The following is a 57012-nucleotide window of genomic DNA, read 5'->3' on the forward strand; positions in this document are numbered from 1 at the left end:
GGACTGGCTGCATCACTACAATCACCACCGACCACACACCGGCCTCGGCGGCCAAACCCCATCAGATCGCGTTCATAACCTCACGGGGAACTACATCTAGGGACGCTGCCCGACGGGTCTGCGGTACCAGGCGGTCGCGTTCGGGTTGTCGTTGAAGGGGTCGACGCGGGCGTAGCCGCGGCTGCGGTACATCGCGCCGGCCGCCACGAGGGAGTCGTTCGTATCGAGCACGATCGCCGTCGCCCCGAGTGCGGCACCCGCGCGTTCGAGTTCGTCCATGACCACCGTCGCGACCCCGCGGCCGCGGCCCGCCGGCGAGACGAACACGTGCTTGACCTCGAACCGGACGTCGTCGCCGTCGTCCGTGATGCGCCGGAGTCCGCCGCAGCCGATCGGGACGCCGTCCGGGTCGTACGCCACGACGAACACACCCCGCGGCGGCGTGAACTCCACCGCCGGCGTGCGCTTCCGGGAGTACGTCCCCTGCGCGCTCGGGAACGTCGCCTCGCGCTCGTCGAGGTAGGCGTCGAGGAGCGCATCGACCTCGGGCAGGTCCGCCGGGACGGTGCGCACGGTGACCGGGGTGCGATCGATGGTCATGCGTCGATCCTAGGATGGAGCGCATGGTCACTCCCGTCGCCGTCGTCGGCGCCACCGGTCGACTCGGGGGCCTCGTCGCCGCCGTGGTCGAGGAACTGCCGGGCTTCGAGCTCGTCGCGAGCCTGTCGTCGAAAGACGGCGCGCACGAAGCCGGTCCGTCGGTGTTCAACGGTGCCGCGGTCGTCGTCGACGTGACGGTCCCGGCGCTCAGCCCGGCGATCGTCTCGAACGCGCTGGAGAGCGGCGCGAACGTGCTGGTCGGCACCTCCGGCTGGTCGGCGAGTCGGTTGGCATCGCTCAGGACCGCGCTCGCGGAACGGCCGGAGCAGGGGGCCTTCGTCGTCCCGAACTTCTCGATCGGATCCGTCCTCGGCACGCACCTGGCCACGATCGCCGCACCGTGGTTCCCCGCGATCGAGATCATCGAGACGCACCACGCCGGCAAGATCGACTCCCCGTCCGGCACCGCGGTGCGCACTGCGGAGCTCATCTCCGAGGCGCGCCGGGACGTCGGCCCCGTCGACGCCCCGCACGTCGACCAGCGCGCCCGCGGGCAGCAGGTCGCGAGCGTGCCGATCCACTCGCTGCGACTGCCCGGCGTGAAGGCCGTGCAGGACGTGGTGCTGAGCGGCCCGGGGGAGACCCTGACGATCCGGCACGACACCAACGACGACATCGCCTACGCGCCGGGCATCCGCGCCGCAGTGTCCGCGGTCGTCGACCTCCGCGGCCTCACCGTCGGGCTCGGCTCCGTGCTCGGCATCGGCTGACCGTGGGGATCCGCTCGCCGTTCTGGGGCGCAGCCCTGATGACGGTGCTGCTCGCGCTGTACATCGTGCTCGTCGGCCAGCGCGCCGTCGCCTTCATCGCCACGGGTCTGGCGATCGGCATCGCCATCGGTGTCGCGCTGTTCGTGATCGCGGTCATCGGGGCACTGCTGCTCGTGCTCGAGCTCCGGTTCGGGTTGCGGATCACGCGTCTCGGTGCCCGGCTCGAGCGCGAAGGCGGCACACCCGGTGACGTCGTCCCCGTCCGTCCGTCGGGGCGGCCGGACCGGGCCGCCGCGGACGAGCTGTTCCCGCAGTACAAGGCCGCGGTCGAGGCGGCGCCGGACGACTGGCGCGCGTGGTTCCGGCTCGGGGTCGTCTACGACGCCGCGGGGGACCGGAAGCGGGCCCGGGCGGCGATGCGGACCGCGCTGACGCACGCGCGCTGACACACGCGCACAGGCCCCACGCGCACGGGCGCTGACGCACGCGCGCTAGAAGACCGCGTCGACCGCGTCCTCGGCGCGTGTGTACCGGAACGTGTACCCGGACTCCAGGAGCTTCGTCGGCACCATCTGCTGACTCGACAGGAGCATCTCGTCAGCGGCCTCCCGCAGCAGGGCCTTCAGCGCGAACTCCGGGATCCGGAACACGTACGGCCGGTGCAGGTCCTCGGCGACGCGCTTCGTGATGCGGTCGGCGACGGCGGGCTCCGGTCCGGCGAGGTTCACCGGTCCGGTGACCTCCGCGGCGCCCGGTGCGGTCGCGAGGTGCACGATCGCCCCGACCTCGTCCTCGAGCGCGATCCACGGCCAGTGCTGTCCGCCGGTGCCGAGCCGACCGCCGAGGCCGAACTTCGTGAGCGGGATGAGCGGAGCCAGCGCGCCGCCGCCCTGCCCGATGACGATCCCGGTGCGCAGCGTCACGACTCGCACCCCGTCCGGCGCCTGGTTCGCCGCGGCTTCCCACGCGGTGCAGACCTCGGCGAGGAACCCGGACCCCGCTGCGGCGTCGTCCTGCAACACGTCCGACGGACGGTCGCCGTAGACGCCGGACGCGGAGCCGGAGAGGAACAGTCGCGGCGGGGTGCTCGCGTGCCGCATGGCCTCGACCAGGGTGTCGGTCGCGTCGATGCGGGAGCGCTCGATCTCCAGCTTGTAAGAGTCGGTCCACGGCAGCTTGCCGATGTTCGCACCGGCGAGGTTGATCACGACGTCCGCGCCGTCGAGCACGGCCGGGTCGAGCGGGCGGCTGCCCGGCGCCCAGCGGAACTCGGTGGGGGAGTGCGGTTCGCGCCGCACCAGGGTCGAGACGTGGTGCCCGGCGTCGCGCAGCGCGCGCACCAGGGGGGTCCCGATGAAGCCGGACGCGCCGGCCACCAGGATCGAGAGCGGCTGTTCCGCCATGTGGGCCTCCTTGGCAGCAACGGTACGCATCCGCCACTGGAGGCCCGGGGTACGCCGCGCAGGTCGGCTCGCCAGTGTGGGTGGTCCCGTTTAGGCTTCTGCCGTGACCGACACTGCGACCGTCCAGCCCGACGCCACCGTTGCCACCCCGTACGAAGACCTGCTCCGCCGCGTCCTCACCGAGGGTGCTCCGAAGGGCGACCGCACCGGGACCGGCACCCGCAGTGTCTTCGGCGCGCAGCTCCGCTACGACCTGTCCGAGGGCTTCCCGCTCATCACCACGAAGCGCGTGCACTTCAAGTCGATCGCGTACGAACTCCTCTGGTTCCTCCGCGGCGACGGCAACGCCACCTGGCTGCAGGAGCACGGCGTCCGGATCTGGAACGAGTGGGCTGACGAGTCCGGCGACCTCGGTCCGGTGTACGGCGTGCAGTGGCGCTCATGGCCGACGCCCTCGGGGGAGCACATCGACCAGATCGCCCAGGTCATCGAGCAGATCAAGGTGAACCCGGACTCCCGCCGGCTGATCGTCTCGGCATGGAACGTCGCGGACATCCCGGACATGGCGCTCGCCCCGTGTCACGCGTTCTTCCAGTTCTTCGTCAACGACGGCAAGCTCTCGTGCCAGCTCTACCAGCGGAGCGCGGACATGTTCCTCGGCGTCCCGTTCAACATCGCCTCGTACGCGCTCCTGACGCACATGATCGCGGCGCAGACCGGGCTCGAGGTCGGCGACTTCGTCTGGACCGGCGGAGACTGCCACATCTACGACAACCACGTCGCGCAGGTCGAGGAGCAGCTCTCCCGCACGCCGTACGCGCCGCCGACGCTGGAGATCGCGCCGCGCGACTCCATCGACGACTACGTGTACGAGGACTTCGAGGTCGTTGGGTACCACCACCACCCGGCGATCAAGGGCGCGGTCGCCGTCTGATGCCGACCGAACCCTGGTCGGAACCCATCCGCGGAGTCGGGATGGTCTGGGCGCGGTCGACCGGCGGGGTCATCGGCGCCGACGGCGGGATGCCGTGGCACGTCCCGGAAGACCTGGCGCACTTCCGGCAGGTCACCGGCTCCGGCACCGTCGTGATGGGTCGGCGCACCTGGGACTCGCTCCCGCCGCGCTTCCGACCCCTGCCCGGCCGCCGCAACGTCGTGCTGACCCGCGACGAGTCGTGGACGGCCGAGGGGGCCGAGGTCGTGCACGACCTGGCGACCGCGCTCGACACCGACGAACCCGTGTGGATCATCGGCGGTGGCCAGGTCTACGCGGCCGCACTGCCGTTCGCGGACCGGGTGTCCGAGACCGTGATCGACACGGACGTCCCCGGCGACACGACCGCGCCGTCCCTGGGCGACCAGACCGACACCTGGCAGGTCGTCGACGACGGCGCCTGGCAGGAGTCCCGCAACGGCGGCGTCCGCTACCGCTTCGTCGAGTGGCGACGCCGCGCCTGAGACGCGCCCGCACGCCGGTCGCCACCGGCGTGACGGGGCCGCACCGGGCCTCCCGTCCGACCACCGTCCATCCGGACGGCCGAACCGGTCCGCATCCCCGGTACGCTGGTGCCCGTGTCCCCGCGTGAGAATCCCTTCGGTCAGGTCCTCGTCGCCCTCGTGACCCCGTTCACCGCTGACGGCGAAGTGGACTGGCCCGGCGTCGAGCAGCACATCGACGACTGCATCACCGCCGGCGCCGACGGCATCGTCGTCACCGGCACCACGGGTGAGACCTCGACGCTCACCGACCCGGAGAAGCTCCGCCTGGTCGAGGTCGGCAAGTCCGTCGCCGGCGGCCGCGCGAAGATCATCACGGGCGGTGGCTCGAACGAGACCGCGCACGCGATCCACCTCTACAAGCAGAGCGAGAAGGCCGGCGCCGACGGTGTGATGATCGTCACGCCGTACTACAACAAGCCGACCCAGTCGGGCGTGCTGACGCACTTCCGGATGATCGCGGATGCCACCGACCTGCCGGTGATCCTCTACGACATCCCCGGTCGCACCGGCATCCCGATCACGTACGAGACCATCGTGCGGGCCTCGCACCACCCGAACATCCTCGCCGTGAAGGACGCCAAGGGCGACTTCGCCGAGGTGTCCCGCGTGCTGAACAACACCGACCTGATGTACTTCTCCGGCGACGACACGAACGTGCTCCCGCACCTGTCGATCGGCGCCACCGGACTCATCGGCGTGACGGCGAACATCACCAGCACGCCGTACCGCACGATCATCGACGCCGTGAACGCCGGGGACCTCGCCACGGCCACCCGCGAGCACCAGCGCATCGAGCCGCTCGTGCGCGCGGTGATGACCCACGTGCCCGGCACCGTCGCGGCGAAGTACATCCTGCACGGGCTCGGCCGCATCGGCAGCCCGCGCGTCCGTCTGCCGCTCGTCGGCCCGGAGGACTCCGAGGCGTACGCCATCGAGACCTCCCTCGAAGCGGTGCACGGGATCCCCGGCGCCGACTTCTCCAACTTCCGCCCGGACCGCAACGCGGCCGCCGGCGGTGCGCTTCCGAAGGTGCCAGGCACCACCCGTTGATCGACCGCGGCGCGCGGGATCGCGCGCCGCCGAAGCAGTCAGGACCGAATGCCCACGCAAGTCTCCGAACCCCAGCCCCTCGAGCCGGGCACCCTCCGCGTCATCCCGATCGGTGGCCTCGGCGAGATCGGTCGCAACATGACCGTCTACGAGTACGAGGGCAAGCTCCTCATCGTCGACGCCGGCGTCCTCTTCCCGGAAGAGCACCAGCCGGGCGTCGACCTGATCCTGCCGGACTTCGCGCCGATCCGGGACCGCCTCGACGACGTCCTCGGCGTCGTGCTCACGCACGGCCACGAGGACCACATCGGCGCCGTCCCGTACCTGCTGAAGCTCCGCGACGACATCCCGCTGATCGGCTCCACGCTGACCCTGGCCCTCGTCGAGGCGAAGCTCAAGGAACACCGGATCAAGCCGTACACGCTGGTCGTCGCCGAGGACCAGACCGAGCAGCTGGGCCCGTTCCACCTCGAGTTCGTCGCGGTGAACCACTCCATCCCGGACGCCCTCGCCGTCGCAATCACGACCCCCGCCGGTCGTGTGCTGCACACGGGCGACTTCAAGATGGACCAGCTCCCGCTCGACGACCGCATCACCGACCTCCGCGCCTTCGCGCGCCTCGGTGAAGCTGGCGTCGACCTGTTCCTGCCGGACTCCACGAACGCCGACGTGCCGGGCTTCACCGCCCCCGAGCGCGACATCGGACCCGTGCTCGAGAACATCATCATGCGCGCCCGCAAGAAGGTCGTCGTCGCGAGCTTCTCCTCGCACGTGCACCGCGTGCAGCAGGTCCTCGACGCCGCGGCCGCCGCGAACCGCAAGGTCGCGTTCATGGGCCGCTCGATGATCCGCAACATGACGATCGCCGCCGACCTCGGGTACCTCCGCGTGCCGGAGAACGTGCTCATCGACACGAAGAAGGCCAAGAACGTCCCGGACGACCAGATCGTCTACATGTCGACCGGGTCCCAGGGCGAGCCGATGGCCGTCCTGGCGCGCATGGCGAACCTCGAGCACCAGATCGAGATCGGCGAGGGCGACACGGTCATCCTGGCGTCGAGCCTCATCCCGGGCAACGAGAACGCCGTGTACCGCGTGATCGACGGGCTCACCAAGCTCGGCGCGAAGGTCGTGCACAAGGGCAACGCGAAGGTGCACGTCTCCGGACACGCCTCCGCCGGCGAGCTCCTCTACTGCTACAACATCCTGCGGCCGCGGAACGTCCTGCCCGTGCACGGCGAGCACCGCCACCTGTACGCCAACGCGGACCTCGCGATCCAGACCGGGGTGCCGCCGCGCAACGTCATCCTCGGGCAGGACGGCATCGTCGTCGACCTGAAGGACGGCGTCGTGAACGTCGCCGGGCAGCTCGACATCGGGTACGTCTACGTCGACGGGTCGACCGTCGGCGAGATCACCGACGCCGACCTCAAGGACCGCCGCGTCCTCGCCGAAGAGGGCTTCATCTCCGTCTTCTGCGCCGTGGACTTCGCCACCGGCCAGTGCGTCATCGGCCCGGAGATCCAGTCGCGCGGCTTCGCCGAGGACGACTCCGTCTTCGACGACGTCCGCCCGCAGATCGCGCGTGCGCTGGCCGACGCGGCCGGCAACGGCACGCGGGACCAGCACGCGTTCAGCCAGGTGGTCCGTCGGACCGTCGGCCGGTGGGTCAACACGAAGCACCGTCGTCGCCCGATGATCGTCCCGGTGATCATCGAGGCGTAGCGCTCGGCTGCTGCTGTCGGCTGCGCCTGTCGCCTGTCGCCTGTCGCCTGTCGCCTGTCGGCCTGGAGGCCCGTCGCACGTCCGTCTCGGAAGTGCGGCGGGCCTCCTGCCGTTGTCCACAGCCGTGCGCGCCTCCCCGGGAACGTCCCCAGGTGGCGTTAGGGTTCTGCCCATGGCCGGAGGCACCAAGTCGACCACGCGCTCGCGCGCGTCCTCGTCGTCCCGCGGAAGCGGGTCGCGTCCTTCGTCGCGCACCCAGGCCACCACGAAGAAGCTCCCGCAGGCAGCCCCCGCGGTGGAGTTCAGCGGGCAGAACCCGCTGGTCACCGCCTGGCTCGCGATGGCGCACGGCGTCGGCGCGATGTTCCGGCTCCTCGGCAAGGAGTCCCTCGAGAAGGACCAGCGCCGCGACGGCTTCCCGTTCTTCCTGTTCGTGCTGGCGATCGCCGGCGCCGTCGTGGAGTGGCTGAACCCGACGAACGCCGTCTCGATCGCGCTCGACGCGTACACGTTCGGCGGGCTGTTCGGCCGGTTGGCGTTCGCGCTCCCGGTGATCATGGTCGTGTTCGCCGGCTGGCTGTTCCGGCACCCGGCGTCCGTGCACGACAACACCCGGATCGGGATCGGGCTGGGACTCCTCCTCGTCTCGATCTCCTCGCTTTGCCACGTCTTCGGCGGGCAGCCGAGCGCCTCGGACGGCATGCCGGCCCTCGCCGCTGCCGGCGGCGTGATCGGCTGGGTCGTCATCGGCTGGCTGGTGGCCGTCGCGACCGCGTGGATCGCCGTCCCGGTCGCGATCGTGCTCCTGGTGCTCTCGCTCTTCATCATCACGAAGACCCCGCCGAACAAGGTCGGTCGTCGGCTGCACGAGCTGTACGCGTACCTGTTCGGTGCCCCGGCACCCGCGGCCGAGCCGGAGCCCGACACGGCAGCACCCGCCGCCACGAAGCCGTCGCGGAAGCGCGCCAACAAGACCGACTCGCAGGGCCTGCAGCTGTTCGAGGACCTCGGCTTCGGCGAGGACGGGGACGAACCGGCGGAAGGTGCTGCGGAAGGCAACATCCCCTGGTGGCGCCGGAACAAGTCCGGGCGCGAAGAAGACCCCGCGTACGACAGCCCCGTCATCCCGGCGGCGAACGTCGGTGCTCCGTCCGCGGCACCGTCCCCGAACGCCGGAGCTGCGGCCGGGCTGATCGACCACACGCCGGCCGAACCGGCATCGGTGAACCTCAACGACTCCACGGGCCTCGATGGCTCTGCACGCTTCGACGACGCTGCGGGCCTCGGCGGCTCCGCTGAGACCGAGGTCGCGGCCGACCTCGAGCGTGCCGAGCAGGCCCTCCGCGACTTCGGCGCGCCGGTGCCGGACGACGCGACCGCGGTGATCCGTCCGAGTGGTGGCGTCCCTGCGGTCGTCTCCCCGAGCCTCCCGGCCGACCCCGTGGACGACGTGACGGGCGCCGCGGACGAACCCGACGACCTCCCCGCGGCAGGCGCTGCGGACGACCCCTCCCGCCCGTACCGCCTCCCCGCGGCCACCACGCTGAGCTCGGGGACCCCATCCGTCGCGCGCAGCCAGGCGAACGACGACATCGTCGCGGCGATCACCGGCGTGCTCACCGAGTTCAAGGTCGACGCAAAGGTCACCGGCTTCTCGCGTGGCCCGACAGTGACGCGCTACGAGATCGAACTCGGCCCGGGTGTCAAGGTCGAGCGCGTCACGGCACTGTCGAAGAACCTGTCGTACGCGGTCGCCTCGAACGAGGTCCGGATCCTCTCCCCGATCCCGGGCAAGAGCGCCATCGGCGTCGAGATCCCGAACACGGACCGTGAGATCGTCTCCCTCGGCGACGTCCTCCGCTCGAACGCGGCGCGGAAGTCCAAGCACCCGATGACCATCGGCGTCGGCAAGGACGTCGAGGGCGGCTTCGTCGTCGCGAACCTCGCGAAGATGCCGCACCTGCTCGTCGCCGGCTCCACCGGTTCCGGCAAGTCGGTGTTCATCAACTCGATGATCACGTCGCTGCTGATGCGTGCGAAGCCGTCCGAGGTCCGCATGGTCCTCGTGGACCCGAAGCGCGTCGAGCTCTCGATCTACGCCGGTGTCCCGCACCTGATCACCCCCATCATCACGAACCCGAAGAAGGCGGCGGAAGCGCTGCAGTGGGTCGTGAAGGAGATGGACATGCGGTACGACGACCTCGCGTCGTTCGGGTTCCGGCACGTCGACGACTTCAACAAGGCGATCGAGAACAACGAGATCGTGCTGCCGGCGGGCAGTGAACGGAAGCTCAAGCCGTACCCGTACCTGCTGGTCGTGGTGGACGAGCTCGCCGACCTCATGCTCGTCGCCCCGCGCGACGTCGAGGAGTCGATCGTCCGCATCACCCAGCTCGCCCGCGCCGCCGGCATCCACCTGGTCCTCGCGACGCAGCGCCCGTCGGTCGACGTCATCACGGGTCTGATCAAGGCCAACGTCCCGTCGCGGATCGCGTTCGCCGTCACGAGCGTCACCGACTCGCGGGTCATCCTCGACCAGCCGGGCGCCGACAAGCTGATCGGGCAGGGCGACGGGCTCTTCCTGCCGATGGGTTCCTCGAAGGCCGTGCGCGTCCAGGGTGCCTGGGTGCAGGAGAGCGAGGTCGCCGAGGTCGTCCAGCACGTCACCCGGCAGGCCCAGCCCGAGTACCGGCAGGACGTCGCCGCGGTGGTCGAGCGCAAGGAGATCGACGCGGACATCGGCGACGACCTCGAGTTGCTGCTCGCCGCCGTCGAGCAGGTCGTGTCGACCCAGTTCGGCTCGACGTCGATGCTGCAGCGGAAGCTCCGCGTCGGGTTCGCGAAGGCCGGACGCCTGATGGACCTGATGGAGTCCCGCGACATCGTCGGTCCGTCCGAGGGATCCAAGGCCCGCGACGTGCTCGTCACGACCGATCAGCTGCCGTCGGTGCTCGCGAAGCTCCGCGGCGAAGAGCCCCCGGCACCCGCCGCTCCGGCAGCCCCGGCCGCCGGCCCGGCCACAGCGGGCCCGTCGGACGGCGGGGACCGCTACGGTTCCGACCCGGTGGGGGAGATGACCCGCGGGTACGATGAAGTCGAGGACGAACCGGACGAGGACGCCTGGGGCCTCACCGGCAGGGAGTGAACACGATGACCGCCTCGGAAGGCACCAACACGAAGCGGTTCCCGTGGCGCGGACGGCTGATCCGCAAGGGTCCGGGTCCCGCGTCGACGGCGAACGTCGCGAACATCATCACCGTCATCCGCATCCTGATGGCGCCGCTGTTCTTCGTGCTGCTCCTGTCGGACGCCGGCCACGACGGCCCCGTCCGGATCTGGGCGGCGGTGATCTTCGTCGTGGCGATCGTCACCGACAGCGCGGACGGCATCATCGCGCGTCGGCAGGACCTCGTCACGGACTTCGGCAAGCTCGTCGACCCGATCGCCGACAAGGTGCTCATCGGCGGTGCCCTGGTGGCGCTCTCGATCCTCGGCGAACTGCCCTGGTACGTGACCGTCCTGATCATGGTGCGGGAGATCGGCATCACGGTGTTCCGGTTCGCGGTGCTGTCCGACCGCGTCATCCCGGCCAGTCGCGGCGGCAAGATCAAGACCGTGCTGCAGGCCGTCGCGATCACGCTCGCGCTCTTCCCGTGGTGGAACTTCGCCGGCGACTTCGCGCACTGGACCAACGGCATCCTGATGACCGCGGCGTTCATCGCCACCGTCCTGAGCGGCCTGGACTACCTCTGGCAGGCGTGGAAGCACAACCGGACCGCCGCGTGAGCGGAGCCTCCGACGTGTCGCACGCCGAGCCTCCTGTCCGGATCGCGCCGAGACTGATCGCGGAACTGACCGCCCGCGGGGAGACCGTTGCGGTCGCCGAGTCGCTCACCGGCGGCCTCGTCGTCTCCGAACTCGTCGAGGTGCCGGGCGCGAGCGCTGTGGTGCGCGGTGCGGTGGTGGCGTACGCGACGTCGATCAAGGCGTCCGTCCTCGGGGTCTCCTCGTCCCTGCTCGCGGAACGCGGGGCCGTCGACCCGGACGTCGCCACGCAGATGGCGGAAGGGGTGCGTACCGCCCTGGCGGTGGACGGCGTGCCCGCCACGTGGGGGATCTCGACGACCGGGGTGGCCGGACCCGACCCGCAGGACGGCAAGCCCGTCGGGACCGTGTTCGTCGGGATCGCGTCCGCGTCGGGATCACGGGCGGTCGAACTGCACCTCGAGGGCGACCGCGAGGCAATCCGTCGGGCCTCCGTCTCCGAACTCCTGGTACGGCTGCTCGACGAGCTGGCGACCGGGGAATAGCCCGCGTTACCGCTGGGTTACATCTCACGCAATCTCCAGCAGGACGGCAGCCCAGGTGGCTAGCATGCTGCAACCGGCAACGCTACTGTTGCTGAACCCGTGACGGTCATCCCGACCCATCGGGCTTTGGAGACGACAGAGAGGAGGAGTTCTCATGGTTCTCGTTCGTCAGGAAATCGGCGACGTTCTGCGGGACTTCCGCTTGCAGAAGGGCCGGACCCTCCGTCAGGTCGCGTCCAAGGCCAGTGTTGCTCTCGGGTACCTCAGTGAAGTCGAGCGTGGGCAGAAAGAAGCCAGCTCGGAGATCCTCGCTTCCGTTGCGGATGCGCTGGACACCCCCATCTCCACGATCATGCGCGAAGTGGGCGACCGCCTCGCCGTCGTGGAAGGACTCACCCCGGTCCCGGACACGCTCCCGGACGAACTCGTCGCCGAGTTCGACAACGACCTCGCGGTGCGCTGACCCGCACTGCACCACGAACGCCCTCGCCGGTTCGCCGGCGGGGGCGTTCGCTCGTTGCGGGCCGTGCTCGTTCGCCGGGCTCCGCGTTTAGGCTGGTGGGATGCGCGTGAGTGAGTTCTGGCGAGCCGTCGACCAGGTCTTCGGTGAGGCCTACGGTGCGGTCGTCGCCCGTGACGTCGTGCTCGAGGAGCTCGGGGGCCGTTCCGCCGCCGATGCGATCGCCGCCGGGATCGACACCCGCAAGGTCTGGGACGCGCTCTGCGACTCCCAGGACGTGCCGCAGGATCGTCGCCACGGCAAGGGGCTGCTGGAGCCCCGGGACTGACCGGATTCTCCGAACACCTGTTCGGCGTGTCGCTCGAACACGTGTTCGACGGGTGGTAGCTTCCTCCACAGCGGCGCAGAACGACGAGTTCGTCCACAGGCAGCGCGGTGACCGGCAGTGATGTCGGTGGCCCGCCCTAGGTTCGAGTCATCGGGAACGCCCGAAGCCTTGTCCGAGAACCAGGGGCCTTGCACCATCGGCCCCCGGGGATCAGACAGCCTACAGGCGGCAGACATCGAGCACGAAGGAAGCACACCATGCCATCACCAGCAGACCGCGAGAAGTCCCTCGAGACCGCACTCGCGCAGATCGACCGGCAGTTCGGCAAGGGTGCTGTCATGCGCCTCGGCTCCGACGAGCGCGCCCCGGTCGCCACGATCCCGACCGGTTCCGTCGCCCTCGACGTCGCGCTCGGGATCGGTGGACTCCCGCGCGGCCGCATCATCGAGATCTACGGCCCGGAGTCCTCGGGCAAGACCACGCTGACGATCCACGCCATCGCCAACGCCCAGCGCAACGGTGGCATCGCGGCCTTCATCGACGCGGAGCACGCGCTCGACCCGGAGTACGCGAAGAAGCTCGGTGTCGACATCGACGCCCTCCTCGTGTCCCAGCCCGACACCGCCGAGCAGGCACTGGAGATCGCGGACATGCTCGTCCGCTCCGGCTCCATCGACCTCATCGTCATCGACTCGGTCGCGGCGCTCGTGCCCCGCGCCGAGATCGAAGGCGAGATGGGTGACTCCCACGTCGGTCTGCAGGCACGCCTCATGTCGCAGGCGCTCCGCAAGCTGGCCGGTGGGCTGAACCAGACCCAGACCACGATGATCTTCATCAACCAGCTGCGCGAGAAGATCGGCGTGTTCTTCGGCTCCCCGGAGACCACCTCCGGCGGTAAGGCGCTCAAGTTCTACGCCTCGGTCCGTCTCGACATCCGTCGCATCGAGACCCTCAAGAGCGGCACCGACGCGGTGGGCAACCGCACCCGCGTCAAGGTCGTCAAGAACAAGATGGCGCCGCCGTTCAAGCAGGCCGAGTTCGACATCCTGTACGGCACGGGCATCTCGCGGGAAGGCTCGCTGCTCGACTTCGGTGTCGACCACGGCATCGTCAAGAAGTCGGGCGCCTGGTACACCTACGACGGCGACCAGCTCGGGCAGGGCAAGGAGAACTCGCGTTCCTTCCTGATCCAGAACCCGGAGATCGCCGCCGAGATCGAAGGCAAGATCCTCGCCAAGCTCGGCATCGGTGGGGCCAAGGCCGATGCGGACGCCGCTCCGGTCGAGTCCATCGAGCCCAAGCTCGCTGCACGCAAGGGCGCGTGACCACCCGCGACGACGAAGCGGACCTCGCACCGGTCACCGACCTGTTCGGTGCGAGGACCCGCCGTCGTGCAACTCCGGAGCCCGAACCCACCGCCGGTGACGACGGCGGCGACAGCGACTTGCGCGTGCCCCCGTCGTCGATGCTCGACGAGGGCGCGGACGCGGACACCCCGGTGCCACTGCCGCTGCGTGGCCCCCGCGCTCAGGCCGACTGGGTGTCGCCCGTCGTCGGCGACGGTTCCGGGCGGAGTGCCCGGGCCGAGATGGCCGGGTACGACGCGGAGGACTCTGGTGCCGATGCCAGCACCGCGTCGGTGTTCTCGATCGTCGGCGGGGACGAGATCGACCCCGCCGACGCCCCCCGTCCCCTCGACGAACAGCGCGCTGATGCCGAACGCCTCAGCATGCGGGCGCTCGGACGCAAGGGCGTCAGTACATCCGAGCTCCGCACGACCCTGACGAAGAACGACCTCGACCCGGACGTCGTCGAGCACGAGATCGACCGCCTGACCCGCGTGGGGTTGCTCGACGACGTCGCCCTCGCGACCGATCTCGTGGACCGGCTGCACGACCGCAAGGGCCTCGGCAAGCAGGGGGTCGTCGCGGAACTCCGTCGTCGCGGCATCGACCAGACGGCGATCGACGCCGCGCTCGACGCAGCGACGGACGACGATGACGACGAGTTCGTCCGGGCGATCGACCTCGCGGTGAAGCGTGCCGGGCAGCTCCGCGGGCTCGACCGCGCCACGGCGGAGCGGCGCCTGTCCGGGTTCCTGATGCGCAAGGGCTACAACGGCGGCATCGTCCGGATCGCGGTGGAGCGTGCGCTCGACGGCGGTGGGCGTGGGGCCGGTCCGCGCTCCGGCGGGCCGCGTGGGCCCGTGCGCTTCGAGTAGTCGCACCGCGATTTACACTGGGACGACCATGGCCACCGTCGCAGCGCGCCCCCGCACCTACGAAGTCCGCACCTACGGGTGCCAGATGAACGTGCACGACTCCGAGCGCCTCAGCGGGTCGTTGCAGGCGGCCGGGTACGTCGCTGCCGACGGTGCGCAGGCCGACGTCGTCGTGATCAACACCTGTGCCGTGCGGGAGAACGCGGACAACCGGCTCTACGGCAACCTCGGACAGCTCGCCGGCATCAAGCGCGAGCACCCCGGCATGCAGATCGCGGTCGGCGGCTGCCTGGCGCAGAAGGACAAGAACGTCATCCTCGAGAAGGCGCCGTGGGTCGACGTCGTCTTCGGGACGCACAACATGGGGTCGCTGCCGACGCTGCTCGAACGCGCCCGGCACAACGGTGAGGCGCAGCTCGAGATCCTCGAGTCGCTCGACGTCTTCCCCTCGACCCTCCCGACCAAGCGCGACTCGACCCACAGCGGCTGGGTGTCGATCTCGGTCGGCTGCAACAACACCTGCACGTTCTGCATCGTGCCCGCGCTCCGCGGCAAGGAGAAGGACCGACGCCCCGGGGACGTCCTCGCCGAGATCCAGGCGCTCGTCGACGACGGCGCGATCGAGGTCACCCTGCTCGGGCAGAACGTGAACTCCTACGGCGTCGAGTTCGGCGACCGTCAGGCGTTCGGCAAGCTGCTCCGCGCCGCCGGCCAGATCGAGGGGCTCGAGCGGGTCCGCTTCACCAGCCCGCACCCGGCCGCCTTCACCGACGACGTCATCGACGCCATGGCGGAGACCCCGAACGTGATGCCGCAACTGCACATGCCGCTGCAGTCCGGGTCGGACCGGGTCCTCAAGGCGATGCGTCGCAGCTACCGGAGCGAGCGGTTCCTCGGGATCCTCGACCGGGTGCGCGCGAAGATCCCGAACGCGGCGATCTCCACCGACATCATCGTCGGGTTCCCCGGCGAGACCGAGGACGACTTCGAAGACACCATGCGCGTCGTCGAGGAGGCCCGGTTCGCGTCGGCGTTCACGTTCCAGTACTCGATCCGCCCGGGCACGCCCGCTGCGACGATGGACGACCAGCTCCCGAAGGCCGTCGTCCAGGCCCGGTACGAGCGACTCGTCGCCCTGCAGGACCGCATCACCGCCGAGGAACACGCGAACCAGGTCGGCCGCACCGTCGAGGTGCTGGTCGCGACCGGGGAAGGCCGGAAGGACGACACCACACACCGCCTGTCTGGTCGCGCGGAGGACTCCCGGCTCGTGCACTTCTCGGTCCCGGCCGGGTCCGACGTCCCGCGCCCCGGCGACGTCGTCACCGTCGAGATCACCCGCGCGGCGCCGCACTTCCTGATCGCGGACACCGACGCGCCGCTCCGGATCCGACGGACCCGCGCCGGGGAAGCCTGGGACCGTGCGCAGGCCGAATCCTGCGGCGTTCCCACGCCTTCCTCGCCGAGCGACGGGCCGAAGCCGGTCTCGCTCGGCCTCCCGACGCTCCGTGTCGGCCGCTGAGGACGCCGGCGCGGACGCCCCTGGGACGTTCGCGGACCCCGGTTCGCCCGGGCTGATCGCCGTCGTCGGGGCCACCGGCACCGGGAAGTCCGACCTCGCCATCGCCATCGCCGACCGGCACCGCGAGCAGGGCCGTCGCGCCGAGATCGTGAACGCCGACGCGATGCAGTTCTACCGCGGCATGGACATCGGCACCGCGAAGGTCCCCGTCGACGAACGGCACGGCATCCCGCACCACCAGCTCGACGTGCTCGACGTCACCGACGAGGCGAGCGTCGCCGCGTACCAGCGCGACGCCCGCGCGGTGATCGCCGACATCGCCGACGACGGCGGCGTGGCCGTGCTCGTCGGCGGCAGCGGGCTGTACGTGTCCTCCGTCCTGTACGAGCTCGACTTCCCCGGGACCGACCCCGAGCTCCGCGCCGAGCTCGAGCGCGAGCACGCGGAACACGGGCCGAACGTCCTCCTCGCACGCCTCCGGGGACTCGATCCCGCGGCCGCCGACACCATCGACGCACGCAACCCGCGACGGCTGATCCGCGCCGTGGAGATCGCGAGCCGATCGGACCAGGTCACCACGAGCCTCCCGTCCGCGCCCCGCGCCTGGCGACCAGCCCGGGTGCTGCACCTGCGTCGTGATCGCGAGCAACTCGTGACCGCGCTGCACGCCCGCGCCGAGCGGATGTTCGCCGACGGGCTCGTGGACGAGGTCGCCGGGCTCCGCGACGTCGGACTCGAACAGGGCCGGACGGCGCGAGCGGCGATCGGGTACTCGCAGGCGCTCGACGTGCTGCGGGGATCCTCGACCGTCGCCGAAGCCGTCGAGGCGACCGGCATCGCGACACGGAAGTACGCCAGACGACAGGTCTCGTGGTTCAAGCGGTACGCCGAGGCCGATGACCTCGACGTGACCGGCGCCGACCGCGACGGGCTCACGGCGCTGGCCCGTAGGATCGTCCCGTGACCGAGCTGCACTTCACCAAGGGCCAGGGGACCGGCAACGACTTCGTCCTGTTCGCCGACCCCGACGCCACGGTCGAGATGACCCCCGACCGGATCCGCGCGATCGCCGACCGGCGCTTCGGTGTCGGGGCCGACGGCGTGATCCGCGCCGTCCGCTCGGACGCGATCCCGGAAGGGCAGGCCATCGTCGCGGAAGACCCCGACGCGACCTGGTTCATGGACTACCACAACGCCGACGGCACGGTCGCCGAGATGTGCGGCAACGGCATCCGGGTGTTCGCCCGGTACCTCACCGAATCCGGGCTCGTCGACCTCGCACCGGGCGAGACCCTGTCGGTCGGCAGCCGCAAGGGCATCGTCGACATCCAGCGGCAGGCGAACGGGTTCTCCGCCGACCTCGGCCGCTGGGGCCTCGGCATCGACGGCCGCGGGTCCGACGACGTGATGGTGCGCGCGAAGAACCTCGACACGGCGCGGCCCGGGCTCGGCATCGACGTCGGCAACCCGCACGTGGTCGTCGCCGTCGCGACCGAGGACGAGCTCGCCGACGTGGACCTCACCTACGTGCCGGTGCTCGACCCGGCGCCCTCCGCGGGGGCGAACGTCGAGTTCGTGCTGCCGGGCGACCCGCTGGTGCAGGACGGCGTCGGGCAGATCACGATGCGCGTGCACGAACGCGGCAGCGGCGAGACCCTGTCGTGCGGGACCGGGGCGGTCGCCGCGGCGCTGGCCACCCGGCACTGGGCGGGGTCGGCGGCGCCGGACACCTGGCGCGTGCGCGTTCCCGGTGGTGTGCTCACCGTGCGGATGTTCGCGGCGGAGGACGGGGAGCACGTCGCGCTGGCGGGCCCGGCCGACCTGGTGTTCTCGGGCGACCTGACGGTCTGACGCGCGGGGCCGCGGGGCGCGCCGCTCTGTGCGTGCGATGCGTGCGCAGTGCGCGGGCCCGCCGCGCGCTACTCCGCCGTGCGGTGCACCCGCAGCACGCGGAAGCCCTTGTCCGTCGTCGCCCGCGTGACGTGGAACGACGCCCCGAGCGTGTCGTGGAGCCAGCGCTGCAGGGAGTCGCCGCCGAGGTCCTTCGAGACGACGAGCCAGGCGTCGCCGGACACTTCGAGCCGGGGGAGCCAGGTCATCAGGATGTCGTGGAGTTCGTCCTTGCCGACCCGGATCGGCGGGTTCGACCAGATCGTCCGGAACCGGAGCCCCGCGGGGACGTCGGCGGGCAAGGCGATGGAGACGTTCGTCGCCCCGGCGGTGGACGCGTTGCGTCGCGCGAGGTCGAGCACCCGCTCGTTCACGTCGACGCCCCAGACCTGCGCCTCCGGCGAGTGGATCGCCATGGTGATCGCGATCGGACCCCAGCCGCAGCCGACGTCGAGCAGCGCCCCGTCGTGCGCGGGCGGCGGCACCGAGTTCAGTAGGACCCGGGTGCCCCGGTCGAGCCCGTCCGGGCTGAACACCCCCGCCGCCGTGGTCAGCGACAGCGAACGCCCCGCCAGGGTCACGGCGATCTGACGCGGTCGCGCCTGACTCTCCGGGGTGGCCGAGAAGTAGTGGTCGTTCGCCATGGAAGAACCGTACCGGGAACCCCGTGTGTCCTGCGGGCTGCGGAGGTACCCTGTGGACAGCATGACGGATACCCACAACCAAGCTGAAGGCGACGGCGTCGTCGAGCGCGTGCTGCGCAACGCCGACTCGCGAGCCAGCTCGTCCATCTTCGCGCCGGCACAGGCGATCCAGACCCGCTCGGTCGACGAGCAGGGCTGGGCCGGCGACGGCGACCAGTACGACCGGGAGGACCGTGCGGCGCTCCGACGGGTCGCCGGTCTCTCCACCGAACTCGAGGACGTCACCGAGGTCGAGTACCGGCAACTCCGGCTCGAGCAGGTCGTCCTGATCGGCGTGTACGCCCAGGGCGACGCCGCCGACGCCGAGAACTCCCTCCGTGAACTGTCGGCCCTCGCCGAGACCGCGGGCGCCGTGGTCCTCGACGGGCTCCTGCAGCGCCGGCCGCATCCGGATCCCTCCACCTACCTCGGCAAGGGCAAGGCCGAGGAACTCGCGATGGTTGTCAAGGCGACCGGCGCCGACACGGTGATCGCGGACACCGAGCTCGCGCCCTCGCAGCGCCGTGCGCTCGAGGACGTCGTGAAGGTCAAGGTGATCGACCGCACCGCGGTGATCCTCGACATCTTCAGCCAGCACGCCAAGTCGCGTGAGGGCAAGGCGCAGGTCGAGCTCGCGCAGCTCGAGTACCTCCTCCCGCGACTCCGCGGTTGGGGTGAGTCGATGTCCCGCCAGGCCGGTGGTCAGGTCTCGGGCGGTGCGGGCATGGGTTCGCGTGGTCCCGGTGAGACGAAGATCGAGCTGGACCGCCGCCGCATCCACACCCGGATGTCGAAGCTGCGCCGCCAGATCGCCGGATTCCGACCCGCTCGAGAGGCCAAGCGTGCCGACCGGCACCGCAACGAGGTCCCGAGCGTCGCGATCGCCGGCTACACGAACGCCGGCAAGTCCTCGCTGCTGAACCGTCTGACGAGCGCGGGCGTGCTCGTGCAGAACCAGCTGTTCGCCACCCTCGACGCGACCGTCCGCCGGACGGAGAGCACGAAGGGCCGCGAGTTCACGTTCGTCGACACCGTCGGCTTCGTCCGGAACCTGCCGCACCAGCTCGTCGAGGCCTTCCGGTCGACGCTCGAGGAAGTGGGCGAGGCGGACGTCATCGTGCACGTCGTCGACGGCTCCCACCCGGACCCGGCCGCGCAGCTCGCGACCGTGCGCGAGGTGATCGGCGACGTCGGTGCCCGGGACATCCCCGAGATCGTCGCGTTCAACAAGGCGGACCTCATCGACGAGGCCCAGCGGCTGGTGCTGGTGGGTCTCGCCCCGGACGCCGTCTTCGTGTCGGCGCGGACCGGCGAGGGCATCGGCGACCTGCTCGCAGCGATCGAGGACCGGCTCCCCGAGCCGGACGTCTCGCTCACCGTGGTGGTGCCGTACGACCGCGGGGACCTGGTCTCCCAGTTGCACGACACCGGATCGGTCGAGACGGTGGACTACGTCGAGTCCGGCACGCGCCTCCGGGTGAAGGTCTTCCAGCGGCAGGTCGCGGAGCTCGACCCGTACGTGGTCACGCCCGCCGCACCGGTTCCGTCCGCCTAGGGTCCGGTCCCGACCCGGCCGGGAGGCCCGGCTGGCGTCCGCCAGGAACCCCAGCTGGGTGCGCAGTTCCGTCCGCAGTCGCACAACGAAAGCCGGTCCGAACCACGTACCCACGTGGTTCGGACCGGCTTTGGTTGTGCGGCGTCGATCGAGCGGCTCCGCGCAGAGGTCAGAGGGAGCGGAGGACCGCCACGACCTTGCCGAGCACGGTCGCGGCGTCGCCGAGGATCGGCTCGAACGCGGTGTTGCGGGGGAGCAGCCAGGTGTGACCGTCCCGCTGGCGGAACACCTTGACCGTCGCTTCCTCGTCGAGCATGGCGGCGACGACGTCACCGTTCTCGGCGGTCTGCTGCGACCGCACGACGACCCAGTCGCCGTCGCAGATCGCGGCGTCGATCATCGACTCGCCGACGACCTTGAGCATGAAGAGGTCGCCGGAGCCGACGAGCTGGCGGGGCAGCGGGATGATCTCGTCGACGTGCTGCTCGGCGGTGATCGGGACACCCGCGGCGATCCGGCCGACCAGTGGCACGAGGGTGGTGGCATCGACGTCGGGACCGTCGGCAGCCGCTGAGGGCTCGTCGACCAGGACCTCGAGGGCACGGGGACGGTTCGGGTCACGGCGGATCCAGCCGCCCAGTTCGAGCTGCCCGAGCTGGTGCGAGACGCTCGACAGCGACGAGAGGCCGGCCGCATCGCCGATCTCGCGCATGCTCGGCGGGTAGCCGCGGCTCGCGATGGAGGCGCGGATCGCATCCAGGATCGCCTGCTGCTTCGCGGTCAGCGGTTTCTGTCCCCGCAGTTCGTCCGGCACGTCGTCTCGCCTTCTCGTCGCGACCCTTGGACTGCCGATCGGGGAATGTCGGTGGTCCCCGTGAGACTTGTCCCAGTCAGTCGAAACAGTATCCGACCGCATGACGCCGGACAAACACTTGTTCGAGCGTGTCGCACGAAAACTCCCCCGAAATCTCCCAGGGGACTTGTGCGGCCGTCTGTTCGAACGTATGTTCGGTACATCGCTTCGGTTCACCTGAGCAGGAAGGCACCACGACATGAGCACCATCGCACTCGCAGACATGCAGCGCAGCACCTCGCAGCGCGGTTCCGTGCAGCGCAGCTCCGTGCAGGGCGGCACTGTTCGCACGCGGCTCCGCCTGACCCGCCGTGGCCGTGTTGTCTTCACGACGCTGGCCGCGATCCCGCTGCTGCTGATCGTCGGTCTGTTCGCGCTGAACGGTGGCCAGGCATCGGCCGGCAACACCGCGGCGAACGTGCACTTCCAGACGGTGACGATCGAGCCCGGTGAGACGCTGTGGCAGCTCGCCGAGCAGACTGCACCGAACGCCGACCCGCGTGACTTCATCCAGGACGTCGTGAGCCTCAACGCGCTCGACGGCTCCGGGGTGCAGGCAGGGGAGCAGATCGCGATCCCGGCCAAGTACGCGGACGCGAAGTAGCACGCAGGAAGGACCCGACCGTCAGGACCGGCAGGACCGTCCGGACGGCCGGTCATCGTGGAGGCGCACCGCTCTACGATGGATCGGTGGCATTCACGCTCGAAGACCTCCCGATCCGAGACGACCTCCGCGGTCAGAGCCCCTACGGCGCCCCGCAGAAGCACGTCAGCGTGCAGCTCAACGTCAACGAGAACACGCATCCGGTCCCGCAAGACGTCGCGGATGACATCGTGTCCTCGATCCGGCAGGCGCTCGCCTCGGTCAACCGCTACCCGGACCGCGAGTTCACGGAGCTGCGTGAATCGCTCGCAGGGTACCTCGGGCACGACCTGACGGCTGCGCAGATCTGGGCGGCCAACGGCTCGAACGAGGTCATCCAGCAGCTCCTCCAGGCCTTCGGCGGTCCGGGCCGCAGCGTGCTCGGCTTCCCGCCCACGTACTCGATGCACTCGATCATCGCCTCGGGCACCGGGACACGCTGGATCGCTGCCGAGCGCGACGCGGAGTTCCGGATCTCCCCGGAGACCGCCGTGGCTGCCGTGCGCGAACACCAGCCGGACGTGGTGTTCCTCTGCGGACCGAACAACCCCACGGGGACGCCGCTCGAACTCGCGACGATCGAGGCTGTCTACGACGCCACCGACGGCATCGTGATGGTCGACGAGGCGTACGCGGAGTTCATGCCCCCCGGACAGCCGACGGCGCTGACCCTGCTGCCCGGTCGTGAACGGCTCGTGGTGTCCCGCACGATGAGCAAGGCGTTCGCGTTCGCAGGAGCCCGCGTCGGCTACATGGCGGCGCACCCGGCGGTGGTCGACGCGCTCCGCCTCGTCCGCCTGCCGTACCACCTGTCGGTGCTGACCCAGGTCGCTGCGGTCGCGGCGCTCCGGCACGCGCCGGAGATGCTCGCGATGGTCGACGACATCCGGGGCCAGCGTGACCGCATGGTGCGCGAGCTCCGTGACATGGGGTACTCCCCACACGAGACCTGGTCGAACTTCGTCCTCTTCGGCGGTGTCGCGAACCCCGCTGCGGCGTTCGAGTCGCTCCTCGAGCAGGACGTCATCGTGCGCGACCTCGGGATCCCGAACCACCTCCGCGTGAGTGCCGGGACGGAAGCGGAGACGACGGCCTTCCTCGACGCCATGCGCCGCGTCGCCCGGGAACAGCCGCCGGTTAGGCTGGGAGCATGACCGCGCGCACCGCCGAGATCACCCGTTCGACGAGCGAATCGAGCGTGTCCCTGTCGCTCGACCTCGACGGCACCGGCAAGTCCGACATCTCGACGAGCGTCCCGTTCTTCGACCACATGCTGACCGCGTTCAGCAAGCACTCGCTCATCGACCTCCGTGTGGAGTCGACCGGTGACACCGACATCGACGTGCACCACACCGTCGAGGACACCGGCATCGTGCTCGGGCAGGCACTGAAGGCAGCGCTCGGCGACCGCGCCGGCATCGGCCGCTACGGCGACGCGCTCGTCCCGCTCGACGAAGCGCTCGCCCAGGCCGTGGTGGACGTCTCCGGGCGCCCGTACCTGGTGCACACCGGGGAACCCGAGGGCTTCGAGTTCCACCGCATCGGTGGCCACTTCACCGGCTCGATGGTGCGTCACGTGTTCGAGGCCATCACGTTCAACGCCGGCATCACCGTGCACGTCCGCGTGCTCGGCGGACGCGACCCGCACCACATCGCGGAAGCCGAGTTCAAGGCGTTCGCGCGGGCGATGCGCCGCGCGGTCGAGCTGGACCCGCGCGTCGACGGCATCCCCTCCACGAAGGGCGCACTGTGAGCACGAGGCCGAACGTCGTCGTCCTCGACTACGGATCGGGGAACGTGCACTCGGCGGCGAAGGCCCTCGAGCGCGCCGGCGCCGACGTCACCCTGACCTCCGACAAGCGGGCCGCCCTCGAAGCGGACGGTCTCCTCGTCCCCGGTGTCGGCGCGTTCGCCGCCGTGATCGACCAGCTCGAGGGGGTGCAGGGCGGCGAGATCGTCGACCACCGGCTCGCCGGCGGCCGTCCGGTGCTCGGCATCTGCGTCGGCATGCAGGTCCTGTTCTCCCGCGGGGTGGAACGCGGTGCCGACGTCGAGGGCCTCGCGCAGTGGCCGGGCACGGTCGAGCAGCTGCAAGCCGAGGTGCTGCCGCACATGGGGTGGAACACGATCGACGCCCCCGATGACTCGGTGCTCTTCGACGGCCTCCGCGACGAGCGGTTCTACTTCGTGCACTCCTACGGCGTCACGGACTTCCCACTCGAGGCGTACGGCCCGTTCCGCGCGCCGAAGCTCACCTGGGCGGAGCACGGGCAGCGCTTCATCGCGGCCGTGGAGAACGGACCGCTGACCGCGACCCAGTTCCACCCGGAGAAGTCCGGGGAGCCCGGCATCCAGCTGCTCCGCAACTGGGTGCGGTCTCTCTGAGACCCGCACCGAGCCTCCCGACCGATCTCGAACCAGCCACAGAACCGACAGGACCATGACCGACCTGACCTCCACCCCGCCCCTCGTCCTGCTGCCCGCGATCGACGTCGTCGACGGCCAGGCCGTGCGCCTGACCCAGGGCGAGGCCGGCAGTGAGACGTCGTACGGCGACCCCGTCGCCGCCGCGCGCACCTGGCGCGACCAGGGCGCGGAGTGGATCCACCTCGTGGACCTCGACGCCGCGTTCGGCCGCGGAGACAACCGCCGCGTGATCGCGCACGCCATCCGGGAGGTCGAGGGCGTCCAGGTCGAGCTGTCCGGTGGCATCCGCGACGACCGAGCACTCGAAGCGGCGCTGGCGACGGGTGCAGCACGGGTGAACCTCGGCACCGCGGCGCTCGAGGACCCGGAGTGGGCGGCCCGCGTGATCGGCGAGTACGGCGAGCAGATCGCCGTCGGGCTCGACGTCCGCGGCACCACACTGGCTGCGCGCGGCTGGACCGAGGACGGCGGCGACCTGTGGGAGGTGCTCGACCGGCTCGAAGCGGCCGGGTGCGCTCGGTACGTCGTCACCGACGTGACGAAGGACGGCACGATGCAGGGGCCGAACGTCGAACTGCTGCGCCAGGTCTGCGACCGGACGGACCAGCCCGTCGTCGCCTCCGGCGGCATCTCGACCCTCGACGACCTGGTCGCGCTGCGCGAGCTCGTGCCGCACGGCCTCGAGGGCGCGATCATCGGCAAGGCCCTGTACTCCGGCGCGTTCACGCTGCCGGCCGCACTCGACATCGCGTCCGAGTAGCGCCCGTGGCGGGCATCTCGAACGGCCGCGGGGCAGGACCCGACGACACCGACGACCACGCACGCGAACACGCCGTGGACTCGGCCGGGTTCCCGTGGGCCGGCCGCACCTTCGACAGCCACGACGACGCGTTCGCGGACGACGACGGTCTCGCCGACCCTGCGGTCCTGGCGGCGATCGCGGACCTCGCGGCAGGGGGATCGCAGGGCGCCGTCGTGCGGGCGCTCGGCACCGCTCGGCTGCTCATCCCGCTCGTCGCCGAAGCGGGCGAGGTCGGCGAGACACCCGACGGTCGCCTCGTCGACAGGACCCAGGAACTCTCCATCGTCACGGTCGCCGGTCCCGACGGCCGCACGGTGATGCCGGCATTCACCTCGGTCGCCGCGATGCAGGCATGGGACGCCACCGCGCGGCCGATCCCGGTCGAGTCGCGTCGGGTCGCGATGGCGGCGGCGAGCGAGGACACCCAGCTCGTCGTCCTCGACCCGACCTCGCCGAGCGAGTTCGTCCTGCGTCGCCCCGCGGTGTGGGCGCTCGGCCAGGACCTCCCGTGGACGCCGTGCTTCGAGGACACCGCGGTCGCTGCGGCCTTCGCGGCCTCCGTCGAGGGGGAGCGGAGCGTCGCTCGCGTCGAGCTGGAACCCGGCGACCCGCTCGGGCGCTTCGCGGGCCCGGAACTGACGGTCGGTCTCGCCCTGCACCCGGGGCTCGATCGTGCCCAGGTCGGGGAGCTCGTCGGACGCCTGCAGCAGCGGTGGTCGACGGACGCGGCCATCGCGGAGCGCGTGGACAGCATGCGCGTCGCATTGCGCGCAGCCTGACCCGCGTCGCGCGTGGGTCAGCGCGGGTGCGCCGGTACGATGGCCCGGTGAGCACCAACCCGACGACCCAGCCCGGCACCGGCGAGACCACGTACGGTCCGACCGGCCGGCCCGTTCGGGCATTCCCCGTGCCGGAGGAGCTCGACGGTCACGGCCCCGCCCGCATCATCGCGCTCTGCAACCAGAAGGGCGGCGTCGGCAAGACCACGACGTCGATCAACCTCGGAGCGGCGCTCGCGGAGTACGGCCGCAAGGTCCTCGCCGTCGACTTCGACCCGCAGGGCGCGCTGTCCGCCGGCCTCGGTGTCCGGACCCACGACATCCCCACGGTCTACGACCTGCTCATGGGCTCCATCAAGGACCCGAACCAGGTCATCCAGCCGACGAACACCCCGTACCTCGACGTCATCCCGGCGAACATCGACCTCTCCGCGGCCGAGGTCCACCTCGTGAACGAGGTCGCCCGCGAGCAGATCCTGGCGAGCGTCCTCCGCAAGGTCGCCGGCGACTACGACGTCATCCTCGTGGACTGCCAGCCGTCGCTCGGGCTCCTCACCGTGAACGCGCTCACCGCCGCACACGGGGTGCTCATCCCGCTCGAGTGCGAGTTCTTCGCCCTCCGCGGTGTGGCGCTCCTCATCGAGACCATCGACAAGGTGCGCGACCGGCTCAACCCCGCGCTGAAGCTCGACGGCATCCTCGCCACCATGTACGACTCGCGGACGCTGCACTCGCGGGAAGTCATGGAGCGAGTGGTCGACACCTTCGACGACCGGGTGCTCGACACCGTCATCGGTCGCACCGTGAAGTTCCCCGACGCCACGGTGTCGGCGCGCCCCATCACGCAGACCGCTCCGGACCACGCTGCGGCGCACTCCTACCGGCAGCTCGCACGAGAGCTCGTCCAGCGTGGCGCCGTCGCCTGACCTCACTGCGGCCGGGTCCGGTTCCGGGTCGGGCACGTCCGACACGCCGGGATTCCGGGTCCGGCTCACGAACTTCGATGGACCGTTCGACCTCCTGCTCTCGCTCATCACGAAGCACGAGATGGACATCACCGAGGTCGCGCTCGGCGTCGTCACCGGCGAGTTCATCGCCTACGTCCGCCAGGCCGAGTCCGCCGAGGAACTCGACGAGGCGAGCGAGTTCCTGGTCGTCGCCGCGACCCTCCTCGACCTGAAGATCGTCGGGCTCCTGCCGCAGGGCGAACTCGTCGACGCGGAGGACGTCGCGCTCCTCGAAGCCCGTGACCTGCTCTTCGCCCGACTCCTGCAGTACCGGGCGTTCAAGCAGGCAGCGGACTGGTTCGGGTCGCGGTGGACGACCGAGTCGCGCCGTCACGTCCGGAGCGTCCGGCTCGAGGAACGCTTCCGCGCCACGACCCCGGAACTCGTCTGGACGCTCTCCGTGCAGGACTTCGCTGCGCTCGCCGCGCTGGCGTTCGCACCGCGGGAGATCCCGACCGTCGGCCTCGACCACCTGCACGCCCCGCTCGTGAGCATCCGGGAGCAAGCGGCCGTCGTCGTGTCGATCCTCCGCACCCGCGCCGAGTCGGGCACCCCGGACGTCTCGTTCCGTGAACTGGTCGCCGGCGTCGACATGACGGGTATCGTGGTGGCTCGTTTCCTCGCGATCCTCGAGCTCTACCGGAACGCGTCGATCACCTTCGAGCAGGACGAGCCGCTCGGGGAACTCACCCTGCGGTGGACCGCGGAGCACTGGACCGACGAGAGCCTCGCCAACCTTGGAGCCGACTATGACGGATGACGTCCACGACGTCTCCAGCGCCGAACCCGGTGGCGCCGAGGAGATCGGCGACGCACGGGCGATCGAGGAGTCGATGCGCGCGCACGCCACCGCGGCGTCCGCGTCTCCATCCACGTCCGCAGCCGCAGCGCCGGCGCCCGCGTCGGAGGCGCCCGTCGACCGGCAGCTCGAGGCGATCCTGATGATCGCGGACGAGCCGCAGTCGCTCGTCGCACTCGGCACGGCGGTCGGTGCGCCCGTGCCCGTCGTGCGGCAGGCCATCGAGCGCCTCGTCGCGGACTTCGACGGCGTCGACGGCACCATCCGCCGCGGGTTCGAACTCCGCGAGGTCGGCGGCGGCTGGCGGTTCTACGTCCGAGCCGACCTCGACGCCGTGGTCGAACAGTTCGTCGAGGCCGAACGGCCGTCCCGGCTGTCCCAGGCCGCACTCGAGACGCTGGCCGTCGTCGCCTACAAGCAGCCGATCACCCGCTCCCAGATCGCATCGATCCGGGCCGTCAACGTCGACGGGGTCGTCCGGACCCTGGTGGCGCGCGGGCTCATCGAGGAGTCGTTCACCGACTCCGAGACCGGCGCCATCAACTACGTCACATCCGATCTGCTCCTGCAGCAGCTCGGCATCAACTCGCTCGAGGAACTGCCGCTCATCTCGCCGCTCTTGGAAGACGGCGCTGACGGTTTCGAGCAGAACGAAGGGATCCCCGATGGCCGCGTATGAGGACGGACGACACGGCGACGCCGGTCGCGGGGGTGCTGGTCGTGGAGACGCGGGCCGCTCCGGCGGCGGACGGTCTGGAGGCTCGGGTCGCCCGGGCGGGTCGGATCGCGGTGGGTACGGGGCGCGTTCCGGTGGCTCGGACCGTGGTGGTTCGGACCGCGGCGGGTACGGGCGTCGCGATGACGACCGCGGTGGACGCTCCGGTGGCGCTGACCGCGGTGGGTACGGTGCACGTTCCGGCGGCTCGGACCGTGGCGGCTCCGACCGCGGCGGGTACGGGCGTCGCGATGACGACCGCGGTGGCCGCTCCGGTGGTGCGGATCGCGGTGGCTACGGCAGCCGTCCCGGCGCTGGCGACCGAGGTGGGTACACCAGCCGTCCCGGTGGCGACCGTTCGGGTGGGGCCGACCGCGGTGGCTACGGCAACCGTCCCGGTGGCGACCGTTCCGGTGGGGCGGATCGCGGTGGCTACGGCAACCGCACCGGCGGCGACCGTCCGTACGGCCAGCGGGACGACCGCGCGCCGAGCCGGCGGGACGACGACCGGGGGGCTCCTCGTCGTGACGACCGTGGGTACGGCCGCCGCGATGACGACCGGGGCGCTCCGCGCCACGATGACCGGGGTGCTCCTCGTGGTGACGACCGTGGGTACGGCCGCCGCGATGACGACCGGGGCGCTCCGCGCCGCGATGACCGGGGTGCTCCCCGTCGTGACGACCGTGGGTACGGCCGCCGTGACGATGACCGCAGCGCGCCCCGCCGTGACGACCGTGGCTACGGCCGGCGCGACGATGACCGCAGCGCGCCCCGCCGCGACGACCGTGGTGCTCCGCGCCGCGACGACGGCGGGTTCGTCCGCCGGGACGACCGCGGTGCCCCGCGCCGCGACGACCGTGGGTTCGTCCGCCACGACGACAGCCGCCACGACACCCGTGGCACGGGCCCGCGTGGGACCGACCGCCGTGACGACCGCACCGATCGCCGCGACGACCGTTCGGGCGACCGGCGCGACGACCGCGGGTACGGCCGCCGCGACGGCGAGCGACGGCCGGCTCCGACCGGCGACCGCCGCGTGGACCGCCCCCGGTGGAACAACGCCGACCGCGACCAGCGCGACCGCGAGCAGCGTGGGCGCGGCGACGACCGTCGGAGCACCCAGTCCCGCGACGGCGAGGCGAGCCGCGTGTGGCACAACGGGCGCCGGTACGTCGGCGGGACGGCCACCGTCCGGAACCGTGACCGTGGCACCACCCCGCGTCCCGAAGGGCAGCGCGACGGCAACGGCACTCCGCTCGAGGGCACGCCGGAACGCCCGATCATCCCCGACTGGGACGCAGCGGAGGGCGCCGCAGCCCCGGCCGAGCCGGAGGGTGAGCGCCTCCAGAAGGTGATGGCCGCCGCCGGAGTGGCATCGCGCCGCGTGGCCGAGAACCTCATCGCCGAGGGCCGCGTCAGCGTCAACGGCGAGGTCGTCGAGGCGCTCGGGCGTCGCGTGGACCCGGAGAAGGACGCGATCGCGGTCGACGGTGTCCCCGTGCAGGTCGACACGACCCGGCGGTACGTGCTCCTCAACAAGCCGACCGGTGTCGTCTCGAGCATGCTCGACGAGCGCGGCCGAGCCGACCTGTCGCAGTTCGTCGACAAGTTCGAGGAGCGCCTGTTCAACGTCGGGCGCCTGGACGCCGAGACGTCCGGCCTGCTGCTGCTGACGAACGACGGCGCGCTCGCCCACGTGCTCGCGCACCCGTCGTTCGGCGTGACGAAGACCTACATCGCGAAGGTCGCCGGGAACGTGTCGCCGGCCACCGTGCAGGTCCTGCTCGACGGCGTGGACCTGGAGGACGGCCCGATCGCCGCGGACAAGGTCCGGCTGCTCGAGTCGTCCCGCGGGGAGTCGCTCGTCGAGCTGACGCTGCACTCCGGCCGCAACCGCATCGTCCGCCGCATGCTCGACGCGGTCGGGCACCCGGTGAACGAGCTGGTCCGCCGCTCGTTCGGTCCGCTGCACCTCGGGAGCCTGCCGAGCGGGCGGACCCGGGAGGTGAACGGCGTCGAGCTCGGCAAGCTGCTCGGCATCGCGCGTGGCGCGACGTCCGAAGCCGCCGAGCGCGGCACCGCGGCGAACGAGACCGCCGAGGAGTCGAGCGACTGACCCCGCTGCGGTACGGCGTGGGCTACTCGCGTCGTGCCGCACGGTACTCGTCCGCTCCCGCACGCCAGCGTTCTGCTTCGACGTCGAAGTCCGGGACGCCGTCGAGGTCGGGGCCACCGGCGGCGAAGTGCTCCACGATCGCGGCGTTGGCGCCCGCACCGATCGATGCACCACGGTCGATCATCGTCTGCTCGTAGGCACGGATCGCGTCGTCGAGGTCGGTGCCGTCCCGCAGCGCCAGGATGATCGCGCGCGCGAGTTCCGCACCGTCGAGCATCGCCAGGTTCACCCCGTTGCCGCCGAACGGCGACATCACGTGCGCGGCGTCCCCGAGCAGCGTGACGCCGGGGACGTGCTCCCACGCCATCGGCGTCGGGAGCGCCATGATCGGGCGGTTCGGCAGCGTCCCTTCGCTCTCGTCGACGATGCGGAGCAGGTCGGGCGAGAAGTCTGCGAACCGTGACCGGATCTCGGCCCGGACGCGCTCGGTGTCCGTCAGCTGGGTCGCGTTCGCATCGAGGGACGGGCTGCCCGCGAGCAGCCCGCCGCGCCCGTCCGCGACGCCGAGGCCGGCTTCGGCGAGCCAGTCGAGCGGCACGCGCATGCCCAGGTACCCCCGGACGACGTCGTCGCTGTTCCGCTGCAGGATCATCGAGCGGCCGTCGCCGTTCACCCAGAGGTGGCCGTCGCCGACGAGCCGTGCGATGTGCGGGTGCGCCGTCGACACCGACGAGAAGACGACCTCCACGAAGCTGACCCCGGTGTACCGGGGGAGTGCGTCGGTCAGGGCGGAACGGACGCGGGACCACGCCCCGTCGGCACCGATCACGACGTCGGCCGAAGCCCCGTCGGCATCGGCGAAGCGCAGACCGCGCGAGCCGCCGCGGACTTCCGTGAGCCGGTGCCCCCAGCGGATCGTGCCCGGGCGGAGCGAGTCGGCGAGCAGCGTGCGGAGCTGCGCGCGGTCGATCTCCGGTGCCGCGAACTCGTCCGGCGCAGCCAGGTGCTCCATCAGCACGGTGCCGTCCGGCGCCGCCATCCGCTTCGACTGGCCTTCGGGGCGGGCGAGCGCGATGAACTCGTCGAGGAGCTCGGCGTCCTCGATCGCGATCTGCCCGCTGTCCGCGTGGAGGTCGAGCGTGCCGCCCTGCGTCCGGGAGGACAGCGACGCGTCGGCGTCGTACACGGTGACGTCCACACCGGCGAGCTGCAGGACGCGGGCGCAGAGGAGTCCTCCGGGGCCGGCGCCGATGACGGCGATGCGGGGCTGCGGGTTCATGAGGTCTCCTGTCGACGCTGTCTGCCGAACGATCGTTCGGTCAGGAGGAACGGTACCTCCCGAACGATCGTTCGGCAAGTAGACTCATCACCGTGACCGACAGCACCCCGACCCGACGCCCGGGCAGCGAGACCCGCGCGGAGATCCTCCGCGTCGCCCTCGAGCTCTTCACGAGCCGGGGGTTCGAAGGCACCTCGATCCGGGACATCTCCGAAGCGCTCGGGGTCACGAAGTCGTCGCTCTACTACCACTTCGCCAGCAAGGAAGCGATCCTCCGTGCGCTCCTCGACGACCGTCGCAGCGAGCTCGACGAACTCCTCGCGTGGATCGACGACCAGCCGCCGGCCCCGGACCTGCTGCAGCGTGCGGCGCTCCGGTGGGTGGACTCGACGTCGGCCGGACGGATCCGGGGGATGCGCTTCGCCCACGCCAACCGCCCGATGATGCACAAGCTCGCGACCGAAGGCGGTGACATCCGCTCCTGGTTCGACGAGGTGGTGGAACGGCTCGTCCCGGCAGACGCCCCGTGGACCGAGAAGCTCCGCGCGCGCATGGCCTTCGACACCGTGAGCGCCGCGCTCTTCGCCGCCCTCGGGACCGACGCGCCCCAGGACGAGGTCATCGCCACCGCCCGCGCCGCGACGCTCGCCCTCACCCGACCAGGAGCCGCCACCCGACCAGGAGCCGCCACCCGACCAGGAGCCACCACCCGATCGGGAGCAACCACCCCACCAGGAGCAACCGCCCGACCGACGCCGACCGACAGCACGGGGCCGGTCGATAGGCTTACGCGGTGACCGACATGAGCCAGCACGACACGACCGCCGAGGTCGACCGTCGGGTCCGCGGGCCCGTCCGCGTCGTCGGTGCCGGTCTGCTCGGCGCCTCGATCGGGCTCGGCCTCCGGCAGAAGGGCGTCGAGGTGATCCTCGACGACGTCTCACCGGCCGCACTGGCACTCGCCGTCGACTACGGCGCCGGGCGCCGTCCGGCCGAGGGCGACGCGCCGGAGCTCATCGTGGTGGCGGTCCCGCCGGACGTCACCGCGCAGGTCGTGGAGCGTGAACTCGCGGCCTACCCCGACGCCGTGGTCACGGACGTCGCCAGCGTGAAGTCCGTGCCGCTCGAGCGGCTCCGCGCCGCCGGCGCCGACGTCTCCCGGTACATCGGGTCCCACCCGATGGCCGGACGGGAACGCAGCGGCCCGACGGCGGCCAGGGCGGACCTGTTCATCGGCCGTCCGTGGGTGATCGCAGGGCACGACGCGATCACGTACCGGCGCGCCGCCGTGGTCGAGGACCTCGCCCTCGACCTCGAGGCGACGGTCATCCAGATGGAGCCGGAGCCCCACGACCGTGCGGTCGCGATGATGTCCCACGTCCCGCAGCTCGTCTCGACCCTGATGGCGTCGCGCCTGCAGGACGCACCCGAAGCGGCGCTCGAACTCGCGGGCGGCGGTGTCCGTGACGTCACGCGCGTGGCGTCGAGCGACCCGGGGCTCTGGGTGCAGATCATCGGTGCGAACGCCGCCCACATCCGACCGGTGCTCGCCGACCTGCGCGACGAGCTCACCCGCGTCATCGACGCACTCGCGGACCCCGAGGCGCCCGGTGCGCCCCGCACGATCGCCGAGACGATCGCGTCGGGCAACCGCGGTGTCGAGCGTCTCCCCGGCAAGCACGGCACCACCAAGCGCTTCGCCCAGGTCGTCGTCCTCGTCGACGACCGACCCGGGCAGATCGCCGAACTCATGACGACCATCGGTGAGATCGGCATCAACCTCGAGGACCTGCGCCTCGAGCACTCACCGGGCGCACCGATCGGCATCGTCGAGGTGTCGGTCGTCCCCGAGCAGGAACAGCGACTCGTCGAGGAACTCGAGAGCCGCGGATGGAGGATCGCAGCAGCATGGGCCTGAACCCCGACCAGATGCACGACGAGTCCGGCGTGACCGGCGGCCCGGACAGCCCCGACACGGGTCTCCCGACGCCGGGGGACCAGCCCGGGCCGGCAACGGGGAGCGCCGGCAGCGGTGGCGCCGACGGCCAGGGTGGCGGCGAGCCCGGTCTCACCCGTGACCCGCTGCCGTCCGGCCTCGCCGACGGCGCGTACGTCGCCAAGTTCGTGATCGCCGTCGACGGCCCCGCTGGGAGCGGCAAGTCCAGCGTCTCCCGGGCAGCCGCCCGTGCGCTCGGCTTCGGCTACCAGGACACCGGCGCCGCCTACCGGGCGCTCGCCTGGCACGCGCTGCAGCTCGGCGTCGACCTCGACGACGCGAGCGCGATCCTGGCCAGCTGGGACACGTTCGAGTACGAGATCGGCACCGACCCCGACGCGTACTTCGTCCGGGTCGGCGGCACCGACGTGACCGACGCGATCCGCACCCCCGAGGTGACCGGAGCAGTGGCGCACATCGCGAAGCTCCCCGAGGTCCGCGAACGCCTCGTGCAGCTCTTCCGGAACGTGATGCGGAAGGCCGACGCGCGGGGCATCATCACCGAGGGTCGCGACATCACGACGGTCGTCGCACCCGACGCCGAGGTCCGGATCCTCCTGACCGCCGACGAGCAGGTTAGAATGGCTCGGCGCTCGGCAGAGGTCACGACCCAGTCGGCCGCCGAGACCTCGGCAGCACTCGCCCGACGAGACGCCGCCGACGCGAAGGTCGTCGACTTCATGAACGCCGCTGACGGTGTCACGACGCTCGACTCCACCGACCTCGACTTCGACCAGACCGTCCAGGCGGTCGTCGACCTGGCCCGCACGGCCGGGCACTGACACGCGACCACACGGTCGCCGGCAAGGAAACCACCATGGCGCAACTGGACAACGGACCAGAGCACGACGACTTCCCGGAGTACGACGACTCCCTGGGTGAGCGGATCGCGAGCCTCGACGAATCCGAGGCAGAGCAGCGGGCGACCGCGCTCCGCGCCGGGCTCGAGGACTACGAGCTCGACGAGGAAGACGTCGCCCTCCTCGAAGCCGGCACCCTCGGCGAGGACGGCATCGCCTACCTCCCCGCGCTGCCGGTCCTGGCGATCGTCGGTCGCCCGAACGTCGGCAAGTCCGCGCTCGTGAACCGCATCCTCGGTCGCCGCGAAGCCGTCGTGCAGGACGTCCCCGGCGTCACGCGCGACCGCGTCAGCTACAAGGCCGACTGGAACGACAAGCGGTTCACCCTCGTCGACACCGGCGGGTGGGAGCCGGACGCCAAGGGCATCAACGCGTCCGTGGCGCTCCAGGCGGAGGTCGCGATCGACCTCGCCGACGCCGTGCTGTTCGTCGTCGACGTCACGGTGGGCATCACCGCGACCGACGAGCACGTCGTGAAGATGCTCCGCGGCACCGACAAGCCCGTGATCGTCGTGGCGAACAAGGCCGACGACGACCGCCGCGACCTCGAGGCCTTCGCGCTCTGGAACCTCGGGCTCGGCGAGCCGCACCCCGTCTCGGCGCTCCACGGCCGTGGCGTCGCGGACCTCCTCGACCTCATCATCGCGACCCTCCCCGACGTCTCCGCCGTCGCGAAGCAGGAGATCGGTGGCCCGCGCCGCGTCGCGATCCTCGGTCGCCCGAACGTCGGCAAGAGCTCGCTGCTCAACAAGGCCGCCGGTGAAGAGCGCGTCGTCGTGAACGAGCTCGCCGGCACCACCCGTGACCCGGTCGACGAGCAGGTCGAGCTCGGCGGCCGTGTCTGGCGCTTCGTCGACACCGCCGGCATCCGCAAGCGCGTGCACCTCCAGCAGGGCGCGGACTTCTACGCCTCGCTCCGCACCACGGCCGCCCTCGAGAAGGCCGAGGTCGCGGTCGTCGTCCTCGACGTCACCGAGCCCGTCTCCGTGCAGGACCTCCGCATCATCGACCTCGTCCTCGAGTCGGGTCGCGCCCTGGTCCTCGCGTACAACAAGTGGGACCTCCTCGACGACGAGCGCCGTCGCTACCTCGAGCGCGAGATCGAGCAGGACCTGGCGCACGTCGCCTGGGCGCCCCGCGTCAACATCTCGGCACGCACCGGTCGTCACCTCGAGAAGCTCGTCCCGGCCCTCGAGACCGCGCTCGAGTCGTGGGACACCCGCATCCCGACGGGCAAGGTCAACGCCTTCATCGCCGAGCTCGTGCAGGAGCACCCGCACCCGGTCCGCGGTGGCCGTCAGCCGCGCATCCTGTTCGGCACGCAGGCCGCGAGCCAGCCGCCGACGTTCGTGCTCTTCACGACGCAGTTCCTCGACCCGCAGTACCGCCGGTTCATCACCAGGCGTCTGCGCGAGGTCTGGGGCTTCGCCGGCACGCCGATCACCGTGAACATGCGCGTGCGCGAGCGCCGGAAGCGCACCTGATCCACCAGCGCGGGTGACGTGCACGGGCGTACGCTCCGTGCATGTCACCCGGGCACGGGCCCACGCCGAACGGCTGGGCAGCAATCGGAGCGGTCAGCGTCGCGATCATCGCCGCGCTGTGCTTCTGGTTGCTCGCGCCGCCTCCGGTCGCCCACACGACCGTCGGCCGGGCGCCGGTCAACGCGGTGGCGACGCTGCCCCCGCTCGACGAGCCCTGGTACCGCACCGGGTTGCCCGTCGACGGCACGATCGTCTCGATCGGCGTGCACACCACCGGGCACGTGACCGTCACGCGGTCCGGCGCGCGGTCGATCCGCGTGACGATCACGGGTTTCACGACCGACATCGCGACGGCCGACATCCGCGTGCAGCTCACCGGCGGTGACGTCGTCGGCACCGGGCAGCGTGCGCGGTGGATCCCGGACGGCGACCCCGTCGAGATCGGGGTGATCCCGCACGGCGCCACCTCGGCCGTGATCGACGTCGGCATCCCGCAGATCCTGCCGGACGAGGTGCACTCGCTCGTCGTCCTCGACTGGAACACGACCACCATCCTGGGTGGTGCCGAGCTCCTGCCAGGCCGCTGACGGCCCCGGAACCGCGCACGGGACGGACGCGACCAGCGCTGGCGACGCGTGTCCAGCCTCCTGGCCGTCGTTCCGGACTGGAGGCTCGTGGTCCGCCGGGTGCGCCGGATACGGCACCATGGACGGGTGACGCAGCAGACCCTGGCCGACCGGATGTGGTGCCGCCTGCGGCTCGACCGGCTGGCCGGCGGCCGAGCGGGCGGGTACGTGATCCGTGAGTCGATGCTCGAGCACCCGGACACCGTGCGGTCCTTCCGCTGGATCCGGTGGCTGCTCGTCGCCGAGACCGTCGTCGGACTCGCCGCGATCGTCATCGCGATCGTCCTCACACACGCGGGCCAGACCATCCCGTGGGCGGTCTGGTTCCGGGCGACCGTCGTGCTCCTCATCACGCTGACCCTCTACGTCTTCGCGTGGCGTGCGCAGCTGGGCTACTACTGGGCGTACCAGCGACTCCGGTTGTTCAGCCGGATCTTCCCCGTCGTGACGCTCGTCATCGCGGCGATCCCGAACCTGTACCCGTTCTGGATGGTCGTCGAGCAGATCGTGTTCTCCGTGCTCATGATCGGCATCGGTGACGTGCTCACCTCGGACCACATGCGCACGACGTTCCCGAAGCCCGCACGGCCCACCGCTCCGTAGGATCGGTCCATGGCGATCATCCTCGGCGTGCGGTTCCGGCCGGACGACCTCCCGCGGTTCGCGGGTGAGCTCTTCGCGTCCGTGGTGGCCGGTGGGGCGCTGCCGGCTGCGACCGCGGAGGCGATCGCCGCACTCGCGGAGTCCGGTGGCGGCGCGGTCGACGTCGAGGCGTTCGACGCTGCGGAGTTGCTGGCGTACGTGCTCGCGGTCGTCGATGCCGAGGCACGCCTGCCCGACGGCGCCTTCACCGAGCACGTCCACCCGGGTGAGCGACGCGCACGCGTCGAGGAAGCCGTGCGACGACTGGTGGGGTACCGGGCCTGACCGTCCCCGCCGGCGTGCGGAGCATCGTGGACGCCATGACGAACACGACGCTCCCCGGCGGTGCCTTCCGCCTCGCCGACGACCTCGAACTCACCCGTGTCGGGTACGGCGCGATGCAGCTCACCGGACCGCACGTCTTCGGCCCACCCGCCGACCGCGACGAGGCGATCCGGGTGCTCCGGACCGTCGTGGAACTCGGCATCACGCACATCGACACCTCGGACTACTACGGGCCGTACGTCACGAACGAGCTCATCCGCGAGGCCCTCTCGCCGTACCCGGCCGACCTCCGCATCGTGACGAAGGTCGGCGCGCGACGCGACGAGCGGGGCGGGTGGCCGAACGCCCGGGAGCCGCACGAACTCGTCGAACAGGTGCACGGCAACCTCCGGAACCTGGGCGTCGAGCGGCTCGACGTGGTGAACCTCCGGATGGGCGGCTTCGACGCGCCCGAACCCGGGTCCATCGCGCCGCAGTTCGAGGCGCTCGCCGAGCTGCAGCAGCAGGGACTCATCAACCACCTCGGTGTGTCGACGGTCACCGCGGAGCAGCTGGCGGAGGCCCAGTCCATCGCCCCGGTGGTCTGCGTGCAGAACCTCTACAACGTGGCCCGCCGGGAGGACGACGCACTCGTGGACCTGACGGCGGAGCAGGGAATCGCGTTCGTGCCGTACTTCCCGCTCGGCGGCTTCTCGCCGATCCAGTCGTCCGCGCTCGACGCCGTCGCAGCGCGGCTCGAGGTGTCCCGGCTGACGGTCGCACTCGCCTGGTTGCTGCAGCGCTCGCCGAACATCCTGCTCATCCCGGGGACGTCGTCCGTGGCGCACCTGCGGGACAACGTGGCGTCGGCGGGGTTCACCCTGCCGGAGGACGCCCTGGCGGAACTGGACGCGATCGGCGCCGAGTAGGCGCCGCCCGGACCCTTCGGCTGGAACCCGCGCGCGGCTACGCCACGGTCGCGAGGGCGAACGGCAGCACCGCTGACGCCCCCGCACGCCGGAGTTCCCGGCCGGCGACGGTCATCGTCCACCGGCTGTCGACCAGGTCGTCGACGAGCAGCACCGGCCCGTCGTGCGACTGCAGCGCCGCCGACAGTTCGGGGCCGACCGCGAACGTCTCCCACACGCCGGACAGGCGGTAGGCGCTGTTCGTCGCGCCGTCCCCGCGCGGTACCCCACCGTCGCGGTCGAGCGTCCCGAGGAACTCGAGCTTGCCGATCGACGACAGCGCCTGCGCCAGCGACGCGACGAGCTGCGGCCGTGACCGCGAGGACATCGCCACGACGCCGGTCGGCCGGGTCTCCCACGGCCAGTCCCGCAGCGCGCGGATGCACCCGTCGAGGAGTTCCCGCGACACCGGCGCGTCGGGGACCCCCGGTGCGAAGAGCGCCCGGAGCGGCCCGCCCCACCCGAGGTCGGTCAGGCGTGCGACGGCGCGGCCAGGCGCGACCACCTCACCGGGCGCGAGCTTGCCGCGGACGGGGACGTCGAGCGCGGACATGCCCGACGGCCACTGGGCGCGCGGGGCGATCTCCACCCCGACCTTGTCGAGCGCCGAGGCGGCACCGGCGGTGGCGCCGTCGGGGACGTCGACCGGGTACCAGACCCCGGCGCAGTTGTCGCAGCGCCCACACGGTTCGGCCGAGGGGTCGTCGAGGTCCTGCTGCAGGAGCTGCATGCGGCACGCGGAGGTCGACTCGTAGTCGAGCATCGACGCCGCTTCTGCCGCCCGGGCAGCGGCGACGCGCTCGTACCGCACGGAGTCGTACTCCCACGGCTGCCCGGTGGACACCCACCCGCCGGCGACCCGGCGGACGGCACCGTCCACGTCGAGCACCTTGAGCAGGAGTTCGAGTGTGGACCGCTTGATGTCGACGAGCCCTTCGAGCGCGACGGTCGACAGGGCGCTGTCCGTGGAGAGCGCTCCGAGCACCGCGGTGGCGCGTGCGGACGTCGGCATCGAGGCGCTGGCGAAGTACTTCCAGATCTCCTGGTCTTCGTACCCGGGGAGCAGGACCACGTCGGCGTTGTCGGTGGCACGCCCCGCGCGACCGATCTGCTGGTAGTAGGCGACGGGGGAGGACGGCGCACCGACGTGCACCACGAACCCGAGGTCGGGCTTGTCGAACCCCATCCCGAGCGCACTGGTGGCGACGAGCGCCTTCAGCTCGTTCCCCTTGAGCTGCTGCTCCAGCTGTTCACGCTCGTCGGTGTCGGTGCGGCCGGTGTACGCGCGGACGGCGTAGCCGCTCTCCCGCAGGAGTCGGGCGATGTCCTCGGCCGCGGAGACCGTCAGCGTGTAGATGATGCCGCTGCCCGGCAGGTCGCCGAGGTGTGCGAGGAGCCACCCCAGGCGCGCGCGGGCGTCGGGCAGCGTCAGGACACCGAGCCGCAGCGAGGCCCGTGCGAGCGACCCGCGGATGGTGAACACCGGGTCGGACGGGCCGGCGGTGAGCTGCTCGGCGACGTCCTCGACCACGCGCTCGTTCGCGGTCGCGGTGGTGGCGAGGACGGGCACGCCGTGCGGCAGGGAGCGGATGAGCTCGGCGAGCCGGCGGTAGTCCGGCCGGAAGTCGTGGCCCCAGTCGGAGATGCAGTGCGCTTCGTCGACGACGAGCATCCCCATCCTGGCGATGAGCGACGGGAGTTGTTCGTCGCGGAACTTCGGGTTGTTCAGCCGCTCGGGGGAGACGAGGAGCACGTCGATCTCGTCGCGCGCGAGCTTCGCCTGGGTCTCCGTCCACTCGTGCGCGTTCGCGGAGTTGATCGACACGGCGCGGACCCCGGCTCGGGCGGCCGCCGCGACCTGGTCACGCATGAGCGCGAGGAGCGGCGAGACGAGGACCGTCGGCCCACCGCCGCGACGACGCAGGAGCAGGGTCGCGAGGAAGTACACGGCGGACTTGCCCCACCCGGTGCGCTGCACGACGAGGGCACGCTGCCGGTGCTCCACCAGGGCGGAGATCGCCTCGAGCTGGCCCGGGTGGAAGACCGCGTCCGGCCGGCCGGTGAGCGCCGCGAGGGCCTCCTGCGCTTCCGCAGCGATCTCCGCCGACGGCGGAGCCGCGGCGGGTGCCGGGGCGGGAACCGAGGCCGGGACGGACGGGACGGAGCCGAGCGCGGGGGTGGACATGACCCCATGCTGTCAGGACCCGCCGACGAAACCGGCACCGGGCCTCCAGGCTGTGGAGAACTCGCGCTACTGGTACGTGACCAGCGACGGCGTCGGCGCCACCTCGTCCATGGTCTGGGACGGGGAGAGCATCGGCTGGTCCTCGTCGAAGAAGTTCTTCCACCCCCAGTGCACGCCCGCCGGGGCATCGGCGTGCAGCGCCTTCCACGTGGCCTGCTTGTCGGGCTGCGAGCCCTGGCCGTCCGCGTGGATGAGCAGATCGAGCTCCGGATGCGACCGCAACGCGGACCGGTCCTGGATCATCGACAGCCGGAACTGGTGCAGGACCAGGGCCTTCGGCGGCAGGCCCTCCGACCGGACCAGCGACGCGAGCCAGTCCGAGACCTGGTTCACCTCGGCGGCGCTGACGCTCCCGATCTGCTCCAGCGGGACCTGGTCCGGCCCGAGTCGCCACTCCGGGTCGAGCGCGAGCCAGACCCCCGGCCGCTCCAGGAGCGATTCGTAGCGCTTCGCCTGCGACAGGAAGTCGGAGCGCCCGGGCTGCAGGTCGATGATCACCGGCATGCCGGCGTCGTGCGCGGCATCGACGTACGGTTCGAGGGTGGAGACCGGCAGCTCGCTCGAGTAGTCCCCGTCCGCCCCGGCGCTGCCCGCCGCGACGGTCGCGATGAGCTCGAACGCGGGCGTGACCGGCTCGTCCGACACGCTGTCGTAGGACGCCGCGAGCTGCTTCGTCCGCGCCACCGACGCGGCCGGGTCCTGCTCGCCGAGGACGCCGAGTGCCGGCGCGCCCGGGGCGCCGTACGTCGCGACGTACCGGTGCCCGTCGAACGGCCGCTGACCACCGTGCGGCAGCTGCCACCCGCTCTCCGCCGCGCGGACCGTCCACGTCGGGTCACCGAGGTCCGCGAACGCGGACCCGACCAGGACCGTCGGCGACGACCGGTGCGCGTGGAGCGCTTTGAGGACGTCGGGTGCGGCCGCCGGGTCGGTCACGCCCTCCGGCATGGTCACCACGTGCGCACCCGCCGCCGTCGCCGTCCCGACGACCGCAGCGTCGGCCGTCCTGTCCGCCACCACCACGGTCGCCGGCCGGGAGGCCCGGGTCGTCGCCGCAGCGGTCGTCGCGTCCGGCGCGGCGCGGCGCTCGAGCCCGGTGTCGACCTCGACGTCGCCCTCGGCCTGGTACCAGCGGGCGTCGAGGCGGTCGAGTTCCTTGCCGACGGCGTTGCTCTTCGTGTCTTTCGTGTCCTTCGTGTCCGTCAGCAGGACGGGGACGTGGGCGGTGCGGGCGGCGCTCGCCGCGTGGCGGATCGCCTCGGCGTCGTCCGACGGTGCGACGACCGCCCCGGGAGCGCTGGCGAAGAGCGCGCGACTCGCCCGGATCGACCGTGCGGCCGGATCCGGCTCGGCGGCGACGGTCACGGTGTCGGACGGTGCCTTCGTCAGCGTCGGACGGGCGGTGTCGGGTGCGGAACCACTGCATCCGGCGACACCGACCACGAGGCCGGTGACCGCGAGCGCGAGGAGGGCACGGGCGGGACGGGAACGCATCGGGCCACCCTAGGGGAGGCGCGCTGGGCGGCTCGTGGCCGTGGTGGCCGCCCTTCCGCAGGCGGGAACGATCGAGTGCGCAGACGTCGTGCTCCAGGTGGCCGCACACCCACAACGTCTGCGCACTCGATCGGGGCGGGGCGGGTGCGCGCGGGTGGCGCGGCGAGGGTCCTGCGTCCGCTATGCTGGTCGGGCTGCTCCGCGCTCGGTCGGGTGCGGGTGGCGGAGTCCTCCGGGGCTTCGAGTTCGCAAGGACTCAGAGTCCGCAAGGACTCGCGGGCTGTGGCGCAGCTTGGTAGCGCACTTGACTGGGGGTCAAGGGGTCGCAGGTTCAAATCCTGTCAGCCCGACCGAACACCAGGGTCACGAAGACCCGACCACGACGAAGGTCCCAGCCGATCGGCTGGGACCTTCGTCGTTTCCAGGGGGGTGTCGTGGGCGCGGCGACATCTGACGGCGCGACCGCTGCCGCCCGGCGGTCTGCCGCTCGCGCGTTCCCGGCGTCCAAGTTTGGAAGAGCACTGGGAAAAGGACCATCCTCGTCCCCTCTTGTGGGGTGGAACTGCTCGTTTCGAGTGGAAACCTAGGGTGAACTCAACATTGGCGTTGACAGCGGGATGTGGGCACTCCTACGATCGGCTCACCCGAACCCCTGGTGCTCCAATGGAGGAGTCTCATGACAGCGACGTCAGAACCCCAGTCCCCGCCGACCACGACCCCTGACCCGACGGGCCGGATCTCCTTCGGCCGGCTGCTCGCGTGGTCGTCCTCGCACGCGTCGCAGGCCGGGTCCGTGATCGTCCTGACGTACTTCACGATCTACTGCACGGACACGCTCGGGCTCGCCCCCGCCGTGGTCGGCGGGCTCCTCCTCGCGAGCAAGCTCGTCGACGCGGTCGGGGTCCTCTTCGCCGGCTGGCTCGTCGACGCGTCCCCGGAGACCCGGTGGGGCAAAGCACGTCCCTACGACCTCGCGATCATCGGGATCTGGGTCTTCACCGCCGTGCTCTTCTCCACTCCCGGCGGGCTCGGCGAGGTCGCCGAGTACGCGTGGGTGTTCGTCAGCTACCTGCTCGTGACCGCGGTCTTCTCCCCGCTCTTCCTCGCGAACCAGCCGCTCTACCTCGCGCGGGCCTTCGCGAACCGGGACGCGTACACGAAGGCATCCTCGGCGTCCGGCATCGTCATCGGCGTGATCAGCCTCGTCGTGGGCATCGTCTTCCCCGTGCTCGTGGGGCAGGCGGGCAAGTCCACGACCGCGTGGTCGCACATGATCCTGGTGTTCGCGGTCCCGCTGGCGCTCATCGGCCTCATCCGGTTCTGCACCGTGCGGGAGACCCACCAGCCGAACCCGGCGGAGGCGCAGCGGGCGACGCTCCGCGACATCATGACGGTCCTGAAGAGCAACCCGTACCTGTGGAGCGTCTCGGGGATCCAGTTCGTCATCGCCGTGCTCGGCAACTTCGGCGCCCTGGCCTACTACTACCGCTACGTCGTCGGCAACGTCGGACTCCTGGGCATCGCCGGTGCGCTGGCGATCCTCATCCTGCCCGTGATGCTGTTCTTCCCCCGGATCATCAAGCGGTACTCCATCTCCGCGATCATCATGGTGTCGTCCGTGCTCGGGGCCATCGGGTTCGCGATGTACTCCTTCGCCGGGGCGAACATCCCGCTGCTGCTCGTCGCCGCACTGTTCACCGCCGCGGGCAGCACACCGATCGCCTTCCTGCTCCCGGTGCTCGTGATCGACAACGCGACGTACAACGAGTCGAAGGGGAACCGACGTCTCGAGAGCGTGGGCGGGGGCGTCACCAGCTTCGCGCAGAACCTCGGTGTCGGCGTCGCCGCGGGGATCGGCGGCATCGTGCTCTCGATCGCCGGGTACGACGGCACCCGCGCGGTGCAGACGCCGTCGGCGACGCTCGGGATCATCGCCGTGAACAGCTGGCTGCCGGCCGCGCTGTCGATCGTGGCCGCGGTCATCGCCTGGCGGTACCAGCGGTTCGAACGGGACCTGCCGGCGATCACCGCCTCGGTGATGGTGCAGCGCGAGCGGGCGGCGAAGGGCACGGCATCGGGAGACGACACCGGTGACGGCCCTACGGTGATGCGATGACCACCACCGAAGGCACCCGGAACAAGCGCGGCCCCTACGCCCGGTCGCAGCAACGCCGCGAGACCATCGCGCGTGCCGTCCTCGACATCGTCGACGAACTCGGCCACGAGAAGGTCACCACGGCCCTGGTCGCCGAGCGGTCCGGCACCAACGAGGCGACCCTGCTGTACCACTTCCCGACGAAGGACCACCTCGTCATCGCCGCCCTCGAGCTCTCCGACTCGCTCGCGGCGCACCGGGACCCGACGACCGGCGCCAGCGCCCTCGCCACGGACCTCGACCTCGACGGCCTCCGCGAGGTGGCGAACGCCCGGACGCAGACCGAGCTGCACCGACGACGCCTCTACCAGGTGATCAAGGGGCAGGCCGTGTCCGAGGACCACCCGGCGGCCGAGTACATCGCGCACCGGACCGCGGCGGCCATCGAGCTGTGGACCGCGGTCGTCGAACAGCAGCAGCGGAGCGGCCTCGCGCACCCGTCCCTCGACCCGGCAGCGGTCGGGCGCCAGGTCTTCGCCCTCTGGGAGGGACTGGCGACGATGAACGCGGTCGACCCCGACCTCGACATCGGCGAGATGCTCCTCGACGGCATCCGCCGGCTCACCGGCCGGAACTGGACCGAGATGATCGCGACCATGACCACCCCGACGGCCGGGCTCTGACCCGCCACCCCACGACGTCGCCCCACCCGGTGGAGCGAGGAGGAGCACCATGACCGACACGACGCAGGTGTCCGACCCGACCGACATCCCCTTCGCGGACACCGCCGCGCGCCCCTGGACGGACGTGGACGAGTGGCGTGACGAACCGGTCCGGCACCGCTACGTCCACGGCGGCTTCACGGGCACCGACACGCGCTTCTCGTTCTACTTCCCGCCCGCCGAGCAGTACCAGGGGCGCTTCTTCCAGCACGTCACGCCGCGCCCCCTGTCGGAGGACCTCGCGCAGCAGGCGTCCGGACAGGCCGACAAGATCGGCTTCGCTGCCGCGAGCGGCGCGTACTTCGTCGAGACCAACGGCGGTGGCGAGGCGGCCGGGGACCCGATGTCCGGGGTCGACCCGCGGATCGGCGCCTACGAGGCCAACGCCGCGGCCGCCCGGTACTCGCGCGTCGTCGCCGAGGAGGTCTACGGACCGCACCGTCCGTTCGGCTACGCGTACGGCGGCAGCGGCGGCGCGTACCGGACGATCGGCGCCGCGGAGAACACGACGGGGGTCTGGGACGGCTACGTGCCCTACGTCGTCGGGAGTCCGATGGCGATCCCGAACGTCTTCACGGTGCGGATGCACGCGCAGCGGATCCTGCACGACGCCTTCCCGGCGATCGTCGACGCGTACGACGCCGGCAGCGACCGCGCACCGGCCGAGCTGCTCGCCGACGTGCTGACCGAGGCGCAGGCCGCGGCGCTCGCCGAGGTGACACGGATGGGCTTCCCGCCGCGCGCCTGGTTCGCGTGGGGGACCCTGGGGACGCACGCGTTCAGCGCGCTCTACCCGGGCATCGTGATGGCCGACCCGGCGTACTTCGACCACGACTTCTGGAACGTCGACGGCTACCTCGGCGCCGACCCCGACGACCCGATCCACGCGGAGCGCACCCTCGTGGAGACGTCGGTCGCGGCCCTGCTGTCCACCGCGGACGCCGTGGCCGCGGGCCTCGTCCCGGACCGGTCGGCGTTCACCGGTGTCGGTGGGGTCGAACCGGTCTACGACGAGGTCCGCGCGACGGACGTGGCGGCGTTCACGCTGGGTCACACCCTCGACCACGACGTCGCCGGAGCGGAACTGCAGGTCCTCACGGGTGCAGCGGCCGGCGCGCGGATCCGGCTCAGCGGCACCACCGGCGACGCGGCGGTCATCGACCTCGACAACGACCCCGAGACGGTCGGCCGCATCGCCGTCGGCGACCGGGTCCGGGTCGACAACGCGAACTTCCTCGCCGCGCAGACCTACCACCGGCACCAGGTCCCCGACGCCTCGTACGCCGTGTGGGACCAGTTCCGCGACGCCGACGGCCGGCCCGGCTCGCCGCAGCGGCCCTTCCTCCTCGGACCCCTGTTCGCGGCCAGTGCGTCCGGGACCGTGCAGACCGGCCGGATCAGCGACAAGACGATCGTCGTCGCGTGCCTGCTCGACCGCGAGGCGTTCGCGTGGCAGGCGGACTGGTACCGCTCGCGGGTCGTCGAGCACCTCGGCGACGCCGCCGACGACACGTTCCGGCTCTGGTACGTCGACAACGCCCTGCACGGCGACGACGAGCACCAGGAGTTCCCGACGCGCACCGTGAGCTACCTCGGTGTCCTGCAGCAGGCCCTCCGAGCCCTCGCGCGCTGGGTCGAGGACGGCGTCGCTCCTGCCGCCTCCACGCGGTACGACGTCGTCGACGGGCAGGTCGTCGTCCCGCCGACGGCGTCCGAGCGAGCCGGTGTCCAGCCGGTCGTGGACCTGTCGTCCGACGGTTCCCGTCGCTTCGCCGCGCGGGTCGGCGAAGCGGTCGCGATCACCGCATCGGCGACCGTTCCGACCGCAGGCGGCGAGGTCGTCGCGCTCGAGTGGCACGACGGCCAGCACGAGGGCTACGTCGCGGAGCCGGTGACCCCGGCCCGGCGCGTCACCGCGACGCGGCACGTCGTCTTCGACGAGCCCGGGACGTACTTCGTCACGGCGCGGGTGACCGCGCAGCCGACCACGGCGTCCGGCACCGCGCACGAGCTCGTCCAGGACCTCGATCGTGTGCGGGTGGTGGTCAGCTGACGGAGGGTCAGACGGTCGACTCCCGCTCCGCCAGCTGCGCGACCACGTCCGCCTCGGACCGTGCCGCCCGCGCGAGCCGTCGCGCCACCGGGCGACGCAGCACGACGGCGAGCACCGCGCCCGCGACGAGGGGGAGGGTCATCGTCTGCCACATCGCCGGGTACCCGGCGGACTGCGCGATCGCACCGCCGGCGATCGGGCCGGCGAAGTCGCCGGCGTCGCTGCCGAGGAACGTGGTGCAGCTCGCGGCCCCGCGGCGGTCAGCCGGCACCATCTTCATCGCCATGCCCTCGATGAGGGGCTGGCACGACCCGTACCCGAAGCCGAGCAGGACGGCGGCGAGGAGGAACACGGGGAGTGTGTGCGCGGTGCTGATCACCAGGAGCGACGCGGCGAACAGGCCGAAGAACACCGCGAGCACCCCGTAGCCGAATCGGTCGGCGAGTCGGCCGGCGAGCGGGCGTGAGACGAAGAGGGTCAGCGCGTCGACGGTGAAGAACAGCGCGATGTGCGCACCCGCCCCCTGCCGTTCGGCGAAGAGCGCGAGGAACGGGTTGACGAGGCTGTAGGACCCCACGAGCAGGAAGAACAACAGCGCCGGGATGGCGACCTCGGGCGCGAAGACGTTCCGGGGCGTGATCCGGAACGGTCGACGCGGCACGGAGGGCGCGCGGACACGGGTGACGAGCGCGGCGGCCACGAGCAGCACGCCCCCGGCGACGAGGAAGAGCGTCCGGTAGCCGAAGGCCGCTGAGACGCCGAGGGAGATGTTCGGGCCGATCACCTGGGCGAGCGCCGGGGCGAGCGAGAACACCCCGATGCCGATGCCGAGCCGTTCGCGGGGGAGCAGGTCGGCCGCGAAGGCGATGCAGCACGTGGCGGTGAAGGCCTGACCGGCACCCTGGACGAGCCGGAAGACGATGAGCGGCGGTACGGAGTCGGACAGTCCGTAGCCGAACATCGCGATGGCGATCGCGCCCGCGGCGCCCATCAGCACGTACTTGCGGTCGAAGCTGTCGATCGCCGGGGCGGACACACACTTGAACACGATCGCGGTGACCGCGAACGCGCTGCTCACGATGCCGATGACGCTCGGCGTGGCACCGAGCGAGTCGGTGTACTTCCCGATGAGCACGTTGCTCATCGTCAGCCCGAGCGAGATGAGGGCGTACGACGCGAACAGGCACGCGAACCCCGCGGTCCACACACGCTGTGGTGGCGCGGTACCCGGCTGCTGCATCTCGACCTCCCTGTCGAGGATCGTGCACGTCGGTCAGGATCGTGCACGATCCAATGCATGAACTTAAAGCCGTCGGTCGTGCTCGTCAAGTCGACTTCGCACCGTGTCCGACGGGGTCTGCGCTATCGTGCTCGCGTGAGCAGTCGCGAGCCGGACAGCGAGAGCAAGGCGGATCTCGCCTACGCCCTCATCAAGCGTCGCATCATCGACCGGACCTACGTGCCCGGGTACCGGATCGTCGTCGACCAGCTCGTCCGCGAGAGCGGCCTGAGCAACATCCCGCTGCGTGAGGCGATCCGTCGGCTCGAGGCCGAGGGGTGGATCGAGGTCGTCCGGAACGTCGGCGCGCGGGTCGCGCTCTTCGACGTGGAGGACCACCGGAACACCCTCGAACTGATCGCCCGGCTCGAGGGGTTCGCGACCGCGCTGGCGCAGCCGAACCTGACCGCTGCTGACATCGCGGCGGCTCGGGCGCTCGACCGGGAGATGGGGGAGGCGCTCGACGTCATCGACCTCGACCGGTTCGGCCAGCTCAACCGTCGGTTCCACGCGCTCTTCCACGAGCGGAGCGGCGACGCCCACATCGCGTCGCTCCTGACGAGCGAGCTGCAGCGCTTCGACGTGATCCGCCGGAGTGTCAGTCACACCGTCCCCGGGCGGCACCGCGCCTCGATCGCCGAGCACGAGCGGCTCCTCGACCTCCTCGAGGCCGGCGCGAGCTCCGAGGCGATCGAGACGTGTGCTCGGCAGCACAAGCTGAACGGCCTGGACGTCCCGACGCCCGTCGCCTGAGCCCGGCTTGACGGCTCGGGTCTTCCTGCCTATCTTCAATCTCACACGATTTCGTGTGAGTTACGACGACCAGGCGAAAGGCTCCCTCCAATGGCGAAGGACATCATCGACGACGAACACGGGCGACCGCCCGTCCCGGCCGCGACGGCCGAGGCGGACGCGTCCGTGGCGCAGGAACCCTCGAAGATCTGGAACCGTGCGTTCATCGCGATCTTCGCCACGAACGTGCTCGTGTCCATCGGGCTGCAGATGTCGAACGTGCTCATCGGCAAGTACACCGACTCCCTCGGCGCGACCGCCGCGGTCGTCGGCATCGTCTCCAGCGCCTTCGCCTGGTCGGCGATCGTGTTCAAGCTCGCCTCGGCACCGGCTCTCGACGCCTTCAACCGGAAGTTCATCGTCCTCGGCGCGATCATCGCGATCGGCATCGCGTTCCTCGGGTTCGGCATCTCGGGCAACGTCCCGGAGCTGATCACCTTCCGCCTGCTGCAGGGCGCCGGCCAGGCGTTCAGCACGACGGCGTTCATCGCGATGGCGGCCGACGCGTTGCCGCGGGAGCGGATCGGTACCGGGCTCGGGTTCTTCACGCTCGGCGCCGGCATCGCGCAGATGGTCGGGCCGGTCATCTCGCTCAAGGTCGCGGCGGCGGGCTCCTACGACACGGCGTTCTTCATCGCCGCCGGGTTCGTTGGCCTCGGCGTCGTCATGTGCACCCAGATCAAGCTCAAGTACAAGCGTCCGAAGGGGTTCAAGCTGTCGCCGAAGAACTTCTTCGCGAAGGAGGTCCTGCTCGCCGCGATCATCACCTTCTTCGTGTTCGCCTGCTACAGCCTGGTGAACCCGTTCCTGGCGATCTTCGCGGGCCAGCAGGGCATCGGCAGCAACATCTCCTTCTTCTTCACGATCTACGCCGGCGTGCTCTTCGTCTCCCGTCCGCTCGCCGGTCGCCTGGCGGACCGCTTCGGGTACCTCGTGCTCGTCCCGATGATGGTGCTCTTCATCGGCTCGTTCTTCCTCATCAGCGTCTCGCACTCCCTGCTGGCGTTCCTCGTCGCGGCGGTCCTGTTCGGGTTCGGCTACGGCGGGTGCCAGCCGGTCCTGCAGTCGATGGCGATGAAGATGGTCCCCAGGGAACGACGCGGCGCGGGCAGCACCACGAACTTCCTCGGCAGCGACCTCGGCAACATCGTGGGACCGATCGTCGGCGGGTCGATCGCGACGACCTTCGGGTACAGCGCGATGTGGCAGGGCATGACCGTCGCGCTCGTGATCAGCGGCGTCCTCGTGGTCGTCCTCCGTCGCGCCATCGTGCGCCAGATCGACAGCGTGGCCACGGCATGAGCATCGACCAGCACACGACGACGACCGTCCCGACCGACGCCGGACTCATCGAGGGGACCACGGGCCGTCGCGACGACGTGCACGTCTTCCGGGGGATCCCGTACGCCGCCCCGCCGGTCGGCGATCTCCGGTGGCGCGCCCCGCAGCCGCCGGCACCGTGGGACGGCGTCCGGCAGGCCACCCGGTTCGGGGCGATCAGCCCCCAGCCGGAGACTGCCGCGACCCGTGCGCTCGGGCTGGGGATGGACGAGGACTGCCTCACGCTGAACGTGTGGACGCCGGTGTCGGGCGGCGACGAGCCGAAGCCGGTCCTGGTGTGGATCTACGGTGGCGGGTTCCAGGAGGGCAGCGCCGCCGACCCCCGGTTCGACGGCGAGAACCTCTCGCGTCGGGGTGTGGTCGTCGTGACGTTCAACTACCGGCTCGGTGCGCTCGGTTTCCTCGCGACACCGGAGCTGAGCGCGGAGTCCGGTCACGACGCCTCCGGCAACTACGGTCTGCTCGACTGCGTCCGCGCCCTCGAGTGGGTCCGGGACAACGTCGCCGCGTTCGGCGGCGACCCCGGCCGTGTCACGATCGCCGGGCAGTCCGCCGGGGCCGGCACGTGCAACTTCCTCGCGATGTCACCGCTGGCGACCGGCCTGTTCCACCGGGTGATCGCGCAGAGCCACGCCCGGCACGCGGGCGACACCGAGCTGCGGTACCTCTCGACCTCCTACCGCGGACGCGACGCCGCCGAGGCGCAGGGCGCGGCGTTCGTCGCGGCGCGCGGTGCGACGGACCTCGACGCGATGCGCGCGCTGCCGTTCGACGACCTCGTCGACCGGGACCGTCTCGGCGACATGGACGTCGAGACCGGGAGCGACGCCCGCCCACCGCTCTTCCGTCCCGTCGTCGACGGCTGGGTCCTGCCGCACGGCTACGCCGAGACGTACGCGCTCGGCGCCCAGAACCGGGTCGACTACATCGCCGGGAACGACCTCGACGAGAGCGGCGCGATCCCCGAGGACGCGTTCGCCGCGACACGTGCGAAGGGGGAGCAGCCGTGGCGACCGGGTCGACCGCCGACCCACGTCACCCTCGAGTCCTTCACCAGGGGCGCGCACGAGAAGTTCGGTCCGCTCGCCGACGAGTTCCTCGCGCTCTACCCCGCCACGGACGACGACGAGGCGGCCCTGGCGAGCAACGACGCGATCCACGACAACGCGACGGTGTCGACCTCCCTGTGGGGCACGACGTGGACCGCGGAGTGCGAGCGCCCGGTGCGGACGTACTTCTGGACGCACCGTCCGCCGTCGCCGTCCGGTGGCCCCCGTCGCGCCGGCCACGGTTCGGAGATCGACTTCGTGTTCGACAACCTCGACGTCGTCGACCTGGACTGGGACGACGACGACCGAGCGGTCGCGGCCAGGATGTCCGCGTACTGGGTGAACTACATCGCCACGGGCGACCCGAACGGTCCCGGCCTGCCGGCATGGCCCGAGTACGCGGCCACTGTGCCGACGGTGATGGACCTCGGGACCGACTTCGCGATGCGTCCGGTCGCCACCCCGGAGCGGACGGCGTTCTGGGAACGCTTCTTCCGGACGCAGGTCGCGTGGTGATCGCTGCCGCGGCTCCGGAGCGCTGACGCGCGGACGGGAGGCCCGGTGCCGGCCGGCACCGTGCCTCCCGTCCGTCGGATGACGACCGATCAGCGGCCGACGGCTTCCAGACGGACGCGCGCCGCGGCGGACCGGGTCGGCGCGACTCGCCGACGGCGGGCCGCGACGAGCATCGGGATCGCGACGGCGAGGCTGACCAGCACCGGCACGAAGGACGCCTCGAGGCCGAACGCGCCGCCCGAGAGCAGGCCGTCGCCGTGCACGGTGGTGACGAACAGGCCCGGGTCGCGGTGTCCGGAGACGGGGATGCCGAGCAGGCCCTCGATGACGTTCCAGGCGAAGTGGATGCCGAAGACGAACCACAGGTTGCGGCGCCACATGAAGGCGGCACCGAGGAGGACACCGGCTTCGATCGCGATGGCGAGGGACGACCACAGCGTGGCGCCGGGGTTGAGGAGGTGCGCGCCGCCGAAGAAGGCCGCGGTGACGGCGAGGGCGATCCACCGGCCGACGCGGGGGCCGCAGAGCTGCTCCACGCCCTGGAAGAGCAGGCCGCGGAAGGTGAGCTCCTCGACGATGGCGGCGCCGGCGTTCACGGCGAGGGCGAGCGCGACGGTCGTGGTGACGTCGTGGGGCGCCCAGGTCACGGTGTAGGCGCCGGTGGCGACCACGATCAGGTACGACACGGCGATGAAGAGGACGCCGATCGCGAGGCCGAGGAAGGTCTCGCGACCGATGCCGCGCACCGTCAGCTCGGGGGTCCGGCGGCGGGCGACGAGCCACATCGTGAGCTGGTAGAACACGAGCCCGGCGGCGGCGCCGATCAGCGCGGTGACGATGACGCCGGTGGCGTCCATCTCCGAGCCGACGCCGACCAGGATCGCGTTCGTGAGGAACACGAACACCGTGCCGATGATCATCCAGGTGAGGGGGAAGGTCAGGATCCGGCGCATCACGCTCGGCTTCCCGGCGGTGGTCGTTGCCATGGTCGGTCTCCTTCGTCGTGGAGCAGCATCTGCTGCCATGACGACCGTAGGAAACGGCGCGATCCGCCGGGTCCCCCAAAGGTGGACAGTCCCGTCGGGCGGCCCGTCAGTCGTCGGCGATGCCCGTGCGGTACGCGTAGACGACGGCCTGGACGCGGTCGCGGACCCCGAGCTTCAGCAGGATCCGTGACACGTAGGTCTTCGCGGTCTCACGGGTGACGAACATGGCTTCGGCGATCTCGACGTTCGACATGCCCCGGGCGAGGAGCCGCAGCACCTCGAGCTCGCGTGGTGTCAGCTGCCCGGACTCGTCGGCGACGGTGACCGGGGGCCGGATCCGGCCCGCGAAGCTGCCGATGAGCGTGCGCGTCACGGCGGGGTCGACGAGTGCCTCGCCGCGCGCGATCGTCCGGACGGCGTCGAGCAACTGCGGGGGCGAGGCGTCCTTGAGCAGGAACCCGCTCGCTCCGGCACGGAGGGCGTCGAAGACGTACTCGTCCAGGTTGAACGTCGTGACGACGAGGATCCGGGGTGGCGCCGCTCCGTCGTCACGCGGCGCGGCGAGGATCTCCCGGGTGGCCGCGATGCCGTCGAGCACCGGCATCCGGATGTCCACGACCATCACGTCGGGCGTCGCGTCGCGGGCGAGGTCGACGGCGTCGCGGCCGTTCGCGCCGAGCCCGACGAGCTCCATGTCCGTCTGTGCGCGGACCACCCGGGCGAACCCGTCGCGCACCAGGGTCTGGTCGTCGACGAGCGCGATGCGCAGGCGGCTGCCCGCGTCGGGTGGTGTCGGGGTCGCTCCGTCAGCCGCGTTCACCGGCGGCGGCCCGGTGTGGCGTGGGCGTCCGGGGCGAACGAGGCGACGACCTCGAAGCGGCCGCCGACGGCGCCCGTGTCGAGCCGTCCGCCGAGGAGCGCGGCGCGGTCCGCCATGCCCCGGCGGCCACGGCCGGGAACACCAGGAGGGTCGCCGGTCACGTCGTTCACGACACGCAGCTCGACGCGTCCGTCGTGATCGGTCAGGGTCATCTCGACGGGGGCTCCGGGGGAGTGCTTCATGGCGTTCGTCAGGGCTTCCTGGGCGATGCGGTACAGGGTGAGGGCGACCTCGTCGGAGAGGACGGGCCGTGTTGCCGGCTCGGTGAGGACGACGGGGTACCCGCGCTGCCGGGCCTCGGCGACGAGGTCCGCGACGGTGTGGGCGACGGCCTCCCGGGGTGCCGGCCCGCCGCCGGGCGCGGCGATGGTCTGCTCGAGGGCGCCGAGGAGCGACCGGAGCTCCTGGAGGGCGCGGCGGCCGGTGGTCCCGATGATCTCGAGGGTCCGGGCGCGTTCGGCCTCCTCGGACGCGTCGAGGTAGGCGGCGGAGTCGGCCTGCACGACCATGGCGGTGACGTGGTGGGTGACGATGTCGTGCAGGTCCCGTGCCAGCAGGTTGCGGGACTCGCGGACGGCGTCCTCCGCCGCCTGCATCTCGCGCGCTGCCTGCTCGGCGACCCGGCGCCGGACGAGGAGACCGACGAACCACGGGGTCGTGAGCACCAGGAAGAAGGTCGCCCAGTCGACGAGGCGTTCGGGTGAGCCCTCGGCGTGCAGGGCGAACGCGAGCAGCACGTACCCGGCGGCGACGACGACGGCGATCGTCCGCCGGTGCCGCTGCTCGTGGGCGGCGAACGAGTAGATCGCGACGAACAGGCCGAGCCCGGCGACCCCGGTGCCGACGCCGGCGAGCTGCGCCGCGGCGAACGCGACGCCCACCACGGCGAGCGCCGTCCCGGGGGCGACCCGGCGGGCGGCGAGGGTCAGGGACTGCCCGGCGATGAGGACCGGGGGCACCCACCCGGGGACGGCGTGGTGCAGCTCGCCGAGCTCGACCCCGGCGACACCGAGGGGGAGGAGCGACAGGACGAAGAGCAGGATCCCGCCCGCGGCGTCGCGGACCCAGACGGGCAGGCCGTCCCACGGCACCCGGACACGCCGCTGCCGCGGGTCGCGCACCGGCGGACGAGACGACATGGTCTCGACGCTAGCGTGATCCGCTGCGCGGCTCGACGGCGGGTCCGGTAGCCGGGTCGCGACCACCACCGGACGGGAGGCTCGGTGCCAGCCGGCACCGGGCCTCCCGTCCGTCACGGGGTGACCGTGCTCAGGTGGTGACCATCACCTCGTCCATCCGGTGTGCGCGCCAGTCCGCCAGGACGTCGCGGAAGACCACCGGGCCCGGGCCGAAGGACGTGTTCCCGGTCGTCGCGGTCCCCTCGCGGTTGTAGTAGCCCGGCGTGCAGCCCGCGCGGAACGCGTCGTTGTCGATGGCGGTGGCGCGGATCGTGGCGGCCCACGCGTCCTCCGCGTCGCGGGTCGGCTCGACGTACCGCGCACCGGTGGCCCGCGCGGACCGGATCAGTTCGGCGATGTGGTCGGCCTGGTCCTGCAGGACGTGGACGAAGTTGACCGAGTTCGCGTTCTGCAGCGGCCCGAGCTGGAAGAGGTTCGGGAACCCGTGCGTGGTGAAGCCGTGGAGCGTCCGAGGGCCCCGTGCCCACGACGCGAGCAGCATGGTGCCGCCGCGACCGTGCACCGGCAGGCTGCCGGAGAGCACCCCGGAGACGCCGACCTCGAAGCCGGTGGCGAAGACGACGCAGTCGACCGGGTACTCGGTGTCGCCCACGACGACGCCGGTCTCGGTCATCCGGGTGATGCCGCCCGTGTCCGCAGTGTCGACGAGTGTGACGTTCGGCTCGTTGAACGCCTGCAGGTAGCGGTCGCTGAACGCCGGTCGCTTGCACATGTAGCGGTACCAGGGCTGCAGCGCCGCGGCGGTGGCCGGGTCCTCGACGACCTCGTCGACACGTGCGCGGACGTCCGTCATGTGCTGCAGGTCGAGCAGCTCGTCGAGACGCTCCCGCTCCGCCGGGTCGACGCGCTCGTCCACGGTGCCGGTGATCATCGTGCGCTGGATCCGCGCCGTCGCCGTCCATCCGTCCCGGGTGAGGTCCTCGTCGACCGGCGCGCCGGAGACCGTGCGGATGAAGTTCTCCTGGCGTTCGCGCTGCCAGCCAGGACGGAGCGACGCGGCCCACGCGGGGTCCGTCGGACGGTTGTCGCGCACGCCGATGGTCGAGGGGGTGCGCTGGAACACGAACAGGTGCTCCGCGTCGCGGGCGACGAACGGGACGACCTGGATTCCGGTGGCGCCGGTGCCGACGACCGCGACCCGCTTGTCGGCGAGTCCGGTCATCCCGCCCTCGGCCGTGCCGCCGGTGTAGCCGTAGTCCCATCGGCTGGTGTGGAAGGTGTGGCCGCGGAACGTCTCGATGCCCGGGATGCCCGGCAGTTTCGGCTCCGTCAGGGTCCCGGAGGACGTGACGACGAACCGTGCCCGGAAGTGGTCGCCGCGGTCGGTCTCGACCGTCCAGACGTCGTCGTCCTCGTCCCAGCGCAGTCCGGTCGCCCGGGTCTGGAACAGGGTGTCGCGGTACAGGTCGAAGGTCCGCCCGATGGCCATGGCGTGCTGGCGGATCTCCTCGCCCGGGGCGTACCGCCACCTCGGGACGGTGCCGACCTCCTCGAGGAGCGGCATGTAGACGTAGGACTCGATGTCGCAGTGGATCCCGGGGTACCGGTTCCAGTACCAGGTGCCGCCGAAGTCGCCGGCCTCGTCCATGATCCGGATGTCCTCGACGCCGTGGCCGCGGAGCCGGGCCGCGGTGACGAGTCCGCCGAAGCCGCCGCCGATGACCAGCACCTCGACGTCCGTGGTCACCGGCTCCCGGTCGGTCCGGGGCGTGTAGGGGTCCTTGGCGTAGTAGCCGAACGAGCCGGTCGCGCGGCGGTACTGGGTCGCGCCGTCCGGTCGGACGCGTCGGTCCCGTTCCTGCCGGTACCTCGCCCGGACCGCGTCGACGTCGACCCCGCGGCGTGCGAGGTCGGCGGACACGCGATCGGCCTCGGTCTGGACGGCGGTCCTCCGGACGGTGGCGATGCTGTCGGTGGCGATGCTGTCGGTCATGGACATCCTCTCGAGCTGGTTAGCCTCAGGCTAAGCAGTTCGCCTTGGTGGGCGCTGGAGCCGCTCGGGGGAGCCGGCGCTCGAGCCGGCTCTGTGCTGGAGCCGGCCCTACGCTGGAGCCGTGACCGACCAGGACGACGAGCGCACGCGT

The 57012-nt window shown here is 71.2% G+C and carries 56 protein-coding genes and 1 tRNA gene (1 of these 57 only partly in view); 44 read left to right on the forward strand and 13 right to left on the reverse strand.

Annotation, left to right across the window (positions count from 1 at the left end):
* Positions 1 to 100, forward strand: a 100-nt coding sequence (locus EDF55_RS18105; RefSeq protein WP_132048956.1) for an integrase core domain-containing protein, incomplete at its 5' end; no start/stop codon positions are given.
* On the opposite strand, the gene EDF55_RS18110 is transcribed toward EDF55_RS18105, so the two are convergent.
* Positions 97 to 600: a GNAT family N-acetyltransferase gene (locus EDF55_RS18110; protein WP_123656385.1), complete on the reverse strand. Its 504-nt coding sequence runs from the start codon at positions 598 to 600 to the stop codon at positions 97 to 99. The two genes, EDF55_RS18105 and EDF55_RS18110, sit on opposite strands and share 4 nt — an antisense overlap.
* A 23-nt stretch (positions 601 to 623) precedes the next feature.
* Here EDF55_RS18110 and dapB point away from each other — a divergent pair, with 23 nt between their 5' ends.
* Together dapB and EDF55_RS18120 are read left to right on the forward strand one after the other, a co-directional pair.
* Positions 624 to 1370, forward strand: a complete 747-nt coding sequence (dapB, locus tag EDF55_RS18115) for a 4-hydroxy-tetrahydrodipicolinate reductase (RefSeq protein WP_185017535.1) — start codon at positions 624 to 626, stop codon at positions 1368 to 1370.
* 38 nt (positions 1371 to 1408) lie between these two features.
* Positions 1409 to 1816, forward strand: coding sequence for a tetratricopeptide repeat protein (locus EDF55_RS18120; RefSeq protein ID WP_185017543.1), 408 nt, complete (start codon positions 1409 to 1411; stop codon positions 1814 to 1816).
* A 45-nt stretch (positions 1817 to 1861) separates the two neighbouring features.
* On the opposite strand, the gene EDF55_RS18125 is transcribed toward EDF55_RS18120, so the two are convergent.
* Complete coding sequence (locus EDF55_RS18125; protein WP_123656387.1) at positions 1862 to 2773, reverse strand: TIGR01777 family oxidoreductase; 912 nt, start codon at positions 2771 to 2773, stop codon at positions 1862 to 1864.
* A gap of 103 nt (positions 2774 to 2876) precedes the next feature.
* Here EDF55_RS18125 and EDF55_RS18130 point away from each other — a divergent pair, with 103 nt between their 5' ends.
* From EDF55_RS18130 to dapF, 14 genes are all read left to right on the forward strand, one after another.
* Complete coding sequence (locus tag EDF55_RS18130; RefSeq protein ID WP_123656388.1) at positions 2877 to 3707, forward strand: thymidylate synthase; 831 nt, start codon at positions 2877 to 2879, stop codon at positions 3705 to 3707.
* Positions 3707 to 4231: a dihydrofolate reductase gene (locus EDF55_RS18135; protein WP_123656389.1), complete on the forward strand. Its 525-nt coding sequence runs from the start codon at positions 3707 to 3709 to the stop codon at positions 4229 to 4231. The genes EDF55_RS18130 and EDF55_RS18135 overlap by 1 nt, the downstream gene beginning before the upstream one ends.
* A gap of 114 nt (positions 4232 to 4345) precedes the next feature.
* Positions 4346 to 5323 (forward strand): 4-hydroxy-tetrahydrodipicolinate synthase, encoded by a 978-nt coding sequence (dapA, locus tag EDF55_RS18140; protein ID WP_123656390.1) that lies wholly within the window; start codon positions 4346 to 4348, stop codon positions 5321 to 5323.
* Between the two features lie 48 nt (positions 5324 to 5371).
* A complete protein-coding gene (locus EDF55_RS18145; RefSeq protein ID WP_123656391.1) occupies positions 5372 to 7048 on the forward strand; it encodes a ribonuclease J in 1677 nt (558 codons plus the stop codon).
* Positions 7049 to 7220: 172 nt separating this feature from the next.
* Entirely contained in the window at positions 7221 to 10193 is a 2973-nt protein-coding gene (locus EDF55_RS18150) for a DNA translocase FtsK (protein ID WP_123656392.1), read from the forward strand.
* Positions 10194 to 10198: 5 nt separating this feature from the next.
* Complete coding sequence (gene pgsA, locus EDF55_RS18155) at positions 10199 to 10834, forward strand: CDP-diacylglycerol--glycerol-3-phosphate 3-phosphatidyltransferase (protein WP_165931567.1); 636 nt, start codon at positions 10199 to 10201, stop codon at positions 10832 to 10834.
* The gene (locus tag EDF55_RS18160) at positions 10831 to 11358 is read left to right on the forward strand and encodes a CinA family protein (RefSeq protein WP_260236104.1); all 528 of its coding nucleotides are present in this window, start codon (positions 10831 to 10833) and stop codon (positions 11356 to 11358) included. Before pgsA ends, EDF55_RS18160 begins: the two co-directional genes overlap by 4 nt.
* Before the next feature lie 154 nt (positions 11359 to 11512).
* Positions 11513 to 11821 carry a helix-turn-helix domain-containing protein gene (locus EDF55_RS18165; protein WP_058725115.1) on the forward strand — a complete coding sequence of 103 codons (309 nt, stop codon included), beginning with the start codon at positions 11513 to 11515 and terminating at the stop codon, positions 11819 to 11821.
* Between the two features lie 100 nt (positions 11822 to 11921).
* Complete coding sequence (locus EDF55_RS18170) at positions 11922 to 12146, forward strand: DUF3046 domain-containing protein (protein ID WP_123656394.1); 225 nt, start codon at positions 11922 to 11924, stop codon at positions 12144 to 12146.
* 257 nt (positions 12147 to 12403) lie between these two features.
* Complete coding sequence (gene recA, locus EDF55_RS18175; protein ID WP_123656395.1) at positions 12404 to 13471, forward strand: recombinase RecA; 1068 nt, start codon at positions 12404 to 12406, stop codon at positions 13469 to 13471.
* Complete coding sequence (locus EDF55_RS18180) at positions 13468 to 14367, forward strand: regulatory protein RecX (RefSeq protein WP_123656396.1); 900 nt, start codon at positions 13468 to 13470, stop codon at positions 14365 to 14367. The genes recA and EDF55_RS18180 overlap by 4 nt, the downstream gene beginning before the upstream one ends.
* 28 nt (positions 14368 to 14395) lie before the next feature.
* Positions 14396 to 15889 carry a tRNA (N6-isopentenyl adenosine(37)-C2)-methylthiotransferase MiaB gene (miaB, locus tag EDF55_RS18185; protein ID WP_123656397.1) on the forward strand — a complete coding sequence of 498 codons (1494 nt, stop codon included), beginning with the start codon at positions 14396 to 14398 and terminating at the stop codon, positions 15887 to 15889.
* Complete coding sequence (gene miaA / locus EDF55_RS18190) at positions 15876 to 16853, forward strand: tRNA (adenosine(37)-N6)-dimethylallyltransferase MiaA (RefSeq protein ID WP_123656398.1); 978 nt, start codon at positions 15876 to 15878, stop codon at positions 16851 to 16853. The genes miaB and miaA overlap by 14 nt, the downstream gene beginning before the upstream one ends.
* Positions 16850 to 17740 (forward strand): diaminopimelate epimerase, encoded by an 891-nt coding sequence (gene dapF / locus EDF55_RS18195; RefSeq protein ID WP_123656399.1) that lies wholly within the window; start codon positions 16850 to 16852, stop codon positions 17738 to 17740. The genes miaA and dapF overlap by 4 nt, the downstream gene beginning before the upstream one ends.
* Before the next feature lie 68 nt (positions 17741 to 17808).
* On the opposite strand, the gene EDF55_RS18200 is transcribed toward dapF, so the two are convergent.
* Positions 17809 to 18423, reverse strand: a complete 615-nt coding sequence (locus tag EDF55_RS18200) for a class I SAM-dependent methyltransferase (protein WP_123656400.1) — start codon at positions 18421 to 18423, stop codon at positions 17809 to 17811.
* 61 nt (positions 18424 to 18484) lie between these two features.
* Between EDF55_RS18200 and hflX the strand changes: the two genes are divergently transcribed.
* Positions 18485 to 20017: a GTPase HflX gene (gene hflX / locus EDF55_RS18205; protein ID WP_123656401.1), complete on the forward strand. Its 1533-nt coding sequence runs from the start codon at positions 18485 to 18487 to the stop codon at positions 20015 to 20017.
* 169 nt (positions 20018 to 20186) lie between these two features.
* Here hflX and lexA read toward each other — a convergent pair whose 3' ends face one another.
* Entirely contained in the window at positions 20187 to 20831 is a 645-nt protein-coding gene (gene lexA / locus EDF55_RS18210; protein ID WP_123656402.1) for a transcriptional repressor LexA, read from the reverse strand.
* Between the two features lie 238 nt (positions 20832 to 21069).
* Here lexA and EDF55_RS18215 point away from each other — a divergent pair, with 238 nt between their 5' ends.
* From EDF55_RS18215 to scpB, 9 genes are all read left to right on the forward strand, one after another.
* Positions 21070 to 21474 (forward strand): hypothetical protein, encoded by a 405-nt coding sequence (locus tag EDF55_RS18215; protein WP_185017537.1) that lies wholly within the window; start codon positions 21070 to 21072, stop codon positions 21472 to 21474.
* An 86-nt stretch (positions 21475 to 21560) separates the two neighbouring features.
* On the forward strand, positions 21561 to 22667 hold the full coding sequence (locus EDF55_RS18220) for a histidinol-phosphate transaminase (RefSeq protein ID WP_123656403.1): 1107 nt from the start codon (positions 21561 to 21563) through the stop codon (positions 22665 to 22667).
* Positions 22664 to 23266 (forward strand): imidazoleglycerol-phosphate dehydratase HisB, encoded by a 603-nt coding sequence (gene hisB / locus EDF55_RS18225; RefSeq protein WP_123656404.1) that lies wholly within the window; start codon positions 22664 to 22666, stop codon positions 23264 to 23266. The genes EDF55_RS18220 and hisB overlap by 4 nt, the downstream gene beginning before the upstream one ends.
* Complete coding sequence (gene hisH, locus EDF55_RS18230) at positions 23263 to 23898, forward strand: imidazole glycerol phosphate synthase subunit HisH (RefSeq protein ID WP_123656405.1); 636 nt, start codon at positions 23263 to 23265, stop codon at positions 23896 to 23898. Before hisB ends, hisH begins: the two co-directional genes overlap by 4 nt.
* Before the next feature lie 55 nt (positions 23899 to 23953).
* A complete protein-coding gene (gene priA, locus EDF55_RS18235; RefSeq protein ID WP_123656406.1) occupies positions 23954 to 24700 on the forward strand; it encodes a bifunctional 1-(5-phosphoribosyl)-5-((5-phosphoribosylamino)methylideneamino)imidazole-4-carboxamide isomerase/phosphoribosylanthranilate isomerase PriA in 747 nt (248 codons plus the stop codon).
* 5 nt (positions 24701 to 24705) lie between these two features.
* Positions 24706 to 25521, forward strand: coding sequence for an SseB family protein (locus EDF55_RS18240; RefSeq protein ID WP_123656407.1), 816 nt, complete (start codon positions 24706 to 24708; stop codon positions 25519 to 25521).
* 47 nt (positions 25522 to 25568) lie between these two features.
* Complete coding sequence (locus EDF55_RS18245; RefSeq protein ID WP_123656408.1) at positions 25569 to 26447, forward strand: ParA family protein; 879 nt, start codon at positions 25569 to 25571, stop codon at positions 26445 to 26447.
* Positions 26431 to 27288 (forward strand): ScpA family protein, encoded by an 858-nt coding sequence (locus EDF55_RS18250; protein ID WP_123656409.1) that lies wholly within the window; start codon positions 26431 to 26433, stop codon positions 27286 to 27288. Before EDF55_RS18245 ends, EDF55_RS18250 begins: the two co-directional genes overlap by 17 nt.
* Complete coding sequence (gene scpB / locus EDF55_RS18255; protein ID WP_123656410.1) at positions 27278 to 28006, forward strand: SMC-Scp complex subunit ScpB; 729 nt, start codon at positions 27278 to 27280, stop codon at positions 28004 to 28006. The genes EDF55_RS18250 and scpB overlap by 11 nt, the downstream gene beginning before the upstream one ends.
* On the opposite strand, the gene EDF55_RS19150 is transcribed toward scpB, so the two are convergent.
* Positions 27933 to 28916: a hypothetical protein gene (locus EDF55_RS19150; RefSeq protein WP_260236105.1), complete on the reverse strand. Its 984-nt coding sequence runs from the start codon at positions 28914 to 28916 to the stop codon at positions 27933 to 27935. The genes scpB and EDF55_RS19150 overlap by 74 nt on opposite strands.
* A gap of 480 nt (positions 28917 to 29396) precedes the next feature.
* Between EDF55_RS19150 and EDF55_RS19155 the strand changes: the two genes are divergently transcribed.
* Entirely contained in the window at positions 29397 to 30158 is a 762-nt protein-coding gene (locus EDF55_RS19155) for a pseudouridine synthase (protein ID WP_123703442.1), read from the forward strand.
* Between the two features lie 22 nt (positions 30159 to 30180).
* Here the strand turns inward: EDF55_RS19155 and EDF55_RS18265 are convergent, their stop codons facing one another.
* Positions 30181 to 31437, reverse strand: a complete 1257-nt coding sequence (locus tag EDF55_RS18265; protein WP_123656412.1) for an NAD(P)/FAD-dependent oxidoreductase — start codon at positions 31435 to 31437, stop codon at positions 30181 to 30183.
* A 92-nt stretch (positions 31438 to 31529) separates the two neighbouring features.
* Here EDF55_RS18265 and EDF55_RS18270 point away from each other — a divergent pair, with 92 nt between their 5' ends.
* The 8 genes from EDF55_RS18270 to EDF55_RS18305 all read left to right on the forward strand — a co-directional run bounded on the left by EDF55_RS18270 (position 31530) and on the right by EDF55_RS18305 (position 38238).
* Complete coding sequence (locus EDF55_RS18270) at positions 31530 to 32234, forward strand: TetR/AcrR family transcriptional regulator (RefSeq protein ID WP_123656413.1); 705 nt, start codon at positions 31530 to 31532, stop codon at positions 32232 to 32234.
* A 5-nt stretch (positions 32235 to 32239) separates the two neighbouring features.
* A complete protein-coding gene (locus tag EDF55_RS18275) occupies positions 32240 to 33355 on the forward strand; it encodes a prephenate dehydrogenase (protein WP_123656466.1) in 1116 nt (371 codons plus the stop codon).
* Between the two features lie 206 nt (positions 33356 to 33561).
* Complete coding sequence (gene cmk, locus EDF55_RS18280) at positions 33562 to 34215, forward strand: (d)CMP kinase (protein ID WP_243698430.1); 654 nt, start codon at positions 33562 to 33564, stop codon at positions 34213 to 34215.
* A 35-nt stretch (positions 34216 to 34250) separates the two neighbouring features.
* A complete protein-coding gene (gene der / locus EDF55_RS18285; RefSeq protein WP_123656414.1) occupies positions 34251 to 35777 on the forward strand; it encodes a ribosome biogenesis GTPase Der in 1527 nt (508 codons plus the stop codon).
* A 41-nt stretch (positions 35778 to 35818) separates the two neighbouring features.
* Complete coding sequence (locus EDF55_RS18290) at positions 35819 to 36364, forward strand: hypothetical protein (protein WP_123656415.1); 546 nt, start codon at positions 35819 to 35821, stop codon at positions 36362 to 36364.
* A 126-nt stretch (positions 36365 to 36490) separates the two neighbouring features.
* Positions 36491 to 37006: a hypothetical protein gene (locus EDF55_RS18295; protein WP_395867846.1), complete on the forward strand. Its 516-nt coding sequence runs from the start codon at positions 36491 to 36493 to the stop codon at positions 37004 to 37006.
* 9 nt (positions 37007 to 37015) lie between these two features.
* Positions 37016 to 37330: a hypothetical protein gene (locus tag EDF55_RS18300; RefSeq protein ID WP_123656416.1), complete on the forward strand. Its 315-nt coding sequence runs from the start codon at positions 37016 to 37018 to the stop codon at positions 37328 to 37330.
* Between the two features lie 35 nt (positions 37331 to 37365).
* On the forward strand, positions 37366 to 38238 hold the full coding sequence (locus tag EDF55_RS18305) for an oxidoreductase (protein WP_123656417.1): 873 nt from the start codon (positions 37366 to 37368) through the stop codon (positions 38236 to 38238).
* Between the two features lie 37 nt (positions 38239 to 38275).
* Here the strand turns inward: EDF55_RS18305 and EDF55_RS18310 are convergent, their stop codons facing one another.
* Positions 38276 to 40462, reverse strand: a complete 2187-nt coding sequence (locus EDF55_RS18310; RefSeq protein WP_243698424.1) for an ATP-dependent DNA helicase RecQ — start codon at positions 40460 to 40462, stop codon at positions 38276 to 38278.
* Positions 40463 to 40528: 66 nt separating this feature from the next.
* On the reverse strand, positions 40529 to 42016 hold the full coding sequence (locus EDF55_RS18315) for a hypothetical protein (RefSeq protein WP_123656418.1): 1488 nt from the start codon (positions 42014 to 42016) through the stop codon (positions 40529 to 40531).
* Between the two features lie 276 nt (positions 42017 to 42292).
* Here EDF55_RS18315 and EDF55_RS18320 point away from each other — a divergent pair.
* From EDF55_RS18320 to EDF55_RS18335, 4 genes are all read left to right on the forward strand, one after another.
* A tRNA-Pro gene (locus tag EDF55_RS18320) sits at positions 42293 to 42366 on the forward strand.
* A gap of 326 nt (positions 42367 to 42692) precedes the next feature.
* The gene (locus tag EDF55_RS18325) at positions 42693 to 44132 is read left to right on the forward strand and encodes an MFS transporter (protein WP_123656419.1); all 1440 of its coding nucleotides are present in this window, start codon (positions 42693 to 42695) and stop codon (positions 44130 to 44132) included.
* Positions 44129 to 44794 (forward strand): TetR/AcrR family transcriptional regulator, encoded by a 666-nt coding sequence (locus tag EDF55_RS18330; protein WP_123656420.1) that lies wholly within the window; start codon positions 44129 to 44131, stop codon positions 44792 to 44794. The genes EDF55_RS18325 and EDF55_RS18330 overlap by 4 nt, the downstream gene beginning before the upstream one ends.
* A gap of 49 nt (positions 44795 to 44843) precedes the next feature.
* Complete coding sequence (locus EDF55_RS18335) at positions 44844 to 46886, forward strand: hypothetical protein (protein ID WP_123656421.1); 2043 nt, start codon at positions 44844 to 44846, stop codon at positions 46884 to 46886.
* A gap of 7 nt (positions 46887 to 46893) precedes the next feature.
* Here the strand turns inward: EDF55_RS18335 and EDF55_RS18340 are convergent, their stop codons facing one another.
* Positions 46894 to 48126 carry an MFS transporter gene (locus tag EDF55_RS18340; RefSeq protein WP_123656422.1) on the reverse strand — a complete coding sequence of 411 codons (1233 nt, stop codon included), beginning with the start codon at positions 48124 to 48126 and terminating at the stop codon, positions 46894 to 46896.
* A gap of 135 nt (positions 48127 to 48261) precedes the next feature.
* Here EDF55_RS18340 and EDF55_RS18345 point away from each other — a divergent pair, with 135 nt between their 5' ends.
* The 3 genes from EDF55_RS18345 (at position 48262) to EDF55_RS18355 (ending at position 51863) form a co-directional block, all read left to right on the forward strand.
* Positions 48262 to 48918, forward strand: coding sequence for a GntR family transcriptional regulator (locus EDF55_RS18345; RefSeq protein ID WP_165931573.1), 657 nt, complete (start codon positions 48262 to 48264; stop codon positions 48916 to 48918).
* Between the two features lie 90 nt (positions 48919 to 49008).
* On the forward strand, positions 49009 to 50259 hold the full coding sequence (locus tag EDF55_RS18350; protein ID WP_123656424.1) for an MFS transporter: 1251 nt from the start codon (positions 49009 to 49011) through the stop codon (positions 50257 to 50259).
* Positions 50256 to 51863, forward strand: coding sequence for a carboxylesterase/lipase family protein (locus EDF55_RS18355; protein WP_123656425.1), 1608 nt, complete (start codon positions 50256 to 50258; stop codon positions 51861 to 51863). Before EDF55_RS18350 ends, EDF55_RS18355 begins: the two co-directional genes overlap by 4 nt.
* A gap of 89 nt (positions 51864 to 51952) precedes the next feature.
* Here EDF55_RS18355 and EDF55_RS18360 read toward each other — a convergent pair whose 3' ends face one another.
* From EDF55_RS18360 to EDF55_RS18375, 4 genes are all read right to left on the reverse strand, one after another.
* Complete coding sequence (locus EDF55_RS18360) at positions 51953 to 52849, reverse strand: type II CAAX endopeptidase family protein (RefSeq protein WP_221180782.1); 897 nt, start codon at positions 52847 to 52849, stop codon at positions 51953 to 51955.
* A gap of 106 nt (positions 52850 to 52955) precedes the next feature.
* Positions 52956 to 53669, reverse strand: a complete 714-nt coding sequence (locus EDF55_RS18365; RefSeq protein ID WP_123656426.1) for a response regulator transcription factor — start codon at positions 53667 to 53669, stop codon at positions 52956 to 52958.
* Positions 53666 to 54868: a sensor histidine kinase gene (locus EDF55_RS18370; protein WP_123656427.1), complete on the reverse strand. Its 1203-nt coding sequence runs from the start codon at positions 54866 to 54868 to the stop codon at positions 53666 to 53668. Before EDF55_RS18370 ends, EDF55_RS18365 begins: the two co-directional genes overlap by 4 nt.
* Before the next feature lie 130 nt (positions 54869 to 54998).
* On the reverse strand, positions 54999 to 56861 hold the full coding sequence (locus tag EDF55_RS18375; protein ID WP_123656428.1) for an NAD(P)/FAD-dependent oxidoreductase: 1863 nt from the start codon (positions 56859 to 56861) through the stop codon (positions 54999 to 55001).
* A gap of 121 nt (positions 56862 to 56982) precedes the next feature.
* Here EDF55_RS18375 and EDF55_RS18380 point away from each other — a divergent pair, with 121 nt between their 5' ends.
* Positions 56983 to 57012, forward strand: partial view of a MarR family transcriptional regulator gene (locus EDF55_RS18380; protein WP_123656429.1) — the 5' portion only. 438 nt of this gene lie beyond the right edge of the window; the window shows 30 of its 468 coding nt (coding positions 1-30); it begins with the start codon at positions 56983 to 56985; the stop codon falls past the right edge of the window.

The organism is Curtobacterium sp. ZW137 (genome assembly GCF_003762905.1).
In the GTDB taxonomy this organism is placed as follows: Bacteria; Actinomycetota; Actinomycetes; order Actinomycetales; family Microbacteriaceae; genus Curtobacterium.

Excerpts from the sequence above, each read along its gene's own strand:
- EDF55_RS18110 (WP_123656385.1), bottom strand. The coding sequence starts at position 600 with ATGACCATCGATCGCACCCCGGTCACCGTGCGCACCGTCCCGGCGGAC.
- dapB (WP_185017535.1), top strand. The coding sequence starts at position 624 with ATGGTCACTCCCGTCGCCGTCGTCGGCGCCACCGGTCGACTCGGGGGC.
- EDF55_RS18120 (WP_185017543.1), top strand. The coding sequence starts at position 1,409 with ATGACGGTGCTGCTCGCGCTGTACATCGTGCTCGTCGGCCAGCGCGCC.
- EDF55_RS18125 (WP_123656387.1), bottom strand. The coding sequence starts at position 2,773 with ATGGCGGAACAGCCGCTCTCGATCCTGGTGGCCGGCGCGTCCGGCTTC.
- EDF55_RS18135 (WP_123656389.1), top strand. The coding sequence starts at position 3,707 with ATGCCGACCGAACCCTGGTCGGAACCCATCCGCGGAGTCGGGATGGTC.
- EDF55_RS18145 (WP_123656391.1), top strand. The coding sequence starts at position 5,372 with ATGCCCACGCAAGTCTCCGAACCCCAGCCCCTCGAGCCGGGCACCCTC.
- EDF55_RS18150 (WP_123656392.1), top strand. The coding sequence starts at position 7,221 with ATGGCCGGAGGCACCAAGTCGACCACGCGCTCGCGCGCGTCCTCGTCG.
- pgsA (WP_165931567.1), top strand. The coding sequence starts at position 10,199 with ATGACCGCCTCGGAAGGCACCAACACGAAGCGGTTCCCGTGGCGCGGA.
- EDF55_RS18165 (WP_058725115.1), top strand. The coding sequence starts at position 11,513 with ATGGTTCTCGTTCGTCAGGAAATCGGCGACGTTCTGCGGGACTTCCGC.
- EDF55_RS18170 (WP_123656394.1), top strand. The coding sequence starts at position 11,922 with ATGCGCGTGAGTGAGTTCTGGCGAGCCGTCGACCAGGTCTTCGGTGAG.
- recA (WP_123656395.1), top strand. The coding sequence starts at position 12,404 with ATGCCATCACCAGCAGACCGCGAGAAGTCCCTCGAGACCGCACTCGCG.
- miaB (WP_123656397.1), top strand. The coding sequence starts at position 14,396 with ATGGCCACCGTCGCAGCGCGCCCCCGCACCTACGAAGTCCGCACCTAC.
- EDF55_RS18200 (WP_123656400.1), bottom strand. The coding sequence starts at position 18,423 with ATGGCGAACGACCACTACTTCTCGGCCACCCCGGAGAGTCAGGCGCGA.
- hflX (WP_123656401.1), top strand. The coding sequence starts at position 18,485 with ATGACGGATACCCACAACCAAGCTGAAGGCGACGGCGTCGTCGAGCGC.
- EDF55_RS18215 (WP_185017537.1), top strand. The coding sequence starts at position 21,070 with ATGAGCACCATCGCACTCGCAGACATGCAGCGCAGCACCTCGCAGCGC.
- hisB (WP_123656404.1), top strand. The coding sequence starts at position 22,664 with ATGACCGCGCGCACCGCCGAGATCACCCGTTCGACGAGCGAATCGAGC.
- priA (WP_123656406.1), top strand. The coding sequence starts at position 23,954 with ATGACCGACCTGACCTCCACCCCGCCCCTCGTCCTGCTGCCCGCGATC.
- scpB (WP_123656410.1), top strand. The coding sequence starts at position 27,278 with ATGACGGATGACGTCCACGACGTCTCCAGCGCCGAACCCGGTGGCGCC.
- EDF55_RS19155 (WP_123703442.1), top strand. The coding sequence starts at position 29,397 with ATGGCCGCCGCCGGAGTGGCATCGCGCCGCGTGGCCGAGAACCTCATC.
- EDF55_RS18265 (WP_123656412.1), bottom strand. The coding sequence starts at position 31,437 with ATGAACCCGCAGCCCCGCATCGCCGTCATCGGCGCCGGCCCCGGAGGA.
- EDF55_RS18275 (WP_123656466.1), top strand. The coding sequence starts at position 32,240 with ATGAGCCAGCACGACACGACCGCCGAGGTCGACCGTCGGGTCCGCGGG.
- der (WP_123656414.1), top strand. The coding sequence starts at position 34,251 with ATGGCGCAACTGGACAACGGACCAGAGCACGACGACTTCCCGGAGTAC.
- EDF55_RS18290 (WP_123656415.1), top strand. The coding sequence starts at position 35,819 with ATGTCACCCGGGCACGGGCCCACGCCGAACGGCTGGGCAGCAATCGGA.
- EDF55_RS18300 (WP_123656416.1), top strand. The coding sequence starts at position 37,016 with ATGGCGATCATCCTCGGCGTGCGGTTCCGGCCGGACGACCTCCCGCGG.
- EDF55_RS18305 (WP_123656417.1), top strand. The coding sequence starts at position 37,366 with ATGACGAACACGACGCTCCCCGGCGGTGCCTTCCGCCTCGCCGACGAC.
- EDF55_RS18310 (WP_243698424.1), bottom strand. The coding sequence starts at position 40,462 with ATGTCCACCCCCGCGCTCGGCTCCGTCCCGTCCGTCCCGGCCTCGGTT.
- EDF55_RS18315 (WP_123656418.1), bottom strand. The coding sequence starts at position 42,016 with ATGCGTTCCCGTCCCGCCCGTGCCCTCCTCGCGCTCGCGGTCACCGGC.
- EDF55_RS18325 (WP_123656419.1), top strand. The coding sequence starts at position 42,693 with ATGACAGCGACGTCAGAACCCCAGTCCCCGCCGACCACGACCCCTGAC.
- EDF55_RS18330 (WP_123656420.1), top strand. The coding sequence starts at position 44,129 with ATGACCACCACCGAAGGCACCCGGAACAAGCGCGGCCCCTACGCCCGG.
- EDF55_RS18335 (WP_123656421.1), top strand. The coding sequence starts at position 44,844 with ATGACCGACACGACGCAGGTGTCCGACCCGACCGACATCCCCTTCGCG.
- EDF55_RS18340 (WP_123656422.1), bottom strand. The coding sequence starts at position 48,126 with ATGCAGCAGCCGGGTACCGCGCCACCACAGCGTGTGTGGACCGCGGGG.
- EDF55_RS18350 (WP_123656424.1), top strand. The coding sequence starts at position 49,009 with ATGGCGAAGGACATCATCGACGACGAACACGGGCGACCGCCCGTCCCG.
- EDF55_RS18355 (WP_123656425.1), top strand. The coding sequence starts at position 50,256 with ATGAGCATCGACCAGCACACGACGACGACCGTCCCGACCGACGCCGGA.
- EDF55_RS18360 (WP_221180782.1), bottom strand. The coding sequence starts at position 52,849 with ATGGCAACGACCACCGCCGGGAAGCCGAGCGTGATGCGCCGGATCCTG.
- EDF55_RS18370 (WP_123656427.1), bottom strand. The coding sequence starts at position 54,868 with ATGTCGTCTCGTCCGCCGGTGCGCGACCCGCGGCAGCGGCGTGTCCGG.
- EDF55_RS18375 (WP_123656428.1), bottom strand. The coding sequence starts at position 56,861 with ATGACCGACAGCATCGCCACCGACAGCATCGCCACCGTCCGGAGGACC.